Below are 56943 nucleotides of genomic sequence, written 5' to 3' on the forward strand. Positions count from 1 at the left end.
ATCCTCGGCTTCTACCACTCGCACCCCGACGCGCCGGCTCGCCCATCCGAGTTCGACCGCGAGCACGCCTGGCCCTGGTACACCTATCTCATCGCCAGCGTCCGCGACGGCAAATTCGACGACATGACCGGCTGGCAGCTCCGGGACGACCGGGCGGGGTATGACACGGTAGGGGTGAGGGATGGGGGATGAGGCAAAAGGGGATGAGAGCGGACGGCCCTCACCCCCGCCCCTCTCCCAATCTTGGGAGAGGGGGAGAGGATCCATTCCCCATCCCTCATCCCTTCGCAACAAGGAGATAGCATGACGACGAACATCGCGATGGCGACGATCTTCATTCCGACGGCGCTGCGCGGCTTTGCCGGGGGTAGCGCGAGCTATAGCGTGCCGGCCACGACGGTCGGGCAGGCACTGGCGCAGCTGACCGCGGAGCACCCGGCGCTGAAGCAGCACCTCTACGGCAACGAGGGCCGGCTGCGCTCATTCGTCAACGTCTACGTCGGCGAGGACGACATCCGCTACCTGCAGGGCGAAGACACCCCGCTCGCAGCCGACGCCGAGGTGACGATCGTGCCGTCGATCGCTGGCGGCGCGGTCGAGCCGCGGGTGGCGCAGACGACGCTGTCGAACGACGAGATCATGCGCTACTCCCGCCACCTGATCATGCCGGAGGTGGCGCTCTCCGGGCAGGAGAAGCTGAAGGCGGCGAAGGTGCTGCTGGTCGGGGCCGGCGGCCTCGGCGCGCCGCTGGGGCTCTACCTCGCGGCGGCCGGCGTCGGCACGATCGGCGTTGTCGATAGCGACGTCGTCGACGTCACCAACCTGCAGCGCCAGGTCATCTACGGCACCAGCGACATCGGCGTGCAAGAAGCTGGAGGCGTCGGCGGCGCGGCTACGCGACCTGAACCCGCACATCCAGATCATCCCCCACGAGACGCGGCTGACCAGCGAGAACGCGCTGGAGATCCTCAAGGACTATGACATCATCGTCGACGGGACCGACAACTTCCCGACGCGCTACCTGGTCAACGACGCCTGCGTGATGCTGGGCAAGCCGAACGTCTACGGCAGCATCTTCCGCTTCGAGGGCCAGGTGTCGGTGTTCGACGCGACCCATGGCCCGTGCTACCGCTGCCTCTACCCCGAGCCGCCACCCCCCGGCCTGGTGCCGAGCTGCGCCGAGGGCGGCGTCCTGGGCGTGCTGCCGGGCACGGTCGGCGCGATGCAGGCGACCGAGACGGTGAAACTGATCCTCGGGATCGGCGAGCCACTGATCGGCCGGCTGCTGCGCTACGACGCGCTGGCGATGCAGTTCAAGGAGTACAAGCTGCGCAAGGACCCGCACTGCCCCGTCTGCGGCGAGCACCCGACGGTGACTGAGCTGATCGACTACCTCGAGTTCTGCGGCGTCATGCCCGAGCCGAAGCCGGACGAGGTCGTCGTCCCCGAGTGGCAGATCACGGCGAGCGAGCTGGCGGCGCAGCGCGCGGCCGGCTGGCAGCCGCTGCTGATCGACGTCCGCGAACCGCACGAACGCGAGATCGGCCTGATCCCGGACAGCACCCTGATCCCCGTCGGCGAGCTCCCGGCGCGCATGCACGAGCTGGACACCAGCCAGGACATCGTCCTCTACTGCCGCTCCGGCATCCGCAGCGCCCGCGCCCTCGAACAACTCCGCGCCGCGGGCTTCGGGAAGCTCAAGAACCTGACCGGCGGCATTCTGGCGTGGTCCGACGAGGTCGATCCGACGGTGCCGAAGTATTAGCGTAGGGTCCGGCGCATTAACCAGTTGGGGCTTGTCATTCCGAGGCCGCAGCCGAGGGATCTCTCCCTATTAGGTGTGGGGAGATTCCTCGCTGCGGCTCGGAATGACAGCGTACGATGGGAGTTTCTGCCCAGCGCGGTTGGTAGCTCAGGTCTTCGGGCGCCTGATCCACACCAGCTCGATCAGCCGTTCCTCGACCGCTGACTCTAGGTCAGCCTGCGTATTGCGAAGTGGGGCAAGGCCCTGGATGAACGGAAGACCGTGACGATCGAACACGGCGCTGATGTTCTGCATCTTTCGTTCGATCGCTTTTTCGGTACGGCTTGGGAGTTCGTTCCGGTGGAGTTCCCGATAGCGATGCATCTTCACGACATCGCGGCCGGCCACCTCGTCCCCCAGCATCTGGAAGTAGGCATCAACGATGGCGTCGATTTCCTCCGACGACCACGGCTCCCGAGTCGTCCGCGTCCTATCGGTCATTGGCTCTGCGCCTGACCGGACGCGATAGCATCCCGCAGCCGCGTCACTGCGTGCCCCAATTCCTCGACCCATTCCACGTTAGAACAGAATACCGCCTCAGGATCCCCCTCCAAAATCTGCACATAACGGGACAACGACAAGGCGATGTCGCCGCGCATCTTGCCCGGCGCCGTTCATTCGCAAACCGGCAGGTCGTCGGATGCGATGGTTTGCGCCTCGATCCGTCGAAGCATCGCCAGCAGCCGCTTGACCCAGGTGTCGCTACGAAGATCGTGCTCCCAGACGCGCATGACGTGAAAGCCATCGGCGCGAAGTTGGCGGCGAACGCGATTGTCCCGCCTTCGGTTGCGGTCGATCTTCTCACGCCAGTAATCCGCGTGAGCCTGGGGATAGCGGACATGCTGCGGGCAACCATGCCAGAAGCAGCCATCGATAAACACAACAAGCCGATCCCGTGGGAAGTAGAAATCCGGCTTGCCCGGGAGGTGGGCATGCCGCTCCCACCCACCAATATCTGCAGAGTCGAGCGCGGCGATCGCTTTCATCTCGGTCGACCGATTGCCGGTGCTCTTGACCTTTGCCATCAACGTAGAGCGATCAGCAGGTGTCAACGGATCCACCACTCAGGGTAGCTCAGATTCTCCGGTGTCATTGCCCGGCTCTTCCACGGGAAACGGTTCGTGAAAGTCAGCGAGTCGCTGGGAAGCCAGCCGTTCCAATCGACGCGCCTGCGTGATCAACGTTCGCCGCAACCCAATCGAGACATCCCGTTCGCTGATGACGCGAGCGAGGTTCGCAACCGTCATCGCGCGGCGAGCCAGGCGGGTATCCGGATGCTTGCGCAAATCATAGATGTCGTCCGGGATGATCCGGGCACGAACAGCCGGCGGAAGCAGAACGATATCTCGCGGAGGTATGTCGGCTTCGTTCAGAACCGCGCCAAGAGCGGACTCATGCAGGACCTTCTGAAATACCGTGTACTCCGCAGCGGCGAGCTCTTCTTTCACTCGTTGCTTGTAATCGTCGTTAGTTTCCCCATTGGCTGGAGATTCCAGCTCATAGAATGGATAGACCTCTACCTCAGCAACCTCGAACGGATCGAGGACGTTCATCGCAACGGCGTCGGTGCGCTGATTGGTAAGGTGCCGACGGATTCGCGTTCGCAGGCGCTCGGTTGTTTGCCCAACGTAGATCGGTTCGCCATCGTAGTCGTAGAAGACATAGACGCCGCACTTGGCGTTATTCGGTTGTCTCCCATCGGCGTCTGTGTGGTTGAGAAAGTCATCGAGGCGCCCACGAATTGCCGCTACTTCCTGAGGCAGCTCGGAGCTCCGCCGACGGCTCGATCTAGACACCAACCAGCATCCTGTCGACCTTCCAACGTATATCGGTCAGTTCCGTCGATAACAATGGCACGAGATACTCGCGAGTCAACCACGATATGACCGGGACACAGACTGCGTCGCCAAACGCGAAGAGCACGCGCCCCTCGGAGATTCCGTCGAAGCGGTATTCGCCGGCGCCTTGTAGCCGCGCGTACTCACTGCCAGTCATCCATCGGATTCGTGCGGCGCCAAAGCCAGCCTCAACGACCGCCTGCTTGCTCGACCCGCCACGAGCGGTCCGAAGACAGCCGCTGATTGAATCGCTGCGGATCTCCCACGCTGGCTTTCCATTGCGCGTGCGCCGGTATGCCGTCGCCCATGTCATCGACCCCAACGCTCGCATCGCGTCATAGCGCTCGCGTTGTAACGGCGAGAGCTCGTCTTCGAAGCGTTGCGCGCGTGTTGCGTCCCACCATCGACTATCGTCGAGCGAGAGTCGATCGACAACACCAGCCAGCGTGCCGGGATCGCGCTCTGGCAGTGTCAAATCCAGAGCGTGCAGATTCAGCTCCGGATGACGCTGGACGAAGCGCCCCACCCAGGGCGGTCGGATGGCGCTCGGCGACCAATCGCTTTCTAGTGGGAATCGATCCCGCGAACCGACGATAAATAGCCTGGGGCGACTCTGCGGAACAAAGTGACGAGCATCGGCGATAAGCAGGTCGCACCAGTAGCCGAGCTCGTTCAGGCGACGAATGGCATGGAACAGGTCGCTCCCGCCATGCGATGACGCAAAGCTTGGAACGTTCTCGATCAACAGGGCGTATGGGCGATGTCCCTGCATCTCATCGAGCACGCGAGCGAACTCCCAGAATAGTCCGGATTGCTCGCCCGCTAGTCCACGGCGATTGCCCGCCAGCGAAAGGTCGGTGCATGGAAACGACGCCGTGGCGACATCCACATGCGGCAGCGACGCGCCACGGACGTTTCTAATGTCGTCCAGCAGAAAGTCATCGCCGCCGAAGTTCTGCGCGTACATCTCGCGCTTGCCGCGATCGATGTCGTTGGCCCACAGAACCTGAGCGCCGTTTTGCTCGAGCGCCATACGGATGAGTCCGATACCAGCGAAGAATTCCGCGACGCGCACGCTGCCTCCCAGAGCGGACTAGAACGTCTGTCCTGTACGTTCATCCACTAGTCTTATACCCTGAAAGCGACCATAACGCCAGTAATACCTCGATCGAGTCGCGCCCGGCGAGGTCGGGACTTGGGGAGAAGCCCATCACGCCGCCACTCCCCGCAACCCGCCAGCCGCCGCGACGGACAGCAGGTAGTCGATGATTCGGGCGGGGATGTCGACGCCGGTGGTGTCGATCGAGTTGCGGAACTCCATGGTGGCGTTGACTTCGTTGACCAGCAGGCCGCGGGTGGCGTCCTCGAAAAGGTCGACGGCGAGGATGCCGCCGCCGACGGCGTCGGACACGCGGCGGCAGAGGTCGGCGATGGCGGGGGTCACGGGGCAGTTGCTGGCCTGGCCGCCGCGGGCAGTGTTGGTGATCCAATGCGTGCTGGAGCGATAGATGGCGCAGATCGTCTCGTCACCGATGACGAAGGCGCGGATGTCGCGGTCGGGCTTGGCGATGTGCTCCTGGATGTAGAAGGTCTGGTGGTGGAAGCCGCCCAGCACCTGCTTGTGCTCCAGCAGCGCCTCGGCGGCGTCGCGGTCGTTCACCCGCGCCAGCAGCCGGCCCCACGAGCCGATGGCTGGCTTGAGGACGGCCGGGTAGCCAAGCTCCTCGATCGCCCGCAGGGCCGAGTCCGGCGAGAAGGCGACGCGTAGCTCCGGCTGGGGGACGCCGGCGCGGGCCAGCGCCGCCGAGGTGCGCAGCTTGTCGTTGCACAGCTCCAGGATGGCCGGCGAGTTGACGACGGGGATGCCGGCCGCTTCGAGCATGGTCGCGACGTGGAAGGTGCGCTGCTGGCCGACGCCGCGGGCGAGGACGGCGTCATACGGCCAGGCGTCGGGGTCGGCGAGGTGGAAAGTCAGGGCGCGGTCGTCGATGGCGTCGTAGCGGACGCCGCGGCGGTCGAGCTCGGCGAAGAGCAGGCGCTCCTCAACGCGGAGCGGGCCATAGGTCAGGGCGATACTGGGGCTGGCGGTCATCGTGGCACTGTCCTTGTCTGATCATCACAACGGTCGTCCGGTGGCGCGCGGTCGCGGTGGCGCTCCGTTTGGAGCGCTGGCGTTTCGCAGCCGGTTTGGACGTCGTCGGGATGGCAAAGACAGCGCCGGTGGCGCGCGCTTCCAGGGTGGATGGGATCGACGGGGCGGCCGGGAAGCGCATTGGGGGTGATCCTTTCGCATCGCGCAATCGACGGGCGACGCCGGGGGCGCGAGGCAACAAAAAAGCCGCCATCCCACACCAAGGGGACGAGCGGCATCTGCCTCGTGGTACCACCCCACTTCGCCGCGCACTGAGGGCGCGACCTCTGCCCGGACGGACGCGCGAACGCGTGCCATCCGGCCGGCCCGGTAACGGGAGCCTCCCGTCGCCGCCTACTGCGAGGTTGCCCTCGGTTCGGGGCGCAGCTCTGGGGTCTTATTCACCAGCGTTCGCAGTCCCGCATCACAGCCGTCGCGGTTCTCTGTCCCGGTTCCGCTGGGAACCTGTCCCCGTCATCGCCATTGACGATCACGATGTCACTCGCGAGTGTACGGGCCGCAATCCGGGCGTGTCAACGGGTTACCAGAATTTCCAGGGGGCGGTCGTCTGGACCTCGTTCTCCGGCTTCTGGAACGTCTTCTCGTAGGAGCCGCGACCCCAGCGGCGGGTGAGGGCGGCGCTGAGGAGCACGAGGCCGGCCAGGATGGCGGCGAGTATCACGTACCACATTGGGTATCTCCTTCCCGTGCACCTTCATTATATGCCCACGCCTGTGCCAGACTATCAACGACAACGAACGCATGACGGGATGGAGCAGACGGTGGAGCGTGTAGAGGTACTGATCATCGGGGCCGGGTCGATCGGCTGTGCGATCGCCGAGGAGTTGGCGGGGCGCGGGCAGCAGGGCGTGCTGGTGGTCGATCGCGGGAAGGCGGGGGATGGGTCGAGCAGCAGGGCGGCCGGCGGGCTGCGGGCGCAGTTTCCGACCGAGATCAACGTGCGGATGACGCTGCTCTCGCAGCCGTACTTCCGCGAGATGGGCGACACGATCGACTGGGTCGAGTCGGGCTACATCTACCTGGGCCGCAATCCCGGCAAGCCGGAGGAGTACCAGCGCAACGTCGCGATGCAGCGCGCGCTGGGCGTCGATGTCGAGATGGTCGATCCGGACACGCTGGAGTCGCGCTGGCCATGGCTGAACGCCGAGGGGGTCATCGCCGCGACCTGGTGCCCGACCGACGCGGTCTTCGACCAGGTGAAGTTCATGGACGTGCTGGTCGAGCGCGCCCAGGCGGCGGGAGCGGAGGTCCGCGAGGGGGTCGCGGTGACCGGGCTACGGATGGACGGCGACCGGGTGGTCGGGGTCGAAACGACGGCAGGGTCGATCGAGGCAGGGGTGACGGTGCTGGCGGCTGGGGCATGGTCGCCGCCGATCGCCGCAACGGTCGGGTTGACTCTGCCGGTCGGCATGGTGCGGCGGGAGATCTTCACCTTCGAGCGGACGCCGGCCCTGCCGGAGACGACGCCGTTCGTCGCCGATTTCGACCTGGGCCGCTACATCGCGCAGAACGTCAACGACCTGCGCATGTCCGGCGGCATGTCGGTCAGCGACAACCCCGAGGCGCCGGTGAACCTGGCCAACGGCGAGGCAGCGCAGAGCTCGGTGTCGCAGCTGGTGCCGGTTGTTGCCGGTCTGCGCCAGACGGGCGGCTGGGCGGGACTGATCGAGAGCACGCCGGACGGGCACGCACTGCTTGGGGCAGCGCCGGGCTACGACGGGCTCATCATCGCGACGGGCTTCTCCGGCCACGGGGTGATGCACGCGCCGGTGACCGCCACCCTCGTCGCCGAGATGATCCTCGACGGCGCGCCGAGCACGCTCGACATCGCGTCGCTTGCCCCGACGCGTTTTGCCGAGGGCTAGGGGTTGGTTTCGCGAGCGTGATGGATCAGGACTCAGTCCCTCGCACCACCATTTCGGGTGGATCGTCAAGGTCGCGTTACCCGGCCGGCAGGCCCCCCGCTTTTTGTCATTCTGAGGCCGCAGCCGAAGAATCTCTCCCGTATGGCCGCGTACGAACGCGGGGGAGATTCCTCGCTGCGGCTCGGAATGACAGTGAGCGGGAGTGGCTGCCGGCTCGACCGAATGACATCGGTCCGCGTCTGACGCGACCGAACCGATCGGCGGGTCGCGGCCGATGAACGTCGCGCTGGCGCTCGATCTGATTGGGACGCTGGTCTTCGCGCTCTCGGGCGCGCTGGTCGGCGTGCGCCGCGATCTCGATCTGTTCGGCATCGCGGTGCTGTCGGTCGCGGCCGGGCTGGGCGGTGGCATCGTCCGCGACCTGCTGCTGGGCATCGCGCCGCCGGCCGCGCTGACGAATTCGGCCTACCTGCCGGTGGCGCTGGCGGCGGCCGGGCTGGGATTCCTCTTCCACCCCGGCATCGCGAAGCTCAGCGCCAGCGTCCGGCTACTGGATGCGGTCGGGCTGGGCTTCTTCGCCATCGCCGGCACGCTGAAGTCGCTCGATCACGGCCAGGGCGCGATCGTCGCGGTGCTGCTGGGCGTCCTCACTGGCGTCGGCGGCGGAGTCATCCGCGACGTTCTGGTCGCCGAGGTGCCGGTCGTCCTGCGCCAGGAGATCTACGCGCTGGCGGCGCTAGTCGGCGGCGCGGTCTTCGTCGCGCTGCAGAACGGAGACGTCAGCAAAGCAGTCGCCGTGCCGGCCAGCGTTGCGCTGATCGTCGGGCTGCGCGTCCTGGCGATCCAGCGCAACTGGCAGGCGCCACGGCCACGACGCTAGTCGGCGGCCTCCTCCTCGGGACAATCGCCGTTCGAATACCCGGAGCGGAACGCGGCGACGACGCCGGTCTCCGGCTCGAAGCGACGCCGCCAGACGCAGCCGGTGTCGTTGGCCAGCAGGTGAATCGAGACTGACGGCTCGGCCGAGATCGTCGTCACCTTGTGGATGTCGCCATCTGGCGGCAGGAGCGCGAAGAACTCGCCGGTCTCGACCTCCTGATCGACGACGACCTCAAGGTCGGCTCGATCGGGGTCGGCGCCGTCATCCAGGCGCTTGTAAACCGTCTCGCCCTGCCGGCCACGGTAGAGGCCGATCAGCCCCCATGCCTGGTGGTCGTGGACGGGGGTCGTCGCGCCAGCGGGGACGACGAGGGAGAACAGCGCCAGCGAGCCGTCCTCAGCTCGATAGAGCGCGTACTGACCGATCCCCCCGCCCATGCCGCTGGTCTCGTCCGGGCTGGCGAACGCGTCGGGCAGCCAGCCGTCGGACGCCAGCAGCCGCGAGAAGGCCGGCTCGAGCGCCTTGACACGCTCGGCGTCGCTTTCGACCGCGGCCATCAGCCGATGCGTCTCATCGATCAGTCCGCGTATCTCGGGCGTGTCGACGATGTAGCCAAACGGCGTGTCGTCAGTGATATTGCTGAAGTCGCACATGTGGTTCGCCCCTTTCGTAAGCACGTCTGGGGACATTATGGGGGATCGGGGCGTGGGGGACGGCCCTCACCCCCCGCCCCTCTCCCAACCTTGGGAGAGGGCGGGGGCCCTCAGGGCAGCGGTGAGGGCCGTTCCTCGTATCTCAGCCCGTCAGATGAGATGCGTCTCGCGGATGCGGACGGCGTACTTGCCGGGGCGCAGCGAGCGCAGGCGACCGGCGCGGCCCGATGGCTCGGCCGGCGCAGTGGCGAGGATCTCCGCGGCCGGCGCGACCTCGCGGCATTCGGATGTCTCAACAACGATCTTGCGGATGACCAGCTGCCCGTCGGCAATGTCGACGTGGCGGCGAACGGCCGTCCTGGTCATGGTTGCCTCCTTGTCCATGTGCATCGGCACAGTGTCGGTACGCGTTTCCGAGACCGAGCCTGGACACAAAACACCCCCGGCATGCCGGGGGCGGAAGCAGATCACCAGACAGCAGAGGCGCCTGGGACGAAGCCTATCCGGTTCCCCCGAACTGCCGGCAGCGTTGGGCCGGCTCGGTTGTGGTACGGGACGAACTACCGTCCAACCAGTGACACCTCCACGAGGGTCGAATCACGCGGCTCACTCGAGCCACGCTGCTGTCCCTTTGGGGAATCCAGGGCATCCCGGCACTGCCGAACTACCCCCAGCGCTCTCCATGATACGGCGACACAACCCAACTCGCAACCCCATTCGTGTCCCGCATCCCTCATCTCCCGAACCGATACTGCATCCACAGGGCGCCACTGATCCGGGCCGCGTCGGCATGGATGCCGTTGCGGCGCGCCCAGGAGCAGAGATTGGCGACATCGCGGGCCAACAGTGTCTCGGCATTACGATTGAGGTTCGGGTCGACGGCCTGCGGCAGGTCGATGATCGTTGCCCGACCCTGCCAATAGAGGATGTTGTACGGCGAGAGATCGCCGTGCACGCGGTCGCGGGAGAGAAACAGGGCAACGTTGTCGAGCAGGCGCGCGAAGACTGCCTCGGCCGTAGCCCGGTCGAGCCGGACGTGCTGAAGCAGCGGGGCCGGCCCTTCTTCGTCGCCGATGTACTCCATCAGAATTGCCTGCTCATTCCGGATGATCGGCCGCGGCACGTCGGCCCCGGCAGCGGAAAGCAGGTGGAGTGTGGAGAACTCGTGAGCTATCCATGAGCCGAACTGCGCCGCGCGGCCGGCCCGCGACTTCTGCTCGAACGCCCTTCGGATGCGCCTGTCATCGGACCAGCGTCCCTCCTGATAGACGGCGTCGTTCTTGAAGCCACGTTCGACAATCGGCCGGTAAACCTTGGCCACGACCAGATCATGCCCGCTCGCCGAGCCACCCCGGCAGACCCAGGCGGTCGCCTCCTTGCCGCTCTTCAGCGCTCGGAGCACCTCGCTGATGAACTGTTCATCCAGGAACGACGCAAGCTCGGGGGCGCGGTTTTCCCCGACCGGATTGGATGTCTCGATCGACACGGTTGGTTCCTCCAGATGAATCACCGGTAAACAGGTTCGGGTCGCCATTGGTGATAGGCATCTGACACCTCCTTCAAACGAGCTGCGAAAGCTCGGCTACATACGTGTGATCACCTCGGATGACATCCGGCAGCCCCGCCCACCCTCTGTCATCCTGAATAGTCGACCGCAGTGGTTCTGTCAGCCGCGGCGCCCAGCCCTGATACTTGTCATTCCGAGCCGCAGCGAGGAATCTCTCCCACGCTGGCGCCAGTCGAACGCAGGAGAGATCCTTCGCGTGCGCGCTCAGGATGACAGGAGGCAGGGCCGGCTGCCGTATCGCATGCCAGGCCGATTCACACACTGAGCGCGACATAACGCTGCCTGCTTCAAAGGGCTTGGCGCGTGCAACTGAGCGCGGCCAGCCGCGCACGCGCGACGGCACTACGCCCGGTCGAGCGGGCGAGGTGGGAGATCGGTTACGGGCTCAGGGCGTGGTTACCGACCCGTCGGCAGAGGGGTGAAGCGCTGAATTGTGGTGGCAGTGGCGCGGCGCGCGCCGGTTGGCTTGCTCATCTGTCGCCTCCATCTCCACCATCATCCACCGCGGCACGAGATGCCGCGCGCTTCGACGGGACTTGCGCAGGATAGCGGCCGGCGCGGAGGTTGTCAATCCACGCTTGCCGGCCATCGGATCGCCCGACTATCCTGCAGGCAGGCACGAGTGGAGAAGGGTGGGAGCCGATGAGCCTGCTGGTGTTTCATGAGGCGCGGGTGTTTGACGGCGAGCAGATGCTGGCGGGACCGCGCAGCGTTGTCGTCCGCGACGGGCGGATCGAGCGCGTAGTCGAGCCGGGTGAGTTGTCCGAAGGGCTGCTTGCCGAGGCGCGCGCGAGCGGCAGCCTGATCCAGCAGCCGGGCGCGACACTGCTGCCGGGACTGATCGACCTCCACCTCCACCTGATCTGGGACGGCAGCGACGACCCCGTCCGCTCGCTGGCGCTGGAGACGCCCGAGCAGACGTTGCTGAAGGGGGTTGGCTTCGCCGCCACGACGCTGCGGGCCGGCATCACGACCGTCCGCGATCTCGGATCGGTCCACGATCAGGCGATCCGGCTGGCCGAGGCGGCCGAGCGCGGCTGGATTCCCGGCCCGCGGATCATCGCCTCTGGCCGCTCGATAGTCATGACAGGCGGCCACGATCCGTTCTGGGGGCTGGCAGTCGATGGGCCGGCCGAGGCGCTGAAGGCGGTCCGGACCCAGCTCTTCGCCGGGGCGCGCGTCATCAAGGTCTCGGCAACCGGCGGGGTCTACGGCCGGCCGAGCGGGGAATCAGTCGACGATGTCGAGCTGCTGCCGGACGAGCTGCGAGCGATCGCCGAGCAGGCGCACCGCCGCGGAGTGAAGGTCTCGGCTCACGCGATCGGGCAGCAGGGTATCCAGAACAGCATCGACGCCGGAATCGACACAATCGAGCACGGTCACTTCCTGACGCCCGAGCAGGCGCGGGCGATGGCTGAGCGCGGCATGGCGCTGATCCCGACGCTCTACGTCTACCAGTGCCTGGCCGAGAGCCCGAACATCCCGGCCTACGCCCGAGCGAAGGCGCGCGAGGTGATCGACCGCCACCAGCAGGCGTTCACGGATGCCCGCGCCGCGGGTGTCCTGATCGGCGCTGGCTCCGACGCGGGCTCGCCAGAGACGCCGCACCCGGCGCTGATCGAGGAGATCGAGGCGCTGGTCAATGGCGGGCTGACCCGCGCCGAAGCACTGCGGGCGGCGACGGCCGATGCCGCCCGCATCCTGGATCTCGGCGACGAGATCGGCCACGTCCGGCCCGGCTACCGCGCCGACCTCGTGCTGGTGGACGGCGACCCGACGAGCGACCTCACCGCGTTGCGCCGGGTCCGGCGCGTCGCGCAGGGTGGGATTCTGCGTGCCTGACATGCCATTACTCATGATCTTTGTTGTGCCTGCTTGTCAAACACATCCGTCTCCGTTATTCTGCACTAGAACGAACGTTCGATGTACGTACGGAGACGCCCGATGGATCTTCTCGACCGCATGCTGGGATACGATCGCTGGGCAACACGGCGGCTTCTGGAGCAAAGTCGGGGGCTGACCGACGAGCAGCTCGACCGGCAGTTCGACATCGGCCTGGGCACGCTGCGCGACACCTTCGACCACATGATCCACGTCATCGACCACTGGACCGCGATGATGGACGGGCGGCCGGCCCCGCCGGAACGCACGGGGCGCCCTTCGATCGACGAGCTGATCGAGCGCAACGAGCGAAACTCGGCGACGTTTGCCGACGTTGCCCGGCGGATGCGGGATGAGAACCGTCTGGACGAGACGTTCATCGACCACTACGCCTACCCGCAGTCGATCGGCGCGACGATTCTCCAGATCATTACGCACGATGTCCAGCACCGCAGCGAGGCGCGGCACATCCTCCAACGGCTCGGCGTGTCCGACCTGTGGGACGGTGATCCCCAGGAGTGGGAGCACGCAACCGGGATCACCGCACCCATGCCGGAGTAGCCTGATGCGGGAGAGACCGTTATCGATCGACGAGTATACGAGCCTGCGCAGCGAGGACGGCATGAACATCAGCGTGCGTGGCCTCAACCGCGCCGCGCTCGGTCGGCAACTGCTGCTCTGCCGCGAAACGCTCGACATAACCGAAGCAGTGCGGCAGATCGTTGCGCTCCAGGCGCAGGAGCCGGCCTCGCCGTACCTGGCGCTCTGGAACCGGCTCGCGGGGTTCGACCCGGTCGAGCTCGACACGGCGTTCACTAGCGGCGCGCTCGTGAAATCCAACGCGGTCCGGATGACGCTGCACGCCAACCACATTGATGACTACCCGACCTTCCGCGAGGCGACCGAGCCGACGATCCAGGCCGCGAGGTTGCGCGACCGGCGGTTCCTCGCCAGCGGCCTCTCGCTGGAGGGCGCCAACGAGTTGGTCCCGGAGCTACTGGAGCAGGCCCGCGATCCGCGCTCGGCTGAGGAACTGCGCGCCTGGCTGGACGACCGTTTGGGCGCGGGGGCGCATCCCGGCGCGTGGTGGGCGCTGCGACAGTACGCGCCGCTGCTGCGCGCGCCGACCGGTGAGACCTGGTCGTTCGGATCACAGATGGCGTTCGTCGCCCCGCCGTTCAGACCGGTGCTGGGCGACCAGACGGCGGCGGAGTCTCTACAGACACTGGTCTTGCGCTATCTGGCCGGGTTCGGGCCGGCGACGGTAGCGGACGTGGCGCAGTTCGCGATGATCCAGCGCAGCCGGATTCGGTTGACGCTGCGTGCGCTGGACGGCGATGTCGTCCGACTGACCGGTCCAGCCGGGGAGGAGTTGTTCGACATCCCGGGCAGGCCGCTCCCCGACCCGGATACCCCAGCGCCGCCACGACTGCTGGGTATGTGGGACAACCTGCTCCTGGCCTATGCCGTCCGCGACCGCGTCATCCCGCCCCAGTACCGCAAGCATGTCATTCGGGTGAATGGCGACTCACTGCCAACGTTGCTGGTGGACGGCTTCGTTGCCGGTGTCTGGCGCGCGATTGACGGCGGCATCGAGGCAACCGCGTTCCACCCGCTGCCGCAAGATGTTTGGGACGAACTCGCCGCCGAGGCCCGTTCGCTATCTCGCCTGCTGGCCGGGCGCGATCCACTCATCTACCGCCGCTACCAGCACTGGTGGGACAAGCTGCCGGCCGGCGAAACCCGGCTATTGACCGGCAGCTGATCCGCGTGGCTCGATCGGTGTGAGCTGACCCGCGTGCGCTTCGATAACCTCGCCGGCATCGAGGCAGAGATCCTCGCGGAAACGGCGCGAGACGATCTGCACCCCCATCGGCAAGCCATTCACCGGCGTCGTCGGGACCGCCAGCCCCGGCAGGCCGAGGACGGGCAGGGTCAGCTGAAACCGCAGCGCGTCGAGCATGAGTGGCGCGCTATCCTCGCCACGAATATCCAGGCCAACCGGCAACGCTACCTGCGTGGAGGAAGGCATCACGATCAGCGGGTAGGTGTCCAGAAATTCGTTCCAGGCGCGCAACAGAGTGTCACGCTCGGCGAGCGCGTTGAGATAGGTTGGCTGGTCGGCGATGCCCATCAGCGCGATCCACGACTCAATGAACGTGGCAATACCCGGGTCGCCACTCTCAGCAAGGAACGGACGCAGCGACAGGTTCAGGTCCGGCAAGCCGATCGGATGCCAGAGATCCGACACGCGCGAAAGGTCGGGCGGAGTGATCTCCTCGACCCGATAACCCGCGGCGCCCAGGTAGCTGCCAGCCTGACGGACGGCTGCGACGACTTCCGGGGCGATGACGACGCCCTCGACCTCTGTCACCAGCGCGACTCGGCTTGGGTGAGGCAGTGGCTCGCCAGTCAGTGGGGCGGGAACCCACCAGGTATCGCGATAATCGGGCGCTGCCATTGCCTCCAACGCTAGCCGGGCATCGCGCACACTGCGCGTCAGCGGGCCCTGAACGGACATTATCTGGGAGCTCATCCGCCGCGGCGCGGTGGCGCTCGGGTTGAACGCGGCAACCCGGCCGAGGCTGGGACGGAGGCCGACGACGCCGTTGCAGTAGGCCGGCCAGCGCACCGAGCCGCCGATGTCGTTGCCCTGTGCGATGACGCCGACGCCGGCGGCGATCGATGATCCAGCGCCGCCACTGGATCCACCACAGGTCATGGCTGGATTCCACGGATTGAGCGTCAGGCCGTGCAGCGCGTTGTCGGTCATCGCGCGCATCGAGAACGCGGGCGCGTTGGTGCGACCGATGATGACCGCCCCGGCGCGGCGCAGGTTGGCCACCTGGGCACTGTCTTCGGAGGCGATGAGGTCCTTGAGCGCGGGCACGCCGCTGTCGGTCGGCAGGCCGACCTGGTCGGTGTTGATCTTTGTCGTGATCGGCAGCCCATGGAGCAGGCCGAGCGGCTCACCAGCCTGTCGAGCGCGGTCGGCGGCATCCGCGTCGGAGAGCGCCTGTTCGTGCAGAAACGGCGGGACGACGGCGTTGAGCTGGGGATTCACCACGTCGAGTCGTTCGAGGTGCGATGTCACCGCCTCGCGGGCGGAGATACTGCCCGTCTGAATCAATCTCGCAAGCGCCACCGCATCGAGCCGCCAGAGATCATCCGCCATATCGTCCTCCATGCCCGGTAGACGTTGTGTCTTCGGACGCAGTCTAGCAGCCTGTTTCCAGAACAGACGACGACGCTCGCTCGCGATGCGGAGAGAAGCGATCGCGCCAGCAGGGGATAGCAATACCGCCGGCCCCTGTCGGGAGCCGGCGGTAATCAGGCAAGGGGTGAATCGCGCAGGGGATCAGGCTGGAATCGCCTGGACAACCTTCAGCTTGCGCGGCGTCGCGGACAGATCCACCTGGATGCTGCCCTCAGTGCGGAAGAGGTAGCCGATGCCGCGGACGGTATGGAGATAGCGCGGGCGATCCGGGTCCGGCTCGATCTTGCATCGGATGCGCCGGATATAGACATCGACGCGGTTGGTCTCGCCGATGAAGTCGTACCCCCAGATTCGTTCGATGAGACGTTCGCGAGAGATCGCGACCGTCGGGTTGCGCATCAGCACCTCGAGGATGCGCATCTCCGTCGGGGTCAGGCTGGTCGCGTCGATGGCATCGCTCCGGTAGGAAAGCTCACCGATCGACAGTTCGGCGTCGCCAGCGCGGACGATCGTTCCCATCGTCATCAGGTCAGCCCGCCGGACGCGCCGGATGATGCACGCAACCCGCGCGACGAGCTCGAGCGGCTCGAATGGCTTGACGATGTAATCCTCGGCGCCCAATGCGAAGCCACGCAGCTTATCGGCGATGCCCCCCCGCGCAGTGACAAAGATACTCGGGCCGGCATAGCGCCTGGCCCGCAGCTCGGAGAGGAGCGCGAATCCGTCAGTGTCGGGCAGATTGATATCAAGGATGAGCAGACTGGTCTCGCGGGTCAGCACCAGGTCGAATGCGTCTTCTCCGCACATCGCGACCGCCACCTCAAAGCCGGCGTCCTCGAGCGCGAAACACATGAGTTTGGCGGTAAGTGAGTCACCATCGACGATCACTACTCGGTCAGCCATCGTCCCCTCCCGGGTTCTCGACGTGGCCGGTGGCAAATACAGCAAACCGGCACGATGTTCCCATCGGCCGGTTGCACCACTTGCTCGACGCGGGCGAGGCGCCCAAATTACAGCCCGCGCGTCAACGCTTCCGAGTTGTGGCGTCTATGAGCGGACGATACAGAACCGTCCATGCTCTGGCTGAGGTGACCCATTCCAGAAATATGCGAACACGCGGATCATCGCAGCACTAACATGTCGTAACGTCTCACACATTGGCGTAGAAGTCAAGTTTCCGCGCAGCTCTCCCCGCCCACCTCCGGCAGCAGTCATCGCGACAGTCGGTTTGATTTGACGACAACAGAACGCGTGTTCTATTCTGATGATACGACCTGCGGAACGCGGGCATTGGCCGGACTTAGCCAGGCGAGGCGCCGCCGAAGCCAGCCTCGGCGTCAGAGAGGAACACAGCCGATGCCCGCCGAGATCGAGCGGATCATTCCAGCGGCCGACGGCCGCACCCACCTGATCGTCCAGTGCGGAGAGCAGCGCTGGCATGTCACGCTGAAACCTGTTCTCGACTTCAACAGACGCCCAGCCGGGGTACGTTACTGGCTGCGGCGAGACGGGTTGCCGCCCGACTCCGACGAGACGGCGATCGAGGCAGCGCTCCACGACATCGAGCAGATCAGCCGCTGAAGGACACTGCCGGCGCCTCCGGGTGGGATATATCGCTCCTGGCCCTGTCAGCCACCCTGGCGCCGGTGGCCGACGAGGGCAAGAAACCGCTCGATACGCTCGAAGTCCCAATCAGTCATATCGACCTGGATCGTCACCGTGATACCCGGCGCGATCGTCATCGGGACGGACAGAGCCTCGGCCGGAGCACGATCGCCGACTGATTGGAGCTCGGGCGCATCGGACGGCTGGGTCGCGACCACCGCCCGGGACGATGGACGTTCCAGGAACGGACGCAACATCGCGCCAATATCTTCGTCGAGCTCCAGGCGAGTGGTCTGCCCACGGACACCGCGACGGAAGACGCCGAGGCCGGCCTCGTCTGCCATGCGGAAGAAGAATGTCCGAGCCTCTTCAACACGGTTGCGTGGCTGGCCGAGACGCATATCGACCTGCCAGAGGTGCTCGACCCACGGAGCGTCGAGGAGCAGGAACGCCTCGGCGACGGCGCGCTCGAGCGGCGCTCGGTACGGCGAGTAGCCGAGGAGCGCCTCGACAAGACGCTCGCGCCGCCGGGCGCGGTCGGGCGCGTAGGCGAGCTGCTCGCCGAGCATCGAGAGACGGACGTCACCCGCATCGCTTCGCTCGATTAACGCGAGTTGTTCGAGGGCATTAAGCGTCTCGCGCAACCCCTCGCCAGCGCCGAAGCGCGTTTCGAGCGCGCTGCGATCGGCGCCCTTTCCCTTGCAATAGTCGAGGACGTTCTCCATCGCCCGCCAGTCGGTCCGGTACGGCAGGACCACCTCGATCGTCATCGAACGCCTCCTCGTAGCTCGCGTTGCCCGGATCTCGTTCCGACAGCGCCTGTCAAAGCGATCCGTCACTCGTCACACGTGACGATATCTGACAGTGATTCCTGTGTCAACCACCCGGAACTTCGCTGAGTCACCACTCGTCACTTCCACAATTGTCACGCTGGAAAGCAAGCGGTCTGACTACTCACCACGCAGACTCGCACTTGAGTTGATGATAGGATGCTGCTACTCTATGGTCGAACCGTTCGATCAGCCCTGTTACCCCAGTGGCGTGGGAGGCAGCTATGTCCGAGCCAGCAGCCGAACAACCCGATCGGCAAACCCCGGCCGGGTTGCGGCGTGGGCGCGAACAGCCATCTGCCGAGTCGCGAGTGACCGGAGCCAACGACGAGCAGTCTGATGCCAGAGAAGCGAGTGAGATCGATGCCGGACAGTCGGGGGTCGATGCTCGACGACGCGGATGGTTCTGGCACTGGAATACGATCGTCACACAGTACTCGCCCCTGATCGGCCTGAAGGGGATCGGACTGCTCAACTCGTACACCGTCTGGACCGACCGGCGCGAAGAATCACCCCGTCGCGGCTATGCATTCCCGAGTCAACAGGCCGAGGCGGACTTCTACGGCGAGGATCGCGCGGAGCTGATCACGATCAACAAGATCCTGGTGGCCCTCGATCTGATCGAGATCCGCAAGGAGATGATCCTGCGAATCGACGAGCGAGGACGGCGCTGGCGCGTGCCGCATAACCTGTATCGCGTGAAAGATCACGGCGAACACGTGACGCTCCGTGCTATGGATGTCATTGCCGTGGCAAATGTCGCGGCGCGCGACGACGCTGTCTACCGTTACGTCCGGCGTGTCTTCTCTCCCCGGTTCGATCCAATCGACCGCGACAACGTCTGGCACGAGATCCTCACCGAGGTCGCCGGAGATCCACTCTGGCAGGCGCTACGCGAGCGAACGCGTGAGCTGGAGGAACGAGCGAGCGCCAGAAGTCGGGCCGGCCACCGGAAGCGCGCCGACACAAAGACGAAAACGGTTTCGGAAACCACCGGGCTAACCAGCGGTCAGGAACATCACGATGTGTTGCCCAGTACCCAACAGTCGACGCTGGAACACGGGACAACAGCAACCTCGGTTGTTCAGAGCAACGATGGTCAGATGGGTCACGCAGTAGTCGTTGTTGATAACACCAACAACGGTTCGAGCAGCAACGTTGGGCAGAGCAACAACGGTTTATCCATGCTCGACCCAACCACCGTTGATCGAGCCACCAATGGTTTGCCAACCGCTGTTGCACCCGGCAACACAACGTATCACCAACACCAGATCACTACGACAACCACCACAACGACACCTCGTGCGGGAGATCCGCCGGGGCTGCGGGCGTCTCCGCTGGTCGATCCAGTCGGAGATCAGGCAGACGACGCATCGGTCATACGGGATTCGAGCGGCAGCCGCGTTGGCGCGGAGGATGATGATCAGGAGGGATTGGCAGTTGGCGGGACAGGGAGCGCGCGCAAGACGCATATTGGGGACGGTGATCCGGCGGAAGCCCAACGGGGATTCTCATCCGACGGCGACCCCGGCGGAGGCAAGGGAGTTGGCTCGTCGCCGGCCGAGCGGGGTCTGGATCGCGCCGACGACAAGCGAGCCAGCGGGCCTCTGGTCGATCCGGGTCCATTGGTCGTTTCCATCTTCGAGGCCGCTAACGACCGGCGGGCCACCCCGCTCGAGCGCATCCTCCTGGGCGAGCTTGAGCGCGATGCCGATCCTCCAGCTCGTGCCGCCGGATCGACCGGCGGCGATTGGGTCGTCGCCGCGTTGCGCGAGGCGGTCGCGTCCGGCTCGGCGTTCGTCGCGCCAAAGCGCATCCGCGAGATCGTCCAGCGCTGGGCAGCGGACAGAGAAGGACCACGTGGCGCGGGCAATCCGGGCGTTCCAGCGTTGGCAGGCGCGTCAGGGATAGCAGATCAGTCCAGAAGCACAACGTCGCCTCCGAGCGACGTGCGGCTGCCCGGTGGCGCGCGGGGGAGTCGCACGTGGGCGATAGTCCTCGACGACCTCGCTGCCGCGCTATCCCCTGACACCTTCAACCTGCTGCTGGATGGCAGCGCCGTTCGTCGTTACTGGCGCGGGACGGTCGAGATCGAGATCGGCTCACAGTTGGCTGCCGACAAGCTCTCGACCGAATATCGGTCGCTCGTCGAGAGGCTACTGAATGCGCGGCTATCGCAGCCCGTCATCGTCTCCTTCCATGTTGCCGAACCGGACGTGGCGTCTATGCCGCCATCGCTCCCGCCGGACGAGACGAAGCTCGCCGTCTCACGAGCCGATGTCGATCTCGGCCGGCAAGTCTGGCACGCGGTGCTGGCCGATCTGTCGGCCGGCCTTGCGGCAGGCGACGCCGAGCGGCTGTCCGGCGTCGTGCCGCTCGGGCAGGACGCCGGGGGTCTGATGTTGCTCGCTTCTCCGTCGCCAGTTGCCCGGCGCTTGCTCGACGGGCGCTACCGATCCGAGGTCGAGCGCTCGCTCTCGACGATCCTTGGCTCCGCCGTCCGCATCCGTCTCGTCGGGCGCGACGAGTGGTCGGTGTCTGACGACCCGGGGGCAATATCAGCGTAGGCAGCCCGGTCCCGGTCTGTCGTCAGTCCCGGCTCATCCATTACACATATCCCATCAGTTAACAGGGGTTCCAGCACTGCCAGCGGCTGCGCCGGCGTCGTCATTCGCGTCGGGTATCTGGGCGGCGGCTGCGCGTCTTGGGCTAGCCGGCCGGCCGCGTCGTCTCGTCACTGAAATCAGCGTCGCGGACGACGTGCGCGACCCAGGCGCCGACAGCGAGCATCAGAAACCCGCTCGTCAGGAAGACGTAGCGGATGTCGAGGCTGGCAGCCAGTGAGGCGCCGCCGATCGGGCCGACGAATCCGCCGAGCGATGTTGCCGCCGCGGTAAAGCCGAAGACGGCCCCGCGTCGCTCGGCCGGCGTCAGGTGGGCGACGATCGCATTCGCCGTCGGCATCACCCCTCCGGCGGCTATGCCAAACAGCCCTTGCAGGACGATCAGCTGGGTAACGCTGCTGGCGAATGCCTGCGGCAGGTAGAGCAGCCCGACTCCGATCGCGCAGGTGATGAGGACCGGGCGTTGACCGATCCGATCGGCCAGCCGGCCGAGGGTGATTGATGCTACGGCGCTGGTCAGCCCGGCGATGCCGAGAGTCAGGCCAGCGAGGGTCGCCACGGCTGCGGTCGAATGAGCAAGCTGCTCGACATAAAGGGGCATAATCGGCTGGATCGCACTGGATGCTACCCGTAGCGCTACCATCACAGCGACCATTGCCAGCATCATGCTCGACAGCAGCAGCGCCCGCAGTCGCTGGCCCGATTGCTCGTCGATCGAGCCTCGCGCCGGCCGCGTAAACTGTTCGCGAACCTGGGTAAGAACGATCACCCCACCGATGAAGAGCATCGCGCCGGCGACGACGAACGTTGGGCGATAGCCGATCTGGTCGGCCAGGATGCCGCCGAAGAGCGGTCCAACCGATGCTCCGGAGAAGACCGCCATCTGCATCATTCCCAGCCCGAACCCCATCTGCTCGCGCGGGGTTGTCGCGGCGACCAGTGTCGTAGACGCGGTGACGGTGCCGGTGAAGCCGCCCTCGAAGAAGCGCAGGATCAGCAGGTGCCAGGGGCTGGTCGCCAGGCTCATCAGTCCGATCGTCAGCGAGCCGGCAAGCATCGCCCGGACCACCATCGGCTTGCGCCCGAAGCGGTCGGCCGCGATGCCCCAGAGCGGCGCCGAGATGGCCATGACTGCCGCGCCGCCGGCGTTGATTACGCCGGCCCACAGCGCCTGGCTGGCAAATGAGTCTGCGCCAAGATCCTTGATATAGAAGGGGAGAAAGGGAGTCCGCAGGCTGAAGCCAATGATCGTCAGCATCTGGGCGATCCAGAGCGCGTAGAGATTGCGCCGCCATGAGATCGCTCGCTGTGGTTGCTTGTCGTCCGTCATCGTCCCACCGTGGCCGGCGAGCCGTCCCCCGGGGGCGCTCGTCGCCAGCGCGTGTCGTGTCTGATAGACCGGTGGCTGCGCCGGGACATCATCGACCGGGCGACCCGCGCTGGGACCGAGAGAGCATCGTTGCCGCCCCGGGCATCATCCAGCGGTCGGCGGGATCGCGCGCGCCCGAACAGTGGCCGCTGTTCCGGGCGGGAGCACTCTTCCCCCTTTGCCACGGCTGAGTGTAGTGCAGGAACGAGGTTGTGGATAGTCAGGAATGAGAGGTCAGGGACATGGTCAATTCGCCATCACCGAGCGTCACTCCGACGACGTGATATCCCGCCGACATCAGCGCTGCGGCGAGCTCGCGATTGATCGACTGCTCCAGCTCGCCGCTGGGCAGCGCGTAGGAGAGCGGTCCGCTGAGCTGGCCGCCCTGAAGGGCGATCGCGCCATCCTGTTGGGCGATCGTCGCTCGGTAGGCGCCGTTAACGCCATAGGCCGAGAGATTCACCAGCAGACCATCCGGACTGATATGGACCTGGACGTGATCGATCGGGCCAAGCGCCCCGTTCGCGTTGATTCGGTCAGTGATCTCCTGTTCGGTGATCGTGACCTCGCCGGTCGTTGCTCCGCCAAGATCGGCTGCAATCCTGTCCTGGAAAGCGGCGCGGACGCCATCGCGGACGCCGTCGGCCACCAGATTGTCGATTCGTGGCTGGATGAATTGAGTCAGGAGTAGCCAGCCGAGTATGCCGACCAGCGCGACGCCTATCAGCAGCGTCAAAAAGCAGCCACCCACGCCACGGCGGCGGGTTGGAGGGGCAGGAGTATCGAACGGCGTTGCTGTTGTCCCGGGCATCGCGGCCGGTGTCGACTGAGAGCGCCGGCCGCCGCCGTGCCAGGCACGCCGCTCGGCGGCAGCGCGGGTGAATGGCCGGCCACAGGACGCGCACTGCGCGACGCCGATCTCGTTGCGGTAACCACATTGGGGGCAGATCATCCGAACGACCATTCACGGCCACCAGCGCGTGCCGTCACGTCGCCGCCAACCGCTGAGAGCTGGGAGTCTACTGCCCGGGTGTAGCAGGCGGATACATCCGCACAGCCGGTCGGCGTCGTGCTACCGCTCGATCGGCAGGCCGGCCCGCGCCCAGGCGACGATCCCGCCGTCGAGGTTTACCACGTCCTGGAAGCCGGAGTTCTGGAGCGTCATCGTCGCCCAGGTGCTCCGATTGCCAGTGCGGCAGACTGCCACGACACGCGTCTGCGCATCCAGCTCTCCGACACGCTGGCCGAGCTGGCCCAGCGGGATGTGGATCGAGCCGGGGATGCGTCCGCCGTGCCACTCGTCCAGCTCGCGGACATCGACGATCTGGAGGGATGTGCCCTCGTGGATCTCCCGGGCGAGCTCGGAAGCCGTCGTCTCGGCGACGAGCGGTCCGCGGTTGAGCAGCCGTCCTAGCATCGGTGTTGTTCCTCACGTGTCATCGTCGACTCGTCATTATCGTTCGGTTCGGCGTTGCGCGCGTCCGACGGACGCACAGGTATCGGCGCCATTCAGGTGGGCACCCCGGCTTTCGGCAGGATGACTGCCTGGAGCAGTATCCAGCCACCGAGGACGCCCAGGAGTATCAGGATCTCGGTCACGACGGCTCCTCAATCGACCAGTGTGCGAGACACACCACTGGCCAGGCGGATAATGGGAGAAACCCCGGCGTGGGATAGTAACTCGTCCGCCGGGGTCTCCCGTTGTCGACGCTACTTCCGGAGATGCTCCAGCGCGCGCTCCAGCGTCTCACGCGCCTCGGCGGCGACTGCTGCGATGCTATCGCTGCCGACCAGGCCCATCGCTGCGCTCGGGTCCATCACCGAGACCTTCGAGCGGCCGTTGCCGTCGTCGTGGACGATGACGTTGCACGGCAGCAGCAGGCCGATCTCGTGCTCCGCCTGCAGCGCGCGGTGGGCGAGCTTCGGGTTGCACGCGCCGAGGATGATGTATGGCTCGAAGTCGGCGTCGATTTTCTCCTTGAGAGTCTTGCGGACGTCGATCTCGGTCAGGATGCCGAAGCCTTCCTCCTTGAGCGCCGCCTTCGTCGCCTCGATCGCCTCCTCGTAGGGCAGGTCGACGGTGATGCCGAAGCCGTAGGTCGTCTGGCTCATCTGGGTCGTGCTCATGCGAGAACCTCTTCTTCCTTCGCTATGCCGGCCGCGCTCGCGGCCGAATCGGTTGTTGTCGGCAGGCCCGCGGCCCGCCAGCCGTCCATCCCGCCGGGGACGTTGATCACATCCTGCCAGCCTTGTTGTAGCAGCACGCTGGCTGCCACACTTGAACGGTATCCGCTGCCGCAGATGATCGCCACTGGTCCCGCTGCCGGGATATCGACATCGCCGGTGACGATCTGGCCGGCGAAGCGGTGCAGCGCGCCATCGATGTGCCCCTCCTGCCATTCGGCCAGGCTGCGGGCGTCGATGACGATCGCCTCGTGCTTGCGCAGCAGCTCCTCCAGCTGGAGGGTCGAGATCTGCGCTAGCGTCGCGATATCGCGGCCGCTCGTCTCCCAGCTCGTCATCCCACCGGCCAGGTAGCCAGCGACGCGGTCGATGCCGATGCGCGCGAGCTCGGTGCGAACTTCCGCGAACTGCTCGTCGTGTTCGAGAACCAGGACGACGTCGCGGTCGTACGGCGCGTACCAGCCGGCCCAGTTGACGAGGTCGGTCCCGAGGCCAGCGAAGAGCGCGCCGGGAATATGCGCGCCACCGAACGCCTCGGCCGGCCGGGTATCGATCGCCAGCGCGCCGCCCGCGATGAGCCCGGCGACCTCGTCGGCAGCGAGTGCTCGGCTGGCCGGCACGCCAGCCAGCGGCGTCGCGCCAACCTTGTTGACTCGCTTCATCGTCGGGTAATACGCCGGAGCGGGCGGCATGTTGGCCATGATCGCCTCGCGGAACTCGGCGAGATTGCGGGGCCGGAAGGCGTAGTTGAACCGCTTCTCCTGGCCTATTGTTGTGCTATCGGCATCGCCGATCGTGCGGCCGCAGGACGAGCCGGCGCCGTGGCCGGGATAGACGATGATGGCGTCGTCCAGCGGCATGAGACGCTCGAAGACGGACGTGTGGAGCTGCGCGAGCAGATCGTCGGTGTGTTCGGCGCCGAGCAGGTCGGGCCGGCCGATCTCGCCGACGAAGAGCATGTCGCCGCTGAACAGGTAGCCGGGAGCGTCGCTGGCCGGATCGGTCAGCAGGAAGGCCATGTGCTCTGGTGTGTGGCCGGGAGTCCAGAGCGCGGTGATCCGCAGGTTGCCCAAGGCGATGACGTCGCCGTCGTCGAGTGGTTGGTGGGGGAACTCCGACTCGCCGATCCGGCTGGCGTAGACGGTCGCGCCGGTGGCGCGGGCCAGCTCCGGCGCGCCGGAGACGAAGTCGGCGTGGACGTGGGTCTCGTAGATCTGGGTGATCGTCAGCCCGGCAGCGGACGCGCGATCGATGTACTCCTGGACGTCGCGGCGCGGGTCGATCAGCGCTGCGACTCCGGCATCCTCGTCGCCGATGATGTAGGCGACCTGCGCGAGGCCGGGTGTGTAGATCCGTTCGAGCTTCAACGAAACCTCCGTGGTTACTACTAGCGGCTGTTCTTGACGACGAGGTCGACCATCTTGCGCGCGGCGATCTCGGGCGATGCGAAGCGGTCGGGGTGGGACATGCAGAAGATGGTCCAGGCCTCGAGCATCTCGCCGGAGAGCGCGTGTGTCGCGGCCTTCAGCGCCGCGATCTGGGTCATCACCTGCTCGCAGTCGCGCCCATCATCGATCATCTTCTGGATCCCGCGCGCCTGCCCCTCGATCCGCTTGAGGCGGTCGATGAGTTCCTGGCGTGTATCGGAGTTCATCTCGGTCATCGTCGGCATCGGGTTGTCACCTGTCGTCATGACTTACGGTACCCCCCTAGGGTACATGAAACGACGACAATGTCAAGAGCGTGTGCTGGAACACGATGGATTCCTGCGTTGGTCGGGACGACATTCTACCCATGAACCGTATAGATATGAACAAGCTCACTCCCAGCACGCACGGGGACAAAGGGTTCGAGTGAGCTCATCGGCCTCTACCGATACGCCCCGCTGAACGCAGCCCAGGTCACCGCCGAGACTTCGGCGCCGTGGTAATAGGCGTCGAGCCAGTTGCCGCCCCAGGAGCCGAGGTAGCTGATGGCGTAGGCGTACTCGCGGCCGCCGCGGTTGAAGACGACGATGCCGGCGTCGTTCCAGGTGTCGTATGGCGCGTAGACGAGGCCAATCTTGTGGTACAGCACGGTGTCATCCGGCAGGGGGCCGCCGAGTGAGTACTGCTGGCCGGGGATTGCCAGCGTCATGCTCCAGAGGACGTAGTCACGCCCCCAGTCGCTGAGTCCGCTGCGGCCTTCCCAGATCGCCTCCAGCCCGCGGTTCATGTCGTCGGCGGTCAGGTAGTTGTCGCCATCGCCGTAGCCGTAGTCGCCCCAGTAGTCGGGCGGGTGGCGCAGGATCGAGTCGCGCATGCCGACGCGCTGCATGATCTGGTTGATGCGGTGGATGCCGGCGTTGATATCCCCGCCGCCGGCGATGCGGATCAGCTCGCGCGCCGGCCCGGTGTTGCTCGGGCCCATCGCCGACTGGACGAGATCCTCTACGTCGGCGGTGGTGTACTTGCCGGCCGAGATGTCCTCGGCGATCGCAACCATGATGAACACCTTGATGGTGCAGGCGGCTGGTTGCTGCCGATCGCCGCCGACCGAGATCGTCCGGCCCGTCTGCAGGTCAGTGACGCTGACGGCGTTCTGGCCGGCCCAGCCGTTCACCATCCCGTGCAGCTCTGCTTCCAGATCGTCCATGAACGGGGAATCCGGCACGGCCGGCAGCTCGATCTGCGGCGCGCCGGCCGGCGGGGCAGCGCCGTAGCGCCATTGGTAGTAGTGGCTGCCGACGTTGCCCGCCTCGACTCGCCAGCCGGGCGCGTTGTCCGGCGTCCAGGTCAGCACCCGGCGCTCGAAGACCTGCACCAGGACGACCTTCGGCGTGTTGCCGACGCGAACATCGGCCCAGTACGCCTCGCTGATCGGGTAGCCGGTGGCGTAGTACGGGTTCGGGAAGAGCGCCGCGTCGCGGTAGCGGCCGTCCTCGTAGACCAGCCCGCCAGAGCGCATGAACTCCCAGAAGACGCTGGCGACCTGGTGGTCGATGCCGGGCACGGTCAGCCGCTCGGCCGCGGTGACGCCGTGGCTGGCTAATGCCGGGTCGTTGTGGACGACGCCGGCGCGGTCGATCCGCTGGGTGATCGCGGCGCCGCCGGCCAGTGGCGGGTCGGCGAGGTGGCTGAGGAAGCTGGCGTAGGTCGGGCCGGTGGTGTCGTCAGGGTCGCCAGCGACGTTGACCTGCGCGGGCTTGCGTGGCTCGAACGTGCTTGCGCCGGTCTGGAGATGGCCGGTGACGAGCTCCTTCGCCAGCAGTCCGTTGGTGATGTACCAGATCGAGGATGGGTCGGCGGCGGGGTCGGTCGCGATCTCCATCCGGCTTTTCTCGAAGTAGCGAACGGTGCGCGTGCCGCCCGGGGCGTTGGTCGCTGTCTCGTTCATCTCGTCGGTGAGTGCCGGACCCCACATCCAGGTCCTGCCCGCCTTGCCAGCGGCCACCGGCGCATCGGTGTGCTGCCATGTGCGCATGATGGCGTCGTTGCCGGCCAGCGCCGTCCCTGGCGCGATGAGCAGTCCGCCAAATGCTAGCCAGACCGCCAGCAGCACCGCTAACGACCACCGACCCCGGCCGCCCATCTTGCGCTCACATTCTGTTGCGGAGACGATGCCCAACGACGAATACCCCCACGTTCAGCCTAGCGATGACGCGAGGATTGCGCAAGGGGTTGTGCTGTCGCTAGCGCTGCCCGGCCTCGTAGAGCTGCCGGGTCAGCAGTGCCTGTCCGATATGTTCTCGCGCGTGTTCCAGCGCATGGATCGCCAGCCACGCGCCGCTGCGCGACGAGTCACGGAGCCGCACGTCGCCGGCAAGCCGGTCGTCGGAGAGCTGGCCGAGCCAGTCATAGACCAGACCAGCGGTGCGGTCGATCTCGGCGATGAACGCATCGGCGCTGTCGACCTCGATCGAGAAGTGTGATTCGCGGTCGCGGTCGAGCGTCACGCCAACTGCGGCGGCAACCAGAAATCGCTCGGCGTCGAGCGCGTGGGAGAGCATCTGCGCGATCGAGTTGGTGTCCTTGCCGCCGGCCGGCGCCCAGTTGAGCGCCTCGGCGCTCAGCCCCCAGACGATCTCACGCATCGCCGTCTGCTGGTCGGCAAACAGGTCTCGTAGCGCGGTGGTAACGGCTTGCATCGGTTGCTCCTTATGGTCGGGATGTAGAGACGGGGGACGGGGGACGGCCCTCACCCCCCGCCCCTCTCCCAACCTTGGGAGAGGGGGAGGAGATCCATTCCGCATCCCCCGTCCCCCGTCCCTCATCCCTCGTCAACGAACGATCGGTAGCTCTCGTAGCGGTCGGGGTGGATCGCGCCGGCCTCGACGGCTGCGCGGACAGCACAGCCCGGGTCGTTCAGATGCCGGCAGTCGGCATAGTAGCACTCGCCCAGATATGGCCGGAACTCGGGATACAGCTGGTCGAGCTTCTCCAGGTGAACTCCCCACAGCTGGAGGGCCCGGATGCCGGGCGTGTCGGCGACGTAGGTGTCGGGGCCGATGCGGAAGAGAGTCGTCCATGTGGTGGTGTGCCGGCCCTTGCCGGTGGCTTCCGAGATGGAGCCGGTTCGCTCCGCCACACGCTCGGGGGCCAGCGCGTTGAGCAGGCTCGACTTCCCGACGCCGGACGGGCCGGCGAACGCGCTGACCTTGCCCTCCAGTCGCTCCCGCAGCTCGTCCATCCCTGCGCCAGAACGCACACTCGTCTCGACCACCGGGTAACCGGCGGCGAGGTATGGCTCGGCGAAACGGGCGACATCGCCCGGCTGGGCCAGATCAACCTTGTTGATACACAGGATTGCTGCCAACCCGCGCGCCTCGGCGATCAGCAGGAAGCGGTCGACGAGCCGCGGGTGCGGCTCCGGCTGGTGAATGGCGAATACGGCAACGAGCTGGTCGGGGTTGGCGACGATCACCTGCTCGACGTCGGCGGTGCCACGAGCAAGCCGCGAGAGCGTGCGCTCCCGCGGCTGGATCTCTTCGATAACCCCCTCGGAAGGGTCGGTCTCCGGCGTCGTCAGCATCGCGCGGACCCGGTCTCCGACCGCCGCCGGGTCGGTGCCGCGGCGGGCACGCTTGAGCGCGCCACGGAGCGTGCAGCGTAGCAGGCCTGCGTCGGTCGCAACATCGTAGTAGAGGCCGTAGCCACGCACGATGACGCCGGCAATCTCGCTGCCTGGCGCCATTTCACTCAGATTGGGCAATCACACCTCCTGGATAGCCGTTTCATCATCCACCATCGACAACACGATAGCCGCCGGGCGCATTCAGGACAGTATAGGCGGGCGGCAAGGCGGGGTTTGGATTCTTCGATGAACACCGCTATCCTTCCCGATTGGCCATCCGACTTCTTCCTCGCGGGTCGGCGCCGCTGTCCCACATCCCGGGCATCATGATGACGGGCGAAACTGGAGCGATTTCGTGTTTTCTGGCTTGCAAGATCAGATCATTTCCATCATTGACTCATTCGGCTACATTGGCATCACGCTGCTGATCCTGTCCGAGACCGCGTTCCCTCCGATCCCCTCGGAGCTGATCCTTCCGCTCGTCGGCTTCATGGCCGGCCAGGGTCATTTCGGACTGCTGGGGGTGATGGTCGCGGCGACGATTGGCTCGATCGTCGGCGCGCTGATTCTCTACGGCGTTGGCCTCTGGTTCGGGCAGGCTCGTCTCTATGCATTCATCGGTCGCTACGGTCGCTTCTTTCTACTGAAGGAGACCGATCTCGATAAGGCGAACGGCTGGTTCGACCGCCATGGAGGCAAGGCGGTTACGATCGGGCGCGTGATCCCGGTTGTTCGTAGCCTGATCTCAATCCCTGCCGGCGTTACCCGGATGCCGCTGCTGTCGTTCATCATCTACACCGCGATCGGTAGCACAGTCTGGAACGGAGCCCTGATCGGCGCTGGCTGGATCCTCGGCAATCAGTGGGAGCGCGTCTCGGGCGCCGTCAATTACTTCCAGTACTTCGTGATCCTCGTCATTCTCGTTGCTGTAACCTGGTTCGCCTGGTCGCGCCGCAACGAGTGGCGCACGTGGTGGGTGCGGAAGTAACGAGCCGCCCGATCGCTGGCGCGAAACGTGCCATGGCCCCCTCCGAGTAGCCGGGACGCAGACTCCCCATCACCGATCACATCCCGACCGCTTGTCGGGCTTTCAGACGCCCGAGATGAGCGGGAACGACACTCTTCCCTCTATGTGACCAGGATGCACACTATGGATACTCTCTCGATCTGAAGCGGAACGCGACAGGCTGGGAGACCGAGTGAGGCGCACCTGCTGGGAGGGCGATTGATGGCCGACTTCGATGTCGCGATGTCGCCGGATGAGCTACCGGACGAGGTATTGCGCGACGCGATTGCGCGGGCGCTGCGCAGGTCGGCGGGCCGGGTGGTGGACACCACGAGCCTCGCATTGTCGCTGGTGGTCAACGACATCGACTGGTGGGAGATCGCCGTCTCTGCTCAGACGCTGATAGAGGCGATCCGGCATGAGGATGAGGTCGATGGGTTGCTGGCATTCGACTTTGGCACCGGTGAGCGTTTCGTCGTCGAGGTCGATGTCCTGGACCGACAGACGTTGGTGGCAGTCGTTCCCGCGGACGAGCACGACGAGACCTTGCGCCAGCTGGTGCGCGGCTGGATCTGGCGCAGCGGCTGGGGAAACGGGCACTTTCCGATCCTGATTCGGTCGATATTCGCCGGCGAGGTCTGGCTGGCGCGCGAGCTCACGATGGCACTGCGTGGCGATGAGGAGGCGCTGTCCGACCACCTCGCGGCGATCGACGTGGCTGCTGAGGCCGACCCAGACGAGGCACTGGAGCACTGGGACCACGCCGTGATGGTCGAAGGCTGCGCGCCGACGATCGAGCTGTTCCAGTGGGAGGCTCGCGGCGAGCAAGGCGCGTTTGCCGCCTGGCTCGCCAACGTTGCGGTGAGCTGGGACGACACCGGCGCGCCGGTTGCTCCCGAGGATGCCCTGCGTCTCTGGTTGGTTTGCCAGTATCTGGCGCTGGCCTGATATGTCGTTCGACTTCCGGAACCTGGCGGATAGTTGCGGCGGTTGCGTCGCGACTGAGGAGAAGAGCACCCCGATGGAGAGCAGCGAGCGCGATCAGTACATTGCCGAATTGGTTGCTCTGGCCGACGAACCCGGCCGCTGGGACGATACGGATCCGGAGGCGCTCCGCCAGGCGATGTACCTGGGTCTGATGCGCTATGACATCACCAACGATCCTGCCGAGGTGTTTCGCCTGATTCCGCTGTATAGAGTGGTCGTCAAGCGGTCCACAGTGGAGGAACGGCTGGAGCTTCTCGGGCATGTCGTTGAAGCAGTCGAGGAGCAGGTCTCCTCGGGGAATGCGCTGATGCCGTTCATCATGATCGACCCCGACCGCTACGTCGTCTCGTCCGCTGCGCTGGATCTCGCCGTTACGATACCGGGCGATGACCCGCTGACCGGCCCACGCGAGGTGCTACGAATCGCGTTGGAAGAGGTCCCTGACGTCGCACAGACAACTCGCGCCGCTATCCTCACCGGCCTGCTGTTGCTCGGGGATCGTCGCGTGATGGCGCTGCTCGATCGATGCTGGGAGCGCCTCGATGACGCACATCGCGGAGTCTTGGCATCCGCTCGCTCGGGACTCGTTGCGGCTGGCATGGTCGACTACTACCTCGACTGGCTGGACGACTGCATCGAGGATGGCAACGACGGACTGTTCGGCACGGTTGCCGCCAGGCTTGCGCGGATGACGTTGGAGAACGCAGGCGGCGGGCAGGTGATCGAGGTCGAGCGCGCGTTTCCGGTCTGGTCGGCGTCAGATGGTCAGCCGGTTCGCGATCTGCAGACCTGGTCATTCGAAGAATACGGCCGAGTGATCGAGCCGCGCCTGCGCGACCTGCTGGCCCGCGAGAGCGAGCCGAAGGTCCTGCCGATGGTCATGCAGATGTGGAGGCTGGAAGCATAGGGTGTTCCTGGCGCGTCGGGCCGTCGGCCTCCTTCTTCTGGCTGGCCGTCATCAACGATGGGGAGATCTTTCGCGTGCGCGCTCAAGATGACAGGCCACGGGGGTGGCTGCCGCGCCAACGTGTGTAGCACTTTGACGTTGACGATCTATTGAGTGGGTTGCCAACGCCTCACTGTCCGCTCGGCAGCCTGCCCCTCCCTCTGTCATCTTGAGCCGCAGTGAAAGATCTCCCACCCGCTCGATGCCAGTCCAACGCAGGAGAGATCTTTCGCGTGCCGGGTGCCCTCCGGGCGGAAGATGACAGGCCACGGGGGTGGCTGCCGCGCCAACATGTGTGCCACTGTGACGTTGACAGCCCACTCAAGATGACCGGACGACGGTTTGGCCAATGCCTGACATGTTCACTGCGGTCGACTACGCAATGACAAGCCAAGGTGGCAGCTGACGCCCCAAACGGTTGGGCAATCTGGCGCTGACAACCCACTCGGAATGACAGGCACAGGGGCAAGGCGCCCCGTGCCGGTCAGCCGATCTCCCGCATCGCGTCGCGAGCGGCCTCCAGCGTTCGGTCGATATCGGCGTCGGTGTGGGCGGTCGAGAGAAATCCGGTCTCGAACTGGGACGGGGCCAGGTAGACACCGCGAGCCAGCATCGCCTGGAACCAGCGGGCAAATCGCGCGGTGTCGCTGGTCGCGGCGTCGTCCCACGAATGCACCGGCCGATCGGTGAAGAACATGCCGAACAGGCTACCGACCTGGGCTGTCTGGACCGGAACGCCGGCCTCGGTGGCTGCCGAGGCGAACCCGTCGATCAGCCGCGCCGTAGTGTGATGCAGCGACTCGAAAATACCCGGCCGGCCGATGGCGCGGAGTGTCGCCAACCCGGCTGCGACGGCCAGCGGGTTGCCCGAGAGTGTGCCGGCCTGATACATCGGGCCGACCGGGGCGACCAGCTCCATGATCTCGCGTCTGCCGGCGTAGGCGGCCAGCGGCAGCCCGCCGCCGATCACCTTGCCCAGAGTGACGATGTCCGGCTCGATGCCGTAGAGCGCCGCTGCGCCGCGGGGGCCGGCCCGGAAGCCGCAGAGCACCTCGTCGAAGATCAGCAGCGCGCCGTGGCGTCGAGTGATCTCGCGTAGCCCGGCCAGGAATCCCTCCACCGGCGGGACAAGCCCCATGTTCCCGGCTACTGGCTCGACGATTACTGCCGCGATTTCCCCGCCGTACCCGGCGAAGAGCGACTCGACCGACGCTAGGTCGTTGAAATTCGCCACCAGCGTGTTGGCCGTCGCGCCCGCCGGGACTCCCGGAGAGTCGGGCAAGCCCAGCGTGGCGACCCCGCTGCCGGCCTGGACCAGCAGCATGTCCGCGTGCCCGTGGTAGCAGCCCGAGAACTTCACGATCCGGTCGCGTCCGGTCGCGGCGCGAGCCAGACGCAGCGCCGTCATCGTAGCCTCGGTGCCGGAGGAGACCAACCTGACCATCTCAGCTCCGGGGACGAGCGATGCCAGCAGCTCGGCCAGCTCTGTCTCGGCCTCCGTTGGCGCGCCAAAGCTGGTTCCGTTCGCAGCGGCACAGGTGACCGCCTCGACAACCTCCGGCGCGGCATGACCGAGGATCAACGGTCCCCACGACAGGACATAATCGAGATACTCGTTGCCATCAACGTCGCGAATACGCGCGCCAGCGCCGCTGGCAACGAATACCGGCTGGCCGCCGACGCTGCGGAAGGCGCGCACTGGCGAGTTGACCCCGCCGGGGATCACCTGCCTGGCGCGCTCGAAGGCCGCGATCGATCGCTCGTGCGTGATAGTCCCGGTCTGCTCCATCGGGTGGGCTCCTTTTCAATGCGGCGGCGCGCGGAGGGTCAGTCCGCGGCGGAGTGGCGTTCTGCGGATTTTCTGTCGGGCGGCGCAATGTCAAACAGGTCGAACAGCGCGCGGGCGGTTTCGTCGTGCCGGCCGCTCTCGCTGGATTCCCGGAGGGCGACGATCGGCTGGTGGAGCAGCTTGCCAACGATCCCGGCGCTGAGTGCGCGGACGACCTCGCGGTCGCGTTCCGACAGGTGCCCGAGGCGGCGCAGTGCGCGCTCCAGCTCGGCCTCGCGCACCTCCTCGGCTCGCTCCTGCAGCGCCCGGATAGCCGGAGCTGCCTCGCGGATTCGCAGCCAGGTGGAGAACTCATCGACAGCCTGTTCGACCAGCGCGTCGACGCGGCGCACCTCGCTGTCGTACTGTCGGCGGGTGGCGCTGGCGATCTGTTCGAGATCATCGACCGTTCGGAGATCGACGAACGGATGGGCATCGAGGGCGGGGTCGATCGTGCGAGGAACGCCGAGATCGACGATCAGCAGTGGCTCGTCGCGCCGGTCGACCGACGCCGGCAGCGTGGCCGGCCCGAGGATGTAACTGGGCGCCTCGATGGCCGAGAAAACGACGGCCGCGTCGGCCAGCTCGTCGGCCAGCGCGTCGAGCGGTCGGTAGCGGCCTTCGACTGCGGCAGCCAGCGCCTGTCCGCGCTCGGGCGAGCGATTGATGATCACCAGGTCGGCGGTATTGGCCGTGCGAAGGATGCGGGCAGTGACGGCGCCGATCTCACCCGCGCCGATGACGACGACGCGGCGGCCGGCCAGCGTTCCGATCTCCCGGGCGGCAAGGTCGATCGCGGCGTGTGAAATGGACAGTCGATTGCGAGCGATACCGGTCTTCGTCCGGGCCAGTTTGCCGACACGCAGCGCGTCGGTGCAGAGACGGGTGATGACCGGGCCAGCGACGGCCTCGGAACGGGCGATGGCCAGCGCGTCCTGCACCTGGGTGAGGATCTGCGGCTCGCCGAGCATCATCGAGTTGAGCCCGCAAGAGACGCGGTAGAGGTGGCGGATGGCCTCCGGGCCGGCCTGCTGGTAGGTCGCGGCCGAAACGACCGGGTTTGGTAGGTCACGCGCGCTGACGACCAGCTGTCGCAGCGCCGCGCCGCCGTCCACTCCGGCGTCAAACAGGCCGTAAAGCTCGGTGCGATTGCAGGTGGAGAGGATGACGCCCTCGCGAGCGATATGGCCGATCTGGCGCACACCGTCGATAAGGTCCTCGCTGCCGAAGGCCATCCGCTCGCGGACCTCGACCGACGCGCGCTCGTAATTCGTCCCTAGCATCCAGAGCTGCACCGGGTCTTGTGTCCCCTCAATGGTCAGGAAATCTGTGTAAACCTGAACATCCTTATGTTTCGCCCAAGAGTTACCGATCAGTGCATAAGAGTCAAGAGGGGAGGCGATGGATGGTGGACGACCGCTCCGGTTTGGCACCGTCTCGCCGGCCGATTGCGCTGATGGCGATGCGGAGATGACCCACCGGGATCTCGACTGCGTCCTGCCTGCCCTCCGAAACCTGTCCGCTGGGACAGTTGTCGAATACTTCGGAATCCGTATCATTCGGAATGCGAATGAATCGGAGAGCGAGATGATCGACGAGGAGAGGCAAATCGGAGAGGCGATGGCGGCGTTGCCGGTGATCGGCCGGCGGCTGTACGGCTCGCTGATGGCGCACCCGATGAACGCCGGGCGTTCCCTCGGGCAGGTCAAGGCACTTGGCTACCTCTATCGCGCCGGGCCGGCCGCGCTGAGCGATCTGGCCCGCGAGCTTGGGATCTCGCTGCCGACCGCATCGGAGCTGGTCGATCGGCTGCTGGAAGATGGCCTGGCGGACCGCGCGGTTAACCCTGCCGACCGACGCAAGGTGCTGATCGACCTGACACCGCTGGCCCGAGATCTCGGCCGGCAGTTCCATGACATGCGCCATGCGCAGATTCGCGCCGCGCTGGGTAGCCTTCCGGAAGAGCACCGATCGTCGTTTGTCCCTGTCCTGAATGCGCTCGTGGAGGCACTCCAGCGCGCCCCCCACGAGCTTCCTGGCTATCCGTTGACGACGACAGATTCCATGGCGCCGCCCGACACACCGGCAGAGGAACAAGCGTTGCTGCCGACCTCTCACGGACCCGCCTGATTCGCTGACGAAGGAGCACCATGTCGACAACACTCCCCCCGCGCCCGGAGGCGATGCCGGCCAGCGTGGATGTCGAGCCGACCCGGAATCCCTGGCTGATCCTCGTCGTGCTCTGCACGGCGGTGTTCATGCTTCTGGTGGATTCGACCGTCGTGAATGTCGCCCAGCGCAAGATCCAGATCGGCCTGGAGACGACGCTCTCCGAGATTCAGTGGGTGCTGGACGCGTATATCCTGGCCTACGCCGTGTTGCTCCTGTCGTTCGGGCGGCTGGGCGACGTGTTCGGGCGCAAGAAGCTGTTCATCGTCGGGATGACGATCTTCACTGCCGCCTCGGCGCTCTGTGGTGTGTCGGGCTGGCTGGGCGCTCTGGTCGGTATCTCCGGGGTAAACGCCCTGATCTTTGCCCGTGTCCTCCAGGGTGTGGGTGGCGCATTCATGATGCCGCAGACCCTCTCATTGATCACCGTCGTCTTCCCGGCGGATAAGCGCGGGGCCGCGATGGGCATCTGGGGCAGCATTGTCTCGCTCGGCGCGGTGGTTGGGCCGGTCGTCGGCGGGTTGATCGTGACCCATTACGCCTGGGAGTGGATCTTTCTGATCAACGTGCCGGTCGGGATCGTCGCGATCCTGGCAACGCTGGCCATCGTGCCGGAGTCGGTCGATCCCCATGCCAGCCGGAAGATCGACTGGGGCGGGGTGCTGCTCTCCGGCCTTGGCATCTTCGCGATTGTCTTCGCGCTCATCGAAGGGAATTCGATGGGCTGGACCAACCCGGTGATCCTGGGGCTGTTCGTTGGCGGGCTGGCGCTGCTCGGCGCGTTCGTCTGGTGGGAGCACCGAGCGAGCGATCCGATGATGAAGCTGGAGCTATTCCGGCTACGGAATTTCTCGGTCGGTAGCGCGATTGCCTTTGTCGTCGCCTTCGGGATGCTGGGCATCTTCTTCCCGATGACACTGTTCCTTCAGGGCGTTCTCGGCTACTCGCCGATCCGGGCTGGCCTGACGATGATGCCGACATCGCTCATGATCATGGTCATCGCGCCGATGAGCGGCCGGCTCTCCGATCGAATCGGCGCGCGTTGGATCCTGACCGGCGGGCTGACGCTGATCTCGGTCGGGATCTTGCTGATCATCGCGTCGATCGACACCTCGACGACCTGGCAGTCGCTCTTGCCGGCCCTGATCGTGACTGGCGCAGGCATGGGGATGACCTTCGCCCCGATGACCGCGGCTGCCATGCGCGAGGTGCCAACGCGAATCGCCGGCAGCGCGTCCGGGATTCTGAACACGACTCGCAACGTTGGCCAGGTGATGGGGATCGCGGTCCTCGGGTCGCTGCTCCAGTCGTGGGTCGGAATCTATGCCAGCAAGCGGCTCGATACGCTGCCGCTCGATCCGGCAATCCACACTAGGCTGGTCGAGGCGGTCAAGAGCAGCCAGTTCGAGCTGGTGCCGCAGATTGTCCCGCCAGAGCAGGCGGCCCTGCTGCCGCAGATCTTCCATGACATCCAGCTGGCGTTCGTGTCGGGGATTCATAACACGTTCTTCGTCAGCGCGATCGTCTGTGCTTGCGGCGCGGTAACAGCGTCACTGATGCGGAATGAGAAAAACAACAAACGCGACGTCGTCCAGGTGGAGCGGGTCGAGGCGCGAGAGCAGGCCGAGGCGCTGGCAGGAGACTAGCGTGACGATCCCACGAGGACAGCGGCCTCCGGCAACGGCCGGCCGGGGATGGGGTGAGGGGTGATGTGTGGCTGATCGTGGCGGTGAGCTCCAGGATCGCCGGCGGCGGGATATCTGGTCGCGGCTGCCGCGCGGGCTGGCCGCATTCCGGTACCGCAACTACCGACTGTTCTGGTTTGGCCAGCTCGTCTCGGTCACTGGCACCTGGATGCAGTCGCTGGCCCAGGCGTGGCTGGTTCTGACGCTGACGAGCTCGGCGCTCCTGCTCGGCCTGGTTAGCGTCTTCCAGTTCGCGCCGGTGCTCTTGATCGGGCTCTTCGCTGGCGTGCTGGTCGATCGGGTCAACAAGCGCAATCTGCTGGTTGTCACCCAGTCGCTCTCCGGTGTTCTGGCCGGCCTGCTCGCGTTTCTGACCTGGACCGGCCGGATCGAGCTATGGATGGTCTACGCGATCGCCTTCTGCCTGGGGGTCGTGAACGCCTTCGACATGCCAACGCGACAGGCGTTCGTCGTCGAGATGGTTGGCAAGGACGATCTGATGAACGCGATCGCCCTCAACTCGTCGCTCTTCAACGCGGCGCGGATCATCGGGCCGGCGGTGGCTGGCGTGCTGCTGGCAGCCGTTGGGCCGGCGGCTGCTTTCGGGCTGAATTCACTTTCCTACCTGGCGGTGATCGCAGGGTTGCTGCTGATGAAGCTTGGCCCGCACGTCACTGTCGTTCGCGGGCGCGGCCTGCAGCAGATGCGCGAAGGGCTGCGCTACGTGCGCTCGACCGAGGATATTCTCCGCCCGATCCTGCTGGTCGGACTGGTGGCAACGTTCGGGATGAACTTCAACGTCTGGATACCATTGCTGGCCAAGCACGACCTCCACGGCGGGGCCGGGGCGTTTGGCGCGCTGATGGCGGCCTCCGGCGTTGGATCGCTGATCGGCGCATTGGCGCTGGCTTTTCTCGTGACATCCGTCAAGCGCTGGATGCTGTTCACGACCGCCGCCGCGCTCGGCGCGCTCGACATCACGCTCGCCCTGGTTGGCGCGATCCCGCTGGCAATCGGCGTGGCGATGCTGGCGCTGGCTGCGATCGGCTTCTGCTCGACGACGACGATGGCGATGGCGAACACAACCGTCCAGACCAGCGCGCCGGACGAGCTGCGCGGGCGGGTCATGAGCGTCTACACAACCGTCTTCGCCGGCACCGCTCCCTTCGGCGCGTTGGTCGCCGGCGGTGTCGCCAACTCCTTCGGCACGCCCACCTCGCTGCTCGTCGGCGGTCTCGTCACAATGGTGGCAGTCGCCGCCGTCGCATTCTGGACTCAGCTGCGCGGCGTCGCGCCGGAGGTAGTCGAAGCGCGAGACGCGGGGTAAGTATCAGAGGCAGGCGACTCTGCTGCTCGATCGTATCCCGATGGGGCTTCACTATCGCCGTCTTCATCGTGAAGTGGGTATCGGTCGTTGCCGCCGGCCTAACCCACCGCTGTTTTCACGAGCGCGACGATCTTCGCCTCTTCGTCGGCGGTCAGCTCCTTTAGCGCGAAGGAGGTCGGCCACATGGCGCCATCGTCCAGGTTCGCCGTGTCGCTGAAGCCGAACGTCGCATAGCGCGCATTGAACTTCGCCGCGCTCTGGAAGAAGCAGATGATTTTGCCGTCCAGGGCATATGCGGGCATCCCGTACCAGGTCCTCGGCGAGAGGATCGGCGCGGCGGCCATGATGATGATGTGAAGCCGCTCGGCCATGACACGATCGGGTTCCGGCATCTCGGCGATCTTCGCGAGAACGTCGCTCTCTCCCTCCCCCTTCTTCTTGCTCGCGCGCTCCTCCGCCTTGATCTCTCTGGCCCGCTCCTTCATCGCGGCTCGCTCTTCTGGGGTGAATGTCCCGCTCATCGACTCTCCATCCGTCAGATGTGACCGTCATCGCGGTCTTCGTTCGCATCGCCTGGCCCAATTCCGCCGCCCCCGGATATCGCTCGGCGAGGCACCGGCTGGCGCGTGGGCGTCAATCCTATGTCGAACGCTGAACGATGACGATGAACGCTTGCTGAGTTGCCGACCCTGCCTGCCCCACCAGCCGGACAGCGCTGCTGACGCCTCGACCGGTTATCCTGTCGGGATTGTAGTTCGACTGTCTGGTGAAGGGGCGTTATTTGTGAAGGTAGGCGTAATCCTCCCGATGGGGGCAGGCGATGGGGAGACAGACCCACGGCCGTATGCGGAGCTTCGCGACCTGGCGTTGCAGGCGGAGCATGATGGCTTCGATTCGGTCTGGGTCTACGATCACTTGCTCTATCGATTTCCCGACCGACCGCAGTTCGGCATCTGGGAGGGCTGGACGGTCTTCGCCGCGCTCTGCGAGGCGACGAGCCGAGTCGAGCTGGGCCAGCTGGTGATGTGTGCTGCCTGGCGCAATCCGGCGCTGCTGGCGAAGATGGCGATCACCGCCGATGAGGTCTCCGGCGGGCGGGTGATTCTCGGCCTTGGCGCCGGCTGGCACGAGCCGGAATTCGATGCCTTCGGCTATCCGTTTCGCCAGCTCGCCGGCCAGTTCGAGGAGTCGCTCTCGATTATCCGACCTCTGCTGCGAGACGGAGTCGCCGACGTCCGCGGCGAGTTCTTCGCCGCCAACGACGCCGCGATGATCCCGCGCGGTCCGCGGCCCGGTAGTCCGCCGATCCTGGTCGCCTCGCGGGGACCACGGATGCTACGCCTGACTGCCGAGCACGCCGATATGTGGAACGCGGCATGGTTCGGCGGAACCCGGCTGTTCGAGGAGCGGCAGGCCGAGATGATCGCCGCCTGCGAACAGGCCGGCCGCGACCCGATCACACTGGCGACAACAGTCGGCATCAACGTCGTCTTCCCGCATCTTGCCGAGGAGCAGGCCGAGGATCTCGATCCCGACAAGTTCCTGCAGGGCAGCTCCGGCGGGAGATCGCGGCTGGGCCTGAAGGCGTTCGCCGACCTCGGCGTCGCCCACGCGATCTGCAACCCTGACCCATCCAACGCCGCCACGTTCTCCGCGCTCGCCGAGGCGCTGGCGATCTACCGCAACCTCTAGAACATCTCCGCCCGACCCTCTTGCAAAGAGCGGTTGGGCGTTGTATTCTCTATTTATGAATAGTAACTCATGCGTTGATACTCAGTCTCAATATGTGCCATTCGGATCGATAGCACGTGTCTCACGTCCCGGCGGACCGTCGAAGCAGTCGATCCTCGCCACCCGTCAACCCTCTTCGACCTGTCATTCTGAGGCCGCAGCCGGAAAATCTCCTCTCGGCCGATCCCGCTCTTCATGGGGGCAGTGGACGTTCTTCCACGTCTCGAGCGTCTCCCATGGCTAGGCCGCGAAAGAGCGACCAGCTCCGGGAGCCCGTTGCGACTGATGAGCCACTCGTCGACCTCGCAGCGGTTCGCGCCGCCCGCGCGGCGCTCCCGGAGGCGAGGGTTCTGGCCGGGGCGAGTGAGCTGTTCGGCGCGCTCGCCGATCCGACCCGGCTGCGAATTGCCGCGGCGCTGGCGGCGCGCGAGCTGTGCGTCAGCGATCTCGCCGCAACCCTCGGGTTGAGCCAGTCCGCCGCGTCCCATCAGTTGCGCGTCCTGCGCGAGCGTGGCCTTGTGCGTGCCCGCCGCGACGGGCGATTGTCGTACTACGCACTGGATGATGAGCACGTCGCCGGCCTGTTTGGCCAGGCGCTTGACCATGTCCGTCACACGATGGAGGATCAGACATGACGGTTGCCCAACCCTCCGATGTCGCGCGGTTCACCCTCTCGAGCCTGCTCGATCCAGAGGTCGCCGACTGTGATTCCTGTCTCGGCCGGCTGACTGTCCGGCTGAGGGAGGTGAGCGGGGTTTCCTCCGCCGAGCTGGAATCCGGTGGGGCCGTCGCGCTGGCCTACGATCCGGCAGTAACGACGCCGCTGCTGCTGGAGGGCGCGGTCCGCGCCGAGGGCCAGGCGCTCGCGACGACGTTCACCCACGAAGTCTGGCCGATCGAAGGGATGGACTGCGCCGACTGCGCTCGCAATATCGAGCGTGGCGTCGTCCGCATGACTGGTGTCGCAAATGCCGCAGTGAACTTTGCCGGCGCCCGGCTGGCGGTCGAGTACGCCGCTGCCGAGACGAGCCGCGATGCGATCGCGCGGACGGTTTCGTCGATGGGCTATCGGCTGGCCGAGGAGGGCGCCGCGGCCACAGCGCCGCCGGAGGGCCTGCTGCGCCGCGTGCTGGCGGATCGCCAGGACCGGCTGGTGCTGCTCGGGACGGTGCTGGTGGTGGCCGGCCTTGCCCTCTCGCTGGTCGGCGCTCCCGAGCAGGCGTCGATCGCTGTCTGGGCTGTGGCGGCCGCGGTGGCTGGCTGGCCGGTGGCCCGCAAGGGTGTCGCGACCGTTCGCGCTACCCACCGGCTGGACATCAACATACTGATGACGATTGCCGTGATCGGCGCGGCCGTGCTCGGCCAGTGGCTGGAGGCCGCGACGGTCGTCGTCCTCTTCTCGCTCGGCGAGGCGCTCGAGCGAGCGACGATGGACCGCGCCCGCCACTCGATTCGCTCGCTGATGGCGTTGGCCCCGGCCGAGGCGATCGTCCGCCACGGTGATCACGAGCACCGCGTCCCGGCTAGCGAGGTCTCGCCCGGCGATATCGTCATTGTCCGGCCTGGCGAGCGTCTGCCGGTCGATGGCGTCGTTGTCGCTGGCGCGTCGGCCATCAATCAGGCGCCGGTCACCGGCGAGAGCATCCCGGTCGATGTCGCGTCGGGGACATCCGTCTTCGCCGGAACGATCAATGGCCAGGGCGTGCTGGATGTCCGCGCTACTCGCAAGTCCGGCGACTCGACCATTGCCCGGATCATCCGGATGGTCGAGGCGGCGCAGGCCCAGCGCGCCCCGTCGCAACGGTTCGTCGACACATTCGCGATGTATTACACCCCGGCAGTTATTGCTATCGCGGTCGCCGTCGCGCTGTTGCCGCCGCTTCTGGCTGGTGGCGACTGGGCCAGCTGGCTGTATCGCGCGCTCGTTCTCCTGGTGATTGCCTGCCCGTGCGCGCTTGTCATCTCGACCCCGGTTTCGATCGTTGCCGCGATCTCGGCTGCGGCGCGGGGTGGTGTTCTGATCAAGGGTGGCGCCCATCTGGAGGCGGCCGGCTCGCTTCGCGCGCTGGCGTTTGACAAGACCGGCACCCTCACCGTTGGCCGGCCGCGCGTCATCACGATCGAGCCATTCGATGGCCGTGCGCCGGACGAGCTCCTTGCCCTGGCCGCCGCCGTCGAGCGCTATTCGGAGCATCCCCTTGGGACGGCTATTGTCAACGCGGCCCACGATCGCGGGTTGCCGGCGAACGGTCACATCGTCACCGACGTCGCCGCCACCACTGGCCGTGGCATCTCGGCGATGGTCGATGGCCAGCCAGTCCGCATTGGCGCCCGCGAGCTGGTCTCCGACGACGTCGCTCCCGAGGTCGAGCGGCAACTGGCCGCGCTGGAGGAGGCCGGCCAGACAGCAGTGCTGGTCGAAGTCGATGGCGTCCTGGCCGGTATTCTCGGGCTGGCCGATGAGGTTCGCCCCGAGGCGCGCGACGCCATTGCGGCGATCGAGCGGGCCGGCATCCGCGAGACAGTGATGCTCACCGGCGACCGCCCGGCCGTCGCCTATGCGATCGCCAGTCAGGCTGGCGTTGACAACGTCCGGGCGAGCCTGCTGCCGGGTGATAAGGTCGCCGCCGTCGAGGAGCTGATCGAACGCCACGGCCGTGTCGGCATGGTCGGCGATGGCGTCAACGATGCCCCGGCGCTGGCTCGCGCGACGGTCGGCATCGCGATGGGCGCGGCCGGCACGGACACCGCGCTGGAAACCGCCGACATCGCTCTGATGGGTGACGACCTCGGCAAGCTCGCCTTCACCATCCGCCTCTCGCGCTCCGCGAAGCGGGTGATCGCCCAGAACATCAGCTTCTCGCTGGTGATCAAGGTTGTGTTCCTGCTGCTGGCGGTCGGCGGGGCGGCGACACTCTGGGAAGCAGTGTTCGCCGACGTCGGCGCGTCGCTGATTGTCACCCTCAACGGCATGCGCCTCCTGCGTATGCGCGACGTCTAGGCTCCCACGCGGCCGGCACATCGTCACGGCGTGCCGGCCGCGCCAACACCCCGCCAGCACGCCCCTCTTCCTGGCTGTGGTATCTCGGTTGACACGGAATTGGCGCGCTGTGTTGGCGCTCCATGTTGCGGTTGTCATCCCTTCGGCTCGATGATCGATACGACGGATCGCAGCACGGTCGGAGGGGAGCAGCCAGATGTCCGCCCAGGACGCGCGAGGTCACGAGCCGGTCAGCATCACTGTCCCGACATTCGATCCCTACGCGCCGGCCGAGATGGCCCGTCGCGTCGAGCTTGCCGGGGTTACCAAAGCCGGGCTGGATGTGCTCAGCCTGCTGACGCTGGCAGTGCTAGCCGGCGCGTTCATCGCGCTCGGCGCGCAACTGGCGACGGTCGTCGGGGTGGATTCGACGCTCGGCTTCGGCCCGACGCGTCTGCTGGTCGGAGTCGCCTTCTCGCTGGGCCTGATCCTGGTCGTCATCGCCGGGGCGGAGCTGTTCACTGGCAATACGTTGATCGTGATGGCCTGGCTGGGCCGGCAGGTCAGCGCGCGCAGGCTGCTGCGCAACTGGAGCCTCGCCTATCTCGGCAACTTCATCGGCGCGCTCGGCACTGTCGCGCTCGTCTATCTCGCCGGCCAGTGGGCGCTGGGTGGAAACAAGGTCGGCGCGGCGGCCCTCTCCACCGCTAATGCCAAAGTCCAGCTATCGTTTGGCGAGGCGATCGCCCGCGGCATCCTCTGCAACACGCTGGTCAACCTGGCTGTCTGGCTTTGCTTCAGCGCCCGCAGCAACGTCGACAAGGTCGTCGCGATCGTCCCCGCAATTGCCGGGTTCGTTGCGTCCGGCTTCGAGCACAGCGTCGCCAACATGTACTTTGTCCCGCTCGGTATCCTGCTGCGCGATCGTCCGGCTGTCGTCGAGGCGGCCGGCCTTCAACCAGACGCTCTCTCCAATCTGACCTGGAGCGGCTTCCTCTGGAACAACCTGCTCCCGGTCACGATCGGCAACATCATCGGAGGCGGCTTGCTCGTCGCGGCGGTCTACTGGCTCGTCTATCTGCGGCCGAAGGGGTGGGGGGGTGAGGGATGAGAGGCGGGGGATGAGAGGCGGGGGACGCACTGTCTGGCGGCTACACGGCCGGTGATGTGCCAGTTGCCCGGTTCACGTTGTCCCGCCGGTTATCCCCCGTCCCCCGTCCCTGATAATCCTACGATCCGACCGTCGCGGGTTCGCGGTAGGCGGAGGGCCGTCGGTTGGCCAGCGACGGGAGTTGGGCGCGGATCTTCCGCAGCGCGTCGAAGTCGAGGTCGGCGACGATGACCCCCTCGCCGTTCGGCGCGTCGGCGACGACCGTGCCCCACGGATCGATGATGACGCTGTGGCCGTAGCACTGCGCGTTTAGCTCGTGCGCGCCGAACTGCCCCGGCGCAAGCACCCAGGTCTGGTTCTCGATCGCCCGTGCCCGGAGCAGGACGTGCCAGTGATCCTTGCCGGTGAACATCGTGAACGCCGCCGGGACCAGCAGTACCTCCGCGCCGGCCAGCGCCAGTTGGCGATAGAGCTCCGGGAAGCGCAGGTCGTAGCAGATCGACAGCCCGACTGTGTGGCCATCGATATCGACCGTCACCACCTCGTCGCCCGGCAGGATCGTCGACGACTCGTTGGCCGTCACGTTGCCGGTCAGGTCGATGTCGAACAGGTGGATCTTCCGATAGGTCGCGATGATCTCGCCGCTCGGGTCGAAGACCACCGACGTGTTGTAGTACATCCCCGGCGTGTCGGAGCGTTCATGGATTGAGCCGCCGTGCAGCCAGATGCCGTGCTGGCGCGCCTTCGCCGCGAAGCGTTCGGTCGTCGGGCCAGGGATCGGCTCGGCGACCTCTTCGTGCTGCTCGCGCGGCCCGAGGAAGCTGACGTACTCCGGCAGGACGACGAGCCGCGCTCCTCGCGCCGCTGCCTCGTCGATCAGCTCCTCCGCCCGCCGCAGATTTGCCTCCTTGTCGGACTGGGTGTTCATCTGCGCCAACCCGACCCGCATCGTGTCGCTCATGTCGTTTCTGCCTCCTGGTTGCGCTGCTCGTCAGACTCGACCAGTGTAGCGGACTCGCATACCCTATGTGGGCGCGTATGCCGCCAGACCGGAATGGAGGAGCGAGCGATGATCGTTATCAACGAGCGCATCGAGCCGGACGTGCCGGCCGAGCTGCTGGATCGTCTGCGCGAGATCCCGCCAGCCACGATCGGCCACGTCCTGCATTTCGGCTTCATGGACCCGGCGCTGCGGCCGACCGGCCGGCGCGGGTTCATTGTCTGCGGGCCGGCGCTCACCGTCAGGGCAATGGCAATCGACAGCTCGGTCGTCCATAAGGCGATCGACATGGCCCGGCCGGGCGACGTGCTGGTTATCGACCGCAACGGCGACGAGAAGCACGCGTGCTGGGGCGAGATGACCTCGCTGGCTGCCCACGTCAAGGGGCTGGCCGCGACGGTCGTCGATGGTCCGCTCACCGATATCGTCGAGATCGAGGATCTTGGCTACCTCGTCTTCAGTCGCGGTGTCTCGCCAATCACAACACGCGGGCTGGCCCAGACCGGCGAGATCAACACCATCGTCCAGTGCGGTGGCGTCAGCGTCTCCCCCGGCGACATCATCCTGGCTGACGACAACGGCGTCCTCGTCATCAAGCCGGAGCAGATCGCGATGCTCGTCGAGCACTGCGAGCCGCTGGCCCGAGCCGAGCCAGAGAAGCGTCGTCGCCTGCGCGCGGGCGAGCCGCTGGTCGAAATCTCCGGCGCCAACCGCAAGATCGCCGCGACATTGGCGGCCCAACGCGGGCATTGATTGATAGAGGAAGGCAGCGAGGCACATGTACATGCTCGAGCATCCCTGGCCGGCGTTCGATGAGATCCGCGAGAAGACCGACCTGATCATCGTCCCGAGTGGCGCGGTCGAGGTGTATGGGACGCACCTGCCGGTCGGGACGGACACGATCGTCGCGACCCATATCGCGCGGCTGGTTGGCGAGCGGCTGGGCGCGCCGGTGCTGCCTGCGCTGCCGGTCGGCTTCTCTCGCTCGCTGGGCGACTTCCCCGGCACGCTCAGCATCTCGACGCCGACGCTGATAGCGTATCTGCGCGAGATGACCGAGAGCGTTGTCGACTGGGGCTTCCGCCGCTTCCTCTTCATCAATAGCCACCGTGGCAACATCGGCCCGGTCGGCGAGGTGGCGATGGCGTTGCAGGATGCCCACGGCGCCCGCTGCGCACAGGTGTTCTGGTGGGACTACGTCGCCGCGCTGGTGAAGGATGTCGTCGAGACCGGCGCGCAGGCCAACGGGCATGCCTCCGAGATCGGCACGTCGATCATGCTCCACATCGCGCCAGAGCTGGTTGTCCGCGACGAGATCCGCGACCAGACTCCGGCCGGCCCGCTGCCATACGCCGACATCACCCAGTACAAAGGCATGAAGGCGCGCTCCGAGACCGGCGTCGTCGGCAACCCGGCCGTCGCGACGGCGGAGAAGGGGGCCGAGATCGTCAGCCGGGGAGTCGAGCGGATCGTCGCGTTCGTCCGCGATGAGTTCGGAGGCTGACCGGCCGGCCGCGCCGCTGCGCTGTCTGGCACGCCAACCAGCCCGGCCAGATAGCCGGGCAAGGCTGGCGTGCCAGAGCGATGGTTACTCCTCGATAAGCCTGACGTTCGTCGCGCGGCTGCGATCGGGATGACGCGGATCCGGCTCGACGTCGAACTCGACGCGTTGCCCTTCGTGAAGGTCGCCGACGAATCCATCCTCCAGAGCCGATTGATGGAAGAAGACGTCCGAACCGCGACTTGGCGCGCCATCCGGCGTGATGAACCCGAACCCCTTGTCGGGCAAGATTGTCTTGATCGTTCCTTGTGGCATGTCGCCCTCCTGCGTGGCCGCCCGACAGCGAGCGGCGTGTCGTACCACTCCCCCGCGCAATCTCGTTGCCAACGAATCGGGACGGGGGGACGGGGAAGGTTTGGGGCGATCGGCGATCGGCGCGGAGCGGTGCAATAGCCTGACGGGCGCCTATAGCCCTGGCGTGCGCCTGCGGGCGCCGGACAGGCCGGGTCCTGTCCCTACGCAACCATCGACGTCCCCGTCCCTCGTCCCCCATCCCCCGTCCCCAACTTCTAACCCCGTTCAAATGTCCCCGCCCTATCGTGTTCCCAGTTGATGCGGGCGCGGGGCCCGCGATGGCAAATGATGGGGAGCATTACATGTCACAACGGATTGCCCTCTGGATGTCGGCCGCCCTGTCGGTCGCGTTCGCGCTGATCGTCAGCGCGGTGCTGGTCGGCCCGTCGATCACCACCGCTGACCCGGCCGATAGCCGCTACGCCGCGCAGCAGACCGATGCGATCAATCGCGGCGACTGGGCGCAACTGGACTGGTTCGGCCAGCCGGTCTCGTCCACACAGGCCGCGATGTGGCAGGCGGACGGCGCGAACGCCGACCTCGTGGCGGTGAGCTACGACGACCACGACGACAAGGACAAGCACGACGACGATCACGACAAGAAGGACAAGAAGGACAAGAAGGACAAGCGCGACAAGCACGATGACGATCACGACAAGAAGGACAAGCACGACGAGGAACACCATGACTAATACGACACCAGGTCGGGGACGACGGGTTCTGCTGGTCGATCCGGCCGCCCGGGCGACGCGCGGTCATTCGGAGGGGAGGCTGGGCCGGCTGCTGATTGTCGGCGCGTTGGCCAGCTTCCTCGGATTCTTCGGTCTCGCTGTCATCGCGTCGCCGCCGGACACCTCCAGCGCTGCCACCAGCCAGCCCGCCTACAGCCGCCCGGCAACGACGTTCTTCAGCAGCGACGACGACGACGACGACGACGGCGGCAGCCAGTCCTCGCGGGGCTCGGATGTGCGGACGAAGACCTCGTGAGCGCTGCGACGATCGCGACCCGCACAGTCGCGCGCCACGCCTTCCCGGCGATGGGATCGACGATCGAGCTGGCGCTGGCCGGCGAGGAAGACCGCGACCCGGCCAGCGCCTGGCAGCTGGCCGAGGAGCTGGCCGCCGAATGGGAGCGCACGTTCAGCCGCTTCCGACCCGATTCGGAGCTCTCGCGGCTCAACACGGCGGCCGGCCAGCCGGTCGCCGTCTCGCCGCGCTTCTACGATGCCGTTGCGGCGGCGCTGGAGGGCAGCCGGGCCAGCGGCGGGCTTTTTGACCCGACCATCCTGCCGGCTCTCGTCGCCCTCGGCTACGACCGCGACTTCCGCGAGCTTGACGTAACGCCGGAGTCACAGCCATCTGGCACATCGGTCGTTCCGAGTGGGTCGACGAGTGTGAACTCTCAGGTCGGTAGCCCCCCTGTGCCTTGTCATCCTGAGCGCGCACGCGAAGGATCTCTCCTGATGAATACAGTCAAACCCGGGAAGAGGTTCCCCGCTGAGGATCGGAATGGCACAGGGCGGAGAGGGCTGCCGATCCCGTGGGCTGGCATTGGCGCACGGCTGAATCGCCAGCGAGACATCCGATACGACACGACACCGTCCTCAGCATTGCCCTCGGATACCGACGACGCTCGCGTCCCCGCGCCAGGAGTGAGCGGGATCGTGCTCGATCCGACGGCGCGAACCGTCTGGCTGCCAGCCGGCGTCACGATCGACCTGGGCGGCATCGCCAAGGGTCTCTACGCCGATGCGCTGGCGGCGATGCTGGCCGATTGGCCGGGCGGCTGTGTCTCGGCCGGCGGCGATCTGCGCGTCTGGGGCGATGGGCCGACCGGCGACGGCTGGGTTGTCGGTGTCGAGCACCCCGGCGACCCTGAGCGCGACATCTCCCGCGTACGAATGCATGACGAGGCGGCAGCGACCTCCGGCACGAACCGCCGGTCGTGGCGGCGCGGGGACGCCGAGGCGCACCACTTGATCGACCCGCGAACTGGGACATCGGCCGACCGGTCACTGTGGTCGGTCACTGTGGTCGGACAGACTGCCGGCCTCGCCGAGGTCGCCGCAACGGCGCTCTTCCTGTCCGGCGGCGATCCTGCCGCGCTGGATGGGTTTGCCGGCCGCGTCGGCCCGGCCCTCATCGTCGAGCATGACGGGGCCGTCCGGACGATCGACCGAAGGGAGCATTGAGATGGCTTCACAACCACGAGTGACCGATGGCCGCGTCCCGCTCGCGCCGGTCGGGCTAATCGTCGTGTCGGCGGGAATCCTCGGCCTGGCGGCCGGCGCAGCGGCCGGCGGCACGTCGCTCAGCCCGCTGACCTGGTATCTCGCGCGCGCCTCGGGCCTGACGCTCTACCTGCTACTCTGGCTATCGGTCGTCTCCGGGCTGGCGATGACGACGAAGCTGCCGCGGGCGCTGGCCGGCGGGGGCCAGAGCTGGCTGATGCACCGGGTCACCAGCGAGCTGGCGATCGTCATGCTCGGCCTCCATATCCTCTCACTGGCATTCGACCCGACCGTGCCGCTCGGTATGCTTGGCGTGCTTGTGCCGTTCGCCAGCGATGTCCGCCAACCGTGGACCGACCTGGGGATCTTCGCGGCCTGGGGCCTGCTGGCGATTACCGGTAGCTTCGCCGTCCGTGGCCTGCTCGGCCGGCGTGGCTGGGCGCTGCTTCACCGGCTGACCTTCCCGCTCTGGGCCGTCGCGCTGGCCCACGCGATCGGCGCCGGGAGCGACAGCCGGCAGATCTGGGCGGCGGCGTTCTACGGGCTGACGACGGCGGCGGTCGTCTTTCTGACCAGCTACCGGCTGCTGCGGCTGGGCCAACGTGGGCAGGGGCCGGTCTCGATGCCGGGCCCGGTGCGCGACCGCGAACGGATGCGGGCGCAGGTCGAGCGCTACCGACAGGTCCACCAGAGCGCCCAGCGGCGCTAGCGGAGCGACGATGCGGATACTGGTTGTCGAGGACGAACAGCAGCTGGCCGGGATCATCGGTCAGGTGCTGGAACGCGAGCGCTACGATGTCGACCTGGCCTACGATGGCCTGACCGGCCTCGACCTGGCCCTCGGCGGCGGCTACGACGCGATCGTCCTCGACCGGATGCTGCCCGGCATCGACGGGCTGGCGGTCTGCCACCAGCTCCGCGAAGCCGGAGTCGGCACGCCGGTCCTGATCCTCAGCGCCCGTCGCGACATGCCCGAGCGCGTCGAGGGACTGGATGCCGGCGCCGACGACTATCTCGGCAAGCCGTTTGGCTTCGCCGAGCTGCTGGCCCGCGTCCGCGCGCTGACCCGCCGGGTCGAACGGCCAGTCCTGCCGCCCGTCCTGCGCGCCGGCAAGGTCGCGCTCGACCCGCGCACCCATCAGGTCTTCTCCGGCGACGAGCCAGTCGAGCTGAGCCCGCGTGAGTACGCGCTGCTCGAGCTGCTGCTGCGCAACACTGGCCACGTCCTCAGCCGCGACCAGATCCTCGAGCGCGTCTGGGGCTATGACGCCGAGCCGGAGCCGAACATCGTCGACCTCTACATCCACTACCTGCGCAAGAAGCTCAACACCCGCTCCCTCATCCACACCGTCCGCGGCGCCGGCTATACGATTCGGGGATGAGGGATGAGGGATGAGGGATGAGGGACGGGGGACGGGGGACGAGGGACGGGGGTTGAGGGACGTCGATGGCTGCGTAGGGACAGGCCTGGGCCTGTCCGGCGCCCGCAGGCGCACGCCAGGGATTCACGTCCACTTGGGATGAGGGACGTCGATGGCTGCGTAGGGACAGGACCCGGCCTGTCCGGCGCCCGCAGGCGCACGCCAGGGTTGCACGTCCACTTGGGATGAGGGACGTCGATGGTTGCGTAGGGACAGGACCGGGCCTGTCCGGCGCCCGCGGGCGCACGCCAGGGTTGCACGTCCATTTGGGATGAGGGACGCCGATGGCTGCGTAGGGACAGGACCCGGCCTGTCCGGCGCCCGCAGGCGCACGCCAGGGATTCACGTCCATTTGGGATGAGGTGCCATGAACCTGTACGGACATAGCGCACGAACACAGTGTCCGGGTCGTAATGGAGTGTTGGCCGGGGCCGAGGGCGACGCGAGGGTGGCCGACGTGGCCCAGAGGGCGCCCCTCGGCAGACAGGCCCGGTCCTGTCCGATACGCAGGTATCGACGTCCCCGTCCGCCGTCCCCCGTCCCTTCGTCCCATGTTTAGCCGTGTCGGGCGGCGTCTGGCGCTGCTGAATGCGTTGACCGTGATCGTCGTGATCGCGCTGGCCGGGACGGCGACGTTCGTGCTGATGCGACACAGCCTCGACGATGAGATCGACGGCGGGCTGAAGAGCCAGATTGAGGTGGTCCGCGATCACCCCGAGCGATGGGGGATTCCGAAGAAGGACGACGACGACAAGCACGCCCGCGAGGTCATCAGCTCTGGTGACACGCTCGTCTTTGTCGTCGACCGCAACGGGAAGATCGTCTCCAACCCCCGTGGCGTCGATCTCGCCGGCCTGCCGGTCGAGTCAGCCATCGAGAGCGCGCTCTCCGGCAGGAAGGACACCCGCGACGTGAGCGTAGACGGCGTACGTATGCGGGTAATGACGTACCCGCTGCGCGACGACGACGAGGTGACCGGCGCGGTCCAGGCGGCGCGCAGTCTTAGTGAGCACGAGGCCGAGCTGGCGCTCTTACGCTGGATGACGCTGGCCGGCGTCGGGCTCGGCGCGTTGGTCGCCGTCCCGGCCGGCCTGCTGCTGGCCCGCCGGGCGATGCGCCCGATCGACGCCGCGTTCCAGCGCCAACGCGCGTTCGTCGCCGACGCCTCCCACGAGCTGCGCACCCCGCTCACCCTCGTTCGCGCCAACGCCGAGCTCGCGCTGCTCGATCCCGACCGCCCGGTCGCTGAATCCGCCTCGGCGCTGGAGAGCATCCTCGTCGAGGTCGATCGCACCGACCGGCTGGTCGACGATCTGCTGCTGCTGGCGCGTACGGACGCAGGGCAGCTGGCGCTCGATCTCGCCCCGGCCGACCTGGGCGCGGTCGCCGCCGAGGCTGCCGAGAGCATGCGACCCCTCTTCGATACACGGGGCGTCGCGCTGCGCGTCGTCCACGAGCCGGCCCCGCCGCTGCCGATCGACCGCGAGCGCATCCTCCAGCTCGCTCGCATCCTCCTCGATAACGCGCTGTCCCACACCCCGTCCGGCGGCGACGTCGAGCTGCGCGCCGGCCCGTCCGGCCGTGGCGCGACATTCACCATCCGCGACACCGGCGCTGGCATCGCCCCCGAGCACCTGCCGCGTGTCTTCGACCGCTTCTACCGCGCCGACCCGTCGCGCACCCGCGCCTCCGGCGGCGTCGGCCTCGGCCTCTCGATCGCCCGCGCCATCGCCGAAGCCCACGGCGGCCACATCTCCATCACCAGCACCCCCGGCCAGGGAACGAGCGTTACCGTCGGGATGAGGGATGAGGGATGAGGGATGAGGGATGAGGGATGAGGGATGAGGGACGGGGGACGGGGGATGGGGGACGCCGATATCTGCGTAGGGACAGGCCTGGGCCTGTCCGGCGCCCGCAGGCGCACGCCCATTCGGGACGAGGGACGGGGGACGAGGACGCCGATACCTGCGTAGGGACAGGCCTGGGCCTGTCCGGCGCCCGCAGGCGCACGCCCACTCGGGACGAGGGACGAGGGACGAGGACGCCGATATCTGCGTAGGGACAGGCCCGGGCCTGTCCACCGATGATCCTCCGGCCCATGTCCCCGGCCCTCCCCGCGCGGATCGTGGATTCGCTGAGCCGGACACAATTGCGCTCCAACGCAACCGCTTTGCTCTTCCCATCTCCCGTCGTCCCCGGGGGAGGAACAGGGGAAGGGGTTGCTCCACCTCGATTGTCGCGCCAGCAACTGGCGTCGATCGGCCAGCCACCCGCCGATTTGGCGTAGCGGGAACGATCCTGCTATGGTTTCGGCCGGCCTGGAGTTCGATTGCGACGCGGGGCAGTCTCTGACGTGTCTGGCGAGGAGCAATCGAATCGACAGAGATAGGCGTGAAGGGCGTTCCGACCGGATCGGCTAACGATCCCGAGAAATCACGTATTGCGTTCTCTGTTGCCGCGTGCTACGATGCACGCAGACTAGACCAGAAAGCACGTTCGGCATGGCGCTAACGCCAGGTTGACGGGCAGAAACAATCGAATATGGACGCGATGACACGCCGACCCTGAACCGGGCACCTTGGGTGGCGAAGAGCGAGTGGTGCGACCGGCCATGACGATCCATGGCCGGTCGTTTCTGTTTCTAGCGCCGAGTAATCGGCTACGTTGATCGGTCGGCCGCCCCGGTGGGCGGCGGGGACAATCGAATATGGACGCGATGACACGCCGACCCTGAACCGGGCACCTTGGGTGGCGAAGAGCGAGTGGTGCGACCGGCCATGACGATTCCATGGCCGGTCGTTTGTTTTCCCCCGGGGGCCGGGGATCTCGCATCGGTCGGGGATGGCCCGGCTGGATGCGGGGCGTGAGGCAGACGAGGGGTCTGTCTCCGGATTTACGCGGCGGGGAACACCGGCCTGGGGGCCGGCCACGCCAGGGTCAGGGAGTGGCGCCATGGAACGCGCGGGGCCAGGAGGTCCACCGGCCGGAATCGTTATCGCCTGGGGGCAGAGCCTCCGGGCGTTCGTCGCGTCCGGGCCAGCAACAACATCGGGTTCGATCGTCGTCTGGGCAGCCGGCGGGGGCCGGGGAGGGAACCATCATGAGTCGTAGTCGCAACGCATTCCTGATCCGGCTCGTCACCGCTGTGACGCTGCTCGTCTCGCTCCTCGGCCCGCTGGTGACAGCGCCGCAGGTCGCGCAGGCGGCGGGCACCGCGGGCACGCTGACGATCAAGAAGGTCACGAATCCGAACCCGGATCCGTTCGACCAGAGCTTCACTTTTTCAGTGTCGAGATCTGGCGAAACGATCCCCAACTTCAACCTGAAGAACGGGGACTCAAAGTCCATCGACATGAACGCCTCTAACAACAGTACATCGGATCGAGAGTATGTCGTCACCGAGACGTCCGCCACCGGCTGGTCGGTGAGCAGTATCGTGTGCTCGCCGAGCTCGCCGGGTAACAACTGGGCCGTCAGCACGAGCGTGAGCAACCGGACGGCGACGATCACCCCGCCAAAAAGTAACAGTCCCACGAAGAAGGACATCACCTGTACGTTCACTAACACGACGACCTATGCCGGCAAGGTGACGATCAACAAGGTCACCGATCCGTCGCCGGACGCGACCAACCAGGGCTTCAGCTTCAACGCAGCGAAGAACGGCGTCGCGGTCAGCGGCAGCCCGTTCAGCCTGAAGAACGCTGAGTCTCAGTCGTTCGTGGTCGACAACTCGGGCAGCAATCAGTCTGCACGAACCCACGTCGTCACCGAATCTCCGACCGCTGGCTGGACGCTGAGCAACATCGCCTGCGGCACCCAGCCGACTGGCTGGACCGTCACCCCTGACAAGGCCAACCGCAAGGTGACGATCGTTCCGCCGAGCGGCACGACAACGTTCCAGAACATCAACTGTACGTTCACCAATAAGCAGGATGGCCCGCCAGCGGAGCCAAGCCTGAGCCCGCTGACGGTGACCCAGGAGCTGCCGCCGGGTGGCTCGGTCGACGTCACCAAGCTCGTGACGACGCCGAGCGGCCCGCCGGCCAAGCTCGACGTTCTCTTCCTCGTCGACACGACCGGCAGCATGCAGCCGTCGATCGACAACGTGAAGACGAACGCCGCCAACATCATGAACACGGTCCGCGCCCAGGTGCCGGACTCGCAGTTCGCCGTCGCTGGCTACCGCGACGACTACGACACCCAGAGCCCACCGAACAACTACTTCTTCGCCGTCCTCCAGTCGATGACGTCGAACATCACCACTGCCCAGAGCGGCATCAACCTGCTGGCGGCGCGCCAGAATGGGTGTGATACCCCCGAGGGCTGGATCAACGCGCTCTGGCAGGTCGCCTCGCGGAACGGCTCCAACGTCGCCAATCTCGACGTGAAGTTCCGGACCGATTCGGACGTCACCCGCGTCGTCGTCCTGATCGGCGACTCTTCCGGCTGGGATCCCTCGCCGCGCACAAAGGGACCGGTTGCCGTCGGCAATTGTGGTAACGGCAACGGCATTCCAACCCAGGGCCAGCCTGGGCAGCTCACCTACTGGGGCGGCCAGCACACCGAGGCGCAGGACATCGCTGCCCTCCAGGCGGCCGGCATCAAGGTCATGTCGCTCAACGTGACCAACCCGGCGAATGCGAACGGCCTCGATTCTGATGGAATCAGCAACAATCCGAATCCGGGCCAGGCGACGCGGATCTCCGACGCGACTGGCGGCGAGTACCTCGGGACGGCTAACTACGATGTCGTCGCCGACGCGATCATCGACGCTCTGACCAACCTGCCGGTCGCGGTCAAGCTGGTGGTTGACACCGCCAACTGCCAGGCGCCGCCGTTGAGCATCACCTTCAGCCCGGCATCGAAGAACGTCCAGCCGGGCGAGTCGGCCAGCTTCACCGAGACCGTTGCCGTCGCCAACGACACCGCGCCGGGCACCTACACCTGCCGGGTCTACGCGACGGTCGACGGCAATCCGCTGAAGGACAAAAACGGCAACATCATCTACGAGACGATCACGATCAACGTCACGGCAGGCAAGATCATCGTCAAGAAGGTGACCCAGCCGAGCGGCAGCACGCAGAGCTTCAGCTTCACCTCCAACTTCGCCGGCAACTTCAACCTGAAGGACGGCCAGAGCAAGGA

At 66.4% G+C, this 56943-nt stretch carries 54 protein-coding genes, 2 pseudogenes and 3 riboswitches (2 of these 59 only partly in view); of the genes and pseudogenes, 30 read left to right on the top strand and 26 right to left on the bottom strand.

What is annotated here, in order from left to right; all coding sequences use genetic code 11:
• The 3 genes and pseudogenes from V9F06_13345 to moeB all read left to right on the top strand — a co-directional run.
• Positions 1-192: the final stretch of a M67 family metallopeptidase gene (locus tag V9F06_13345; protein ID MEI2618593.1), read on the top strand. The gene continues 258 nt to the left of window position 1, outside the view; the window shows 192 of its 450 coding nt (coding positions 259-450); its start codon lies beyond the left edge, outside the window; the stop codon is at positions 190-192.
• A 129-nt stretch (positions 193-321) separates the two neighbouring features.
• Positions 322-579: pseudogene (locus tag V9F06_13350) on the top strand (MoaD/ThiS family protein).
• Positions 580-639: 60 nt separating this feature from the next.
• A pseudogene (gene moeB, locus V9F06_13355) lies at positions 640-1765 on the top strand (molybdopterin-synthase adenylyltransferase MoeB).
• A gap of 147 nt (positions 1766-1912) precedes the next feature.
• Here moeB and V9F06_13360 read toward each other — a convergent pair.
• The 6 genes from V9F06_13360 to V9F06_13385 all read right to left on the bottom strand — a co-directional run bounded on the left by V9F06_13360 (position 1913) and on the right by V9F06_13385 (position 6464).
• Entirely contained in the window at positions 1913-2245 is a 333-nt protein-coding gene (locus V9F06_13360; GenBank protein MEI2618594.1) for a hypothetical protein, read from the bottom strand.
• Positions 2246-2418: 173 nt separating this feature from the next.
• Complete coding sequence (gene vsr / locus V9F06_13365; GenBank protein ID MEI2618595.1) at positions 2419-2868, bottom strand: DNA mismatch endonuclease Vsr; 450 nt, start codon at positions 2866-2868, stop codon at positions 2419-2421.
• Positions 2869-3600 carry a GIY-YIG nuclease family protein gene (locus V9F06_13370; protein ID MEI2618596.1) on the bottom strand — a complete coding sequence of 244 codons (732 nt, stop codon included), beginning with the start codon at positions 3598-3600 and terminating at the stop codon, positions 2869-2871.
• Entirely contained in the window at positions 3593-4717 is a 1125-nt protein-coding gene (dcm, locus tag V9F06_13375) for a DNA (cytosine-5-)-methyltransferase (GenBank protein MEI2618597.1), read from the bottom strand. The genes V9F06_13370 and dcm overlap by 8 nt, the downstream gene beginning before the upstream one ends.
• A 135-nt stretch (positions 4718-4852) precedes the next feature.
• Positions 4853-5734 (bottom strand): lysine biosynthesis protein LysX, encoded by an 882-nt coding sequence (gene lysX / locus V9F06_13380; GenBank protein ID MEI2618598.1) that lies wholly within the window; start codon positions 5732-5734, stop codon positions 4853-4855.
• Positions 5735-6314: 580 nt separating this feature from the next.
• Positions 6315-6464 (bottom strand): hypothetical protein, encoded by a 150-nt coding sequence (locus tag V9F06_13385; GenBank protein ID MEI2618599.1) that lies wholly within the window; start codon positions 6462-6464, stop codon positions 6315-6317.
• A gap of 91 nt (positions 6465-6555) precedes the next feature.
• On the opposite strand from V9F06_13385, the gene V9F06_13390 reads away from it, so the two are divergent.
• Together V9F06_13390 and V9F06_13395 are read left to right on the top strand one after the other, a co-directional pair.
• Complete coding sequence (locus V9F06_13390) at positions 6556-7659, top strand: FAD-binding oxidoreductase (protein ID MEI2618600.1); 1104 nt, start codon at positions 6556-6558, stop codon at positions 7657-7659.
• A gap of 274 nt (positions 7660-7933) precedes the next feature.
• Entirely contained in the window at positions 7934-8539 is a 606-nt protein-coding gene (locus V9F06_13395; protein ID MEI2618601.1) for a TRIC cation channel family protein, read from the top strand.
• Here V9F06_13395 and V9F06_13400 read toward each other — a convergent pair.
• The 3 genes from V9F06_13400 to V9F06_13410 form a co-directional block, all read right to left on the bottom strand.
• A complete protein-coding gene (locus V9F06_13400) occupies positions 8536-9192 on the bottom strand; it encodes a cysteine dioxygenase family protein (GenBank protein MEI2618602.1) in 657 nt (218 codons plus the stop codon). The two genes, V9F06_13395 and V9F06_13400, sit on opposite strands and share 4 nt — an antisense overlap.
• 150 nt (positions 9193-9342) lie before the next feature.
• Entirely contained in the window at positions 9343-9558 is a 216-nt protein-coding gene (locus tag V9F06_13405; protein ID MEI2618603.1) for a hypothetical protein, read from the bottom strand.
• Between the two features lie 367 nt (positions 9559-9925).
• The gene (locus V9F06_13410) at positions 9926-10678 is read right to left on the bottom strand and encodes an RIO1 family regulatory kinase/ATPase (protein ID MEI2618604.1); all 753 of its coding nucleotides are present in this window, start codon (positions 10676-10678) and stop codon (positions 9926-9928) included.
• Between the two features lie 723 nt (positions 10679-11401).
• Here V9F06_13410 and V9F06_13415 point away from each other — a divergent pair.
• The 3 genes from V9F06_13415 (at position 11402) to V9F06_13425 (ending at position 14405) form a co-directional block, all read left to right on the top strand.
• Entirely contained in the window at positions 11402-12601 is a 1200-nt protein-coding gene (locus V9F06_13415; protein MEI2618605.1) for an amidohydrolase family protein, read from the top strand.
• 102 nt (positions 12602-12703) lie between these two features.
• Positions 12704-13201 carry a DinB family protein gene (locus V9F06_13420; GenBank protein MEI2618606.1) on the top strand — a complete coding sequence of 166 codons (498 nt, stop codon included), beginning with the start codon at positions 12704-12706 and terminating at the stop codon, positions 13199-13201.
• Between the two features lie 61 nt (positions 13202-13262).
• Positions 13263-14405, top strand: a complete 1143-nt coding sequence (locus tag V9F06_13425; protein MEI2618607.1) for a winged helix DNA-binding domain-containing protein — start codon at positions 13263-13265, stop codon at positions 14403-14405.
• Here V9F06_13425 and V9F06_13430 read toward each other — a convergent pair.
• On the bottom strand, positions 14388-15815 hold the full coding sequence (locus tag V9F06_13430) for an amidase (protein MEI2618608.1): 1428 nt from the start codon (positions 15813-15815) through the stop codon (positions 14388-14390). The two genes, V9F06_13425 and V9F06_13430, sit on opposite strands and share 18 nt — an antisense overlap.
• Before the next feature lie 183 nt (positions 15816-15998).
• Entirely contained in the window at positions 15999-16760 is a 762-nt protein-coding gene (locus tag V9F06_13435; protein MEI2618609.1) for a response regulator transcription factor, read from the bottom strand.
• Between the two features lie 58 nt (positions 16761-16818).
• Positions 16819-16901: riboswitch (cyclic di-GMP riboswitch) on the bottom strand.
• 312 nt (positions 16902-17213) lie between these two features.
• On the opposite strand from V9F06_13435, the gene V9F06_13440 reads away from it, so the two are divergent.
• Entirely contained in the window at positions 17214-17438 is a 225-nt protein-coding gene (locus tag V9F06_13440) for a hypothetical protein (GenBank protein MEI2618610.1), read from the top strand.
• Positions 17439-17485: 47 nt separating this feature from the next.
• Here the strand turns inward: V9F06_13440 and V9F06_13445 are convergent, their stop codons facing one another.
• On the bottom strand, positions 17486-18232 hold the full coding sequence (locus V9F06_13445) for a hypothetical protein (protein ID MEI2618611.1): 747 nt from the start codon (positions 18230-18232) through the stop codon (positions 17486-17488).
• 284 nt (positions 18233-18516) lie between these two features.
• On the opposite strand from V9F06_13445, the gene V9F06_13450 reads away from it, so the two are divergent.
• Positions 18517-20859, top strand: a complete 2343-nt coding sequence (locus V9F06_13450) for a hypothetical protein (GenBank protein MEI2618612.1) — start codon at positions 18517-18519, stop codon at positions 20857-20859.
• Between the two features lie 142 nt (positions 20860-21001).
• On the opposite strand, the gene V9F06_13455 is transcribed toward V9F06_13450, so the two are convergent.
• The 9 genes from V9F06_13455 to rsgA all read right to left on the bottom strand — a co-directional run bounded on the left by V9F06_13455 (position 21002) and on the right by rsgA (position 29659).
• The gene (locus V9F06_13455; protein ID MEI2618613.1) at positions 21002-22246 is read right to left on the bottom strand and encodes an MFS transporter; all 1245 of its coding nucleotides are present in this window, start codon (positions 22244-22246) and stop codon (positions 21002-21004) included.
• A gap of 259 nt (positions 22247-22505) precedes the next feature.
• The gene (locus V9F06_13460; protein MEI2618614.1) at positions 22506-23249 is read right to left on the bottom strand and encodes a hypothetical protein; all 744 of its coding nucleotides are present in this window, start codon (positions 23247-23249) and stop codon (positions 22506-22508) included.
• Positions 23250-23357: 108 nt separating this feature from the next.
• Positions 23358-23702: a rhodanese-like domain-containing protein gene (locus V9F06_13465; protein ID MEI2618615.1), complete on the bottom strand. Its 345-nt coding sequence runs from the start codon at positions 23700-23702 to the stop codon at positions 23358-23360.
• A gap of 293 nt (positions 23703-23995) precedes the next feature.
• Positions 23996-24412, bottom strand: a complete 417-nt coding sequence (locus tag V9F06_13470; GenBank protein MEI2618616.1) for a DUF302 domain-containing protein — start codon at positions 24410-24412, stop codon at positions 23996-23998.
• Complete coding sequence (locus V9F06_13475) at positions 24409-25836, bottom strand: rhodanese-like domain-containing protein (protein MEI2618617.1); 1428 nt, start codon at positions 25834-25836, stop codon at positions 24409-24411. The genes V9F06_13470 and V9F06_13475 overlap by 4 nt, the downstream gene beginning before the upstream one ends.
• Positions 25837-25856: 20 nt before the next feature.
• Positions 25857-26162 carry a metal-sensitive transcriptional regulator gene (locus V9F06_13480; GenBank protein MEI2618618.1) on the bottom strand — a complete coding sequence of 102 codons (306 nt, stop codon included), beginning with the start codon at positions 26160-26162 and terminating at the stop codon, positions 25857-25859.
• 176 nt (positions 26163-26338) lie between these two features.
• Entirely contained in the window at positions 26339-28039 is a 1701-nt protein-coding gene (locus V9F06_13485) for a serine hydrolase (GenBank protein ID MEI2618619.1), read from the bottom strand.
• A 100-nt stretch (positions 28040-28139) separates the two neighbouring features.
• A complete protein-coding gene (locus V9F06_13490; GenBank protein MEI2618620.1) occupies positions 28140-28595 on the bottom strand; it encodes a DinB family protein in 456 nt (151 codons plus the stop codon).
• A 122-nt stretch (positions 28596-28717) separates the two neighbouring features.
• The gene (gene rsgA, locus V9F06_13495) at positions 28718-29659 is read right to left on the bottom strand and encodes a ribosome small subunit-dependent GTPase A (GenBank protein ID MEI2618621.1); all 942 of its coding nucleotides are present in this window, start codon (positions 29657-29659) and stop codon (positions 28718-28720) included.
• Positions 29660-29876: 217 nt separating this feature from the next.
• On the opposite strand from rsgA, the gene V9F06_13500 reads away from it, so the two are divergent.
• From V9F06_13500 to V9F06_13510, 3 genes are all read left to right on the top strand, one after another.
• On the top strand, positions 29877-30509 hold the full coding sequence (locus V9F06_13500) for a DedA family protein (GenBank protein ID MEI2618622.1): 633 nt from the start codon (positions 29877-29879) through the stop codon (positions 30507-30509).
• Positions 30510-30749: 240 nt separating this feature from the next.
• The gene (locus V9F06_13505) at positions 30750-31475 is read left to right on the top strand and encodes a hypothetical protein (protein MEI2618623.1); all 726 of its coding nucleotides are present in this window, start codon (positions 30750-30752) and stop codon (positions 31473-31475) included.
• 73 nt (positions 31476-31548) lie between these two features.
• Entirely contained in the window at positions 31549-32421 is an 873-nt protein-coding gene (locus V9F06_13510) for a hypothetical protein (GenBank protein ID MEI2618624.1), read from the top strand.
• 523 nt (positions 32422-32944) lie between these two features.
• Here the strand turns inward: V9F06_13510 and hemL are convergent.
• Positions 32945-34249, bottom strand: a complete 1305-nt coding sequence (hemL, locus tag V9F06_13515; protein MEI2618625.1) for a glutamate-1-semialdehyde 2,1-aminomutase — start codon at positions 34247-34249, stop codon at positions 32945-32947.
• A gap of 38 nt (positions 34250-34287) precedes the next feature.
• Positions 34288-35583: a glutamyl-tRNA reductase gene (gene hemA / locus V9F06_13520; protein MEI2618626.1), complete on the bottom strand. Its 1296-nt coding sequence runs from the start codon at positions 35581-35583 to the stop codon at positions 34288-34290.
• Positions 35584-35689: 106 nt separating this feature from the next.
• On the opposite strand from hemA, the gene V9F06_13525 reads away from it, so the two are divergent.
• The 3 genes from V9F06_13525 (at position 35690) to V9F06_13535 (ending at position 39469) form a co-directional block, all read left to right on the top strand.
• The gene (locus tag V9F06_13525; protein ID MEI2618627.1) at positions 35690-36418 is read left to right on the top strand and encodes a MarR family transcriptional regulator; all 729 of its coding nucleotides are present in this window, start codon (positions 35690-35692) and stop codon (positions 36416-36418) included.
• Between the two features lie 20 nt (positions 36419-36438).
• The gene (locus tag V9F06_13530) at positions 36439-38103 is read left to right on the top strand and encodes a DHA2 family efflux MFS transporter permease subunit (GenBank protein MEI2618628.1); all 1665 of its coding nucleotides are present in this window, start codon (positions 36439-36441) and stop codon (positions 38101-38103) included.
• A 67-nt stretch (positions 38104-38170) separates the two neighbouring features.
• On the top strand, positions 38171-39469 hold the full coding sequence (locus V9F06_13535; GenBank protein MEI2618629.1) for an MFS transporter: 1299 nt from the start codon (positions 38171-38173) through the stop codon (positions 39467-39469).
• 98 nt (positions 39470-39567) lie between these two features.
• Here V9F06_13535 and V9F06_13540 read toward each other — a convergent pair whose 3' ends face one another.
• A complete protein-coding gene (locus V9F06_13540) occupies positions 39568-39990 on the bottom strand; it encodes a DUF1801 domain-containing protein (GenBank protein ID MEI2618630.1) in 423 nt (140 codons plus the stop codon).
• Between the two features lie 262 nt (positions 39991-40252).
• On the opposite strand from V9F06_13540, the gene V9F06_13545 reads away from it, so the two are divergent.
• The 4 genes from V9F06_13545 (at position 40253) to V9F06_13560 (ending at position 45291) form a co-directional block, all read left to right on the top strand.
• Entirely contained in the window at positions 40253-41161 is a 909-nt protein-coding gene (locus V9F06_13545) for an LLM class flavin-dependent oxidoreductase (GenBank protein ID MEI2618631.1), read from the top strand.
• 275 nt (positions 41162-41436) lie between these two features.
• Entirely contained in the window at positions 41437-41835 is a 399-nt protein-coding gene (locus V9F06_13550; protein ID MEI2618632.1) for a metalloregulator ArsR/SmtB family transcription factor, read from the top strand.
• Positions 41832-44201 carry a heavy metal translocating P-type ATPase gene (locus V9F06_13555; GenBank protein MEI2618633.1) on the top strand — a complete coding sequence of 790 codons (2370 nt, stop codon included), beginning with the start codon at positions 41832-41834 and terminating at the stop codon, positions 44199-44201. The genes V9F06_13550 and V9F06_13555 overlap by 4 nt, the downstream gene beginning before the upstream one ends.
• 196 nt (positions 44202-44397) lie before the next feature.
• The gene (locus V9F06_13560) at positions 44398-45291 is read left to right on the top strand and encodes a formate/nitrite transporter family protein (protein ID MEI2618634.1); all 894 of its coding nucleotides are present in this window, start codon (positions 44398-44400) and stop codon (positions 45289-45291) included.
• Between the two features lie 118 nt (positions 45292-45409).
• Here the strand turns inward: V9F06_13560 and V9F06_13565 are convergent, their stop codons facing one another.
• Complete coding sequence (locus tag V9F06_13565; protein MEI2618635.1) at positions 45410-46252, bottom strand: carbon-nitrogen hydrolase family protein; 843 nt, start codon at positions 46250-46252, stop codon at positions 45410-45412.
• Between the two features lie 108 nt (positions 46253-46360).
• Between V9F06_13565 and V9F06_13570 the strand changes: the two genes are divergently transcribed.
• Together V9F06_13570 and V9F06_13575 are read left to right on the top strand one after the other, a co-directional pair.
• Complete coding sequence (locus V9F06_13570) at positions 46361-47044, top strand: RraA family protein (protein MEI2618636.1); 684 nt, start codon at positions 46361-46363, stop codon at positions 47042-47044.
• A 31-nt stretch (positions 47045-47075) separates the two neighbouring features.
• Positions 47076-47795, top strand: coding sequence for a creatininase family protein (locus tag V9F06_13575; GenBank protein ID MEI2618637.1), 720 nt, complete (start codon positions 47076-47078; stop codon positions 47793-47795).
• A gap of 84 nt (positions 47796-47879) precedes the next feature.
• Here V9F06_13575 and V9F06_13580 read toward each other — a convergent pair whose 3' ends face one another.
• Complete coding sequence (locus tag V9F06_13580) at positions 47880-48107, bottom strand: cold shock domain-containing protein (GenBank protein ID MEI2618638.1); 228 nt, start codon at positions 48105-48107, stop codon at positions 47880-47882.
• A 365-nt stretch (positions 48108-48472) separates the two neighbouring features.
• Between V9F06_13580 and V9F06_13585 the strand changes: the two genes are divergently transcribed.
• From V9F06_13585 to V9F06_13620, 8 genes are all read left to right on the top strand, one after another.
• The gene (locus V9F06_13585) at positions 48473-48838 is read left to right on the top strand and encodes a hypothetical protein (GenBank protein MEI2618639.1); all 366 of its coding nucleotides are present in this window, start codon (positions 48473-48475) and stop codon (positions 48836-48838) included.
• A complete protein-coding gene (locus V9F06_13590; GenBank protein ID MEI2618640.1) occupies positions 48831-49133 on the top strand; it encodes a hypothetical protein in 303 nt (100 codons plus the stop codon). The genes V9F06_13585 and V9F06_13590 overlap by 8 nt, the downstream gene beginning before the upstream one ends.
• Positions 49130-50338 carry an FAD:protein FMN transferase gene (locus tag V9F06_13595; GenBank protein MEI2618641.1) on the top strand — a complete coding sequence of 403 codons (1209 nt, stop codon included), beginning with the start codon at positions 49130-49132 and terminating at the stop codon, positions 50336-50338. Before V9F06_13590 ends, V9F06_13595 begins: the two co-directional genes overlap by 4 nt.
• 1 nt (position 50339) lies before the next feature.
• On the top strand, positions 50340-51086 hold the full coding sequence (locus tag V9F06_13600) for a hypothetical protein (protein MEI2618642.1): 747 nt from the start codon (positions 50340-50342) through the stop codon (positions 51084-51086).
• Positions 51087-51096: 10 nt separating this feature from the next.
• Positions 51097-51759 (top strand): response regulator transcription factor, encoded by a 663-nt coding sequence (locus V9F06_13605; protein MEI2618643.1) that lies wholly within the window; start codon positions 51097-51099, stop codon positions 51757-51759.
• 590 nt (positions 51760-52349) lie between these two features.
• Positions 52350-53615 (top strand): ATP-binding protein, encoded by a 1266-nt coding sequence (locus tag V9F06_13610; protein ID MEI2618644.1) that lies wholly within the window; start codon positions 52350-52352, stop codon positions 53613-53615.
• Positions 53616-54332: 717 nt separating this feature from the next.
• A riboswitch (cyclic di-GMP riboswitch) is annotated at positions 54333-54417 on the top strand.
• 81 nt (positions 54418-54498) lie between these two features.
• A riboswitch (cyclic di-GMP riboswitch) is annotated at positions 54499-54583 on the top strand.
• Between the two features lie 167 nt (positions 54584-54750).
• Positions 54751-54909 carry a hypothetical protein gene (locus V9F06_13615; GenBank protein MEI2618645.1) on the top strand — a complete coding sequence of 53 codons (159 nt, stop codon included), beginning with the start codon at positions 54751-54753 and terminating at the stop codon, positions 54907-54909.
• On the top strand, positions 54899-56943 hold the start of the coding sequence (locus tag V9F06_13620) for a hypothetical protein (GenBank protein ID MEI2618646.1). 6484 nt of this gene lie beyond the right edge of the window; only the first 2045 of its 8529 coding nucleotides appear in the window; the start codon lies at positions 54899-54901; its stop codon lies off the right edge, out of view. The genes V9F06_13615 and V9F06_13620 overlap by 11 nt, the downstream gene beginning before the upstream one ends.

The sequence above is a fragment of the Thermomicrobiales bacterium genome (assembly GCA_037045155.1).
In the GTDB taxonomy this organism is placed as follows: Bacteria; Chloroflexota; Chloroflexia; order Thermomicrobiales; family CFX8; genus JAMLIA01.

Bases quoted from the DNA above. Each gene is read 5' to 3' on its own strand.
- V9F06_13600 (MEI2618642.1), top strand. From the start codon at position 50,340: ATGGCTTCACAACCACGAGTGACCGATGGCCGCGTCCCGCTCGCGCCG.
- V9F06_13465 (MEI2618615.1), bottom strand. From the start codon at position 23,702: ATGCTAGGACGGCTGCTCAACCGCGGACCGCTCGTCGCCGAGACGACG.
- lysX (MEI2618598.1), bottom strand. From the start codon at position 5,734: ATGACCGCCAGCCCCAGTATCGCCCTGACCTATGGCCCGCTCCGCGTT.
- V9F06_13445 (MEI2618611.1), bottom strand. From the start codon at position 18,232: ATGACGATCGAGGTGGTCCTGCCGTACCGGACCGACTGGCGGGCGATG.
- V9F06_13575 (MEI2618637.1), top strand. From the start codon at position 47,076: ATGCTCGAGCATCCCTGGCCGGCGTTCGATGAGATCCGCGAGAAGACC.
- V9F06_13505 (MEI2618623.1), top strand. From the start codon at position 30,750: ATGGCCGACTTCGATGTCGCGATGTCGCCGGATGAGCTACCGGACGAG.
- V9F06_13385 (MEI2618599.1), bottom strand. From the start codon at position 6,464: ATGTGGTACGTGATACTCGCCGCCATCCTGGCCGGCCTCGTGCTCCTC.
- V9F06_13450 (MEI2618612.1), top strand. From the start codon at position 18,517: ATGTCCGAGCCAGCAGCCGAACAACCCGATCGGCAAACCCCGGCCGGG.
- V9F06_13610 (MEI2618644.1), top strand. From the start codon at position 52,350: ATGTTTAGCCGTGTCGGGCGGCGTCTGGCGCTGCTGAATGCGTTGACC.
- V9F06_13485 (MEI2618619.1), bottom strand. From the start codon at position 28,039: ATGGGCGGCCGGGGTCGGTGGTCGTTAGCGGTGCTGCTGGCGGTCTGG.
- V9F06_13420 (MEI2618606.1), top strand. From the start codon at position 12,704: ATGGATCTTCTCGACCGCATGCTGGGATACGATCGCTGGGCAACACGG.
- V9F06_13440 (MEI2618610.1), top strand. From the start codon at position 17,214: ATGCCCGCCGAGATCGAGCGGATCATTCCAGCGGCCGACGGCCGCACC.
- V9F06_13560 (MEI2618634.1), top strand. From the start codon at position 44,398: ATGTCCGCCCAGGACGCGCGAGGTCACGAGCCGGTCAGCATCACTGTC.
- V9F06_13460 (MEI2618614.1), bottom strand. From the start codon at position 23,249: ATGGTCGTTCGGATGATCTGCCCCCAATGTGGTTACCGCAACGAGATC.
- V9F06_13415 (MEI2618605.1), top strand. From the start codon at position 11,402: ATGAGCCTGCTGGTGTTTCATGAGGCGCGGGTGTTTGACGGCGAGCAG.
- V9F06_13565 (MEI2618635.1), bottom strand. From the start codon at position 46,252: ATGAGCGACACGATGCGGGTCGGGTTGGCGCAGATGAACACCCAGTCC.
- V9F06_13530 (MEI2618628.1), top strand. From the start codon at position 36,439: ATGTCGACAACACTCCCCCCGCGCCCGGAGGCGATGCCGGCCAGCGTG.
- V9F06_13430 (MEI2618608.1), bottom strand. From the start codon at position 15,815: ATGGCGGATGATCTCTGGCGGCTCGATGCGGTGGCGCTTGCGAGATTG.
- V9F06_13405 (MEI2618603.1), bottom strand. From the start codon at position 9,558: ATGACCAGGACGGCCGTTCGCCGCCACGTCGACATTGCCGACGGGCAG.
- V9F06_13425 (MEI2618607.1), top strand. From the start codon at position 13,263: ATGAACATCAGCGTGCGTGGCCTCAACCGCGCCGCGCTCGGTCGGCAA.
- V9F06_13435 (MEI2618609.1), bottom strand. From the start codon at position 16,760: ATGGCTGACCGAGTAGTGATCGTCGATGGTGACTCACTTACCGCCAAA.
- V9F06_13580 (MEI2618638.1), bottom strand. From the start codon at position 48,107: ATGCCACAAGGAACGATCAAGACAATCTTGCCCGACAAGGGGTTCGGG.
- hemL (MEI2618625.1), bottom strand. From the start codon at position 34,249: ATGGAGCAGACCGGGACTATCACGCACGAGCGATCGATCGCGGCCTTC.
- V9F06_13360 (MEI2618594.1), bottom strand. From the start codon at position 2,245: ATGACCGATAGGACGCGGACGACTCGGGAGCCGTGGTCGTCGGAGGAA.
- V9F06_13490 (MEI2618620.1), bottom strand. From the start codon at position 28,595: ATGCAAGCCGTTACCACCGCGCTACGAGACCTGTTTGCCGACCAGCAG.
- V9F06_13400 (MEI2618602.1), bottom strand. From the start codon at position 9,192: ATGTGCGACTTCAGCAATATCACTGACGACACGCCGTTTGGCTACATC.
- V9F06_13570 (MEI2618636.1), top strand. From the start codon at position 46,361: ATGATCGTTATCAACGAGCGCATCGAGCCGGACGTGCCGGCCGAGCTG.
- V9F06_13550 (MEI2618632.1), top strand. From the start codon at position 41,437: ATGGCTAGGCCGCGAAAGAGCGACCAGCTCCGGGAGCCCGTTGCGACT.
- V9F06_13590 (MEI2618640.1), top strand. From the start codon at position 48,831: ATGACTAATACGACACCAGGTCGGGGACGACGGGTTCTGCTGGTCGAT.
- V9F06_13555 (MEI2618633.1), top strand. From the start codon at position 41,832: ATGACGGTTGCCCAACCCTCCGATGTCGCGCGGTTCACCCTCTCGAGC.
- V9F06_13605 (MEI2618643.1), top strand. From the start codon at position 51,097: ATGCGGATACTGGTTGTCGAGGACGAACAGCAGCTGGCCGGGATCATC.
- V9F06_13510 (MEI2618624.1), top strand. From the start codon at position 31,549: ATGGAGAGCAGCGAGCGCGATCAGTACATTGCCGAATTGGTTGCTCTG.
- V9F06_13470 (MEI2618616.1), bottom strand. From the start codon at position 24,412: ATGAGCACGACCCAGATGAGCCAGACGACCTACGGCTTCGGCATCACC.
- V9F06_13540 (MEI2618630.1), bottom strand. From the start codon at position 39,990: ATGAGCGGGACATTCACCCCAGAAGAGCGAGCCGCGATGAAGGAGCGG.
- V9F06_13585 (MEI2618639.1), top strand. From the start codon at position 48,473: ATGTCGGCCGCCCTGTCGGTCGCGTTCGCGCTGATCGTCAGCGCGGTG.
- V9F06_13455 (MEI2618613.1), bottom strand. From the start codon at position 22,246: ATGACGGACGACAAGCAACCACAGCGAGCGATCTCATGGCGGCGCAAT.
- V9F06_13395 (MEI2618601.1), top strand. From the start codon at position 7,934: ATGAACGTCGCGCTGGCGCTCGATCTGATTGGGACGCTGGTCTTCGCG.
- V9F06_13615 (MEI2618645.1), top strand. From the start codon at position 54,751: ATGGAACGCGCGGGGCCAGGAGGTCCACCGGCCGGAATCGTTATCGCC.
- V9F06_13480 (MEI2618618.1), bottom strand. From the start codon at position 26,162: ATGACGACAGGTGACAACCCGATGCCGACGATGACCGAGATGAACTCC.
- V9F06_13525 (MEI2618627.1), top strand. From the start codon at position 35,690: ATGGATGGTGGACGACCGCTCCGGTTTGGCACCGTCTCGCCGGCCGAT.